This is a genomic window from Vibrio sp. 1-2 (7-a) (assembly GCF_013048515.1).
Taxonomy (GTDB): Bacteria; Pseudomonadota; Gammaproteobacteria; order Enterobacterales; family Vibrionaceae; genus Vibrio; species Vibrio diabolicus.
In genome coordinates this window covers 1-57,671 of record NZ_VHSQ01000001.1, presented here as the reverse complement: position 1 = coordinate 57,671, position 57,671 = coordinate 1, and the positions used below count along the sequence as shown (strand labels likewise).

The window sequence follows — 57,671 nt, the reverse complement described above, 5'->3', positions numbered from 1 at the left end:
CGCACAAGACCCGCTTCTAGCATCGCAAAACCAGCTGCCATCCACATTACCAACGCACCGGAAATGAGGAAGAAAAAGGTGTCAAGTGCGTAACGTAACTCGGTTACTGTTGTTGTTAATTCCATAATAAGTTTCTCCAATCCCTTGAATTCTTAAAGTGCTTCTGCGTCCATTTCGCCCGTTCGGATACGCACCGCTTGGTTCAGGTCGTAGACAAAAATTTTACCGTCACCAATCTTTCCTGTTTGCGCAGCTTTTGTAATCGCTTCAACCACTCGCTCAACATTATCCGCGTGAGTAGCGATTTCAATTTTCACTTTTGGTAGGAAATCGACCTGATACTCAGCGCCGCGATACAGTTCCGTGTGGCCTTTTTGACGACCAAACCCTTTAACTTCTGATACCGTCATCCCTTCGATACCGACGTTAGCCAATGCTTCTCGCACATCGTCTAATTTAAACGGCTTAATAATGGCATTGATTATTTTCATTCAATTCTCTCCGAAGCTTTCATCCTGAAACACTTCTAATAATCCAATCTACGTGCCAAGTTTTTAAGTCATTGAATAATAAAAACTAACGTCAATTTACATATCTATAAACAAAAAGGGCGCACCATATCGGTGCGCCCTTTTCACAAATTTAAAGCAACAGAAGGAAAGTTACCCAAAACTGTGCACTAAATGTTCAAAAAGTCTTTCCATCGCTCGATAAGAATCATGAAGTCCTCTATTCCACAGCTTGCTGTACTTTCTGCATTGTAGAAATCGAATTCACTTTCCATCTCAACATCATGGTCATGGGCCAATGCGTTTTCTTGCACTAGGACTTCATCGCCCTGAATCATCAAGCTAATTTCTGTACCTGTTAGGTTATGCTCTTGAGAAGGCGCTGAAAATGACTGCTCAATTAGCTTTTCAACCTGAGCAATCTTCATAGGATCTTTGCCAATTTCTTCTTGTAGCCAGCGCCCAACAATCTCATGCCCCATGCTGCATTTTACGTAGTACTCGCCCATCAACGTGTTACGGATGAATTCAAATTCCATCGAGATTGCCTTTTCGTATCAATTTGGTGCGGAGTATAGCGAATTGCGCCCATAAAAAAAGCACCTCGTTTGAGGTGCTTTTTAATTGTGCAGTTAAACTTATGCAGGCTCTTGGAAGATCACTTCATCCGCTTTCTTGGTGTACTGATCCATTTTATGGAAGTTCAAGTAGCGGTAAGTATCTGTAGCGGTTGCATCAATTTGCTTCGCATACTCCAAGTACTCTTCTTTAGTTGGAATCTTACCAAGGATTGCACCTACGGCAGCTAGTTCCGCAGACGACAGGTAAACATTCGCACCAGTACCTAGACGGTTCGGGAAGTTACGCGTTGAGGTAGACATCACTGTTGATTTGTCTGCAACACGCGCTTGGTTACCCATACACAGTGAACATCCTGGTGTTTCGATTCGAACCCCAGCACGGCCAAAGATACCGTAATAACCCTCTTCCGTTAGCTGATCCTTGTCCATCTTCGTTGGCGGAGCGATCCATAGACGAGTTGCAAGCTGTCCGTTGAACTTATCTAGCAGCTTACCAGCAGCGCGGAAGTGACCGATGTTAGTCATACAAGAACCGATGAACACTTCATCAATCGCTGTGCCTTGTACTTCAGACAACAAGCGAGCGTCATCCGGATCATTCGGTGCACATAGTACTGGCTCATTGATTTCAGCCATATCGATTTCAATTACATGTGCATATTCAGCGTCTTTATCCGCTTGCATCAGCTCAGGATTTGCTAGCCACTCTTCCATCGCTGTAATACGACGTTCGATAGTACGGCGGTCACCATAACCTTCAGAGATCATCCACTTCAGCATCACGATGTTAGAGTTTAGGTACTCTTCGATCGACTCTTGCGACAGTTTCACAGTACAACCTGCCGCCGAACGCTCAGCAGAAGCATCAGACAGCTCAAATGCTTGCTCAACAGTTAGCGTTTCTAGGCCTTCAATCTCAAGGATACGACCAGAGAATTCGTTGATCTTGCCCGCTTTCTCTACTGTTAGTAGACCTTGCTGAATCGCGTAGTAAGGGATGGCATGAACAAGGTCACGTAGTGTGATACCCGGTTGCATTTCACCTTTAAAGCGAACCAAGATTGACTCAGGCATATCTAGTGGCATAACGCCTGTCGCAGCAGCAAAGGCAACCAACCCCGAACCTGCTGGGAATGAAATACCTAGCGGGAAACGAGTATGTGAGTCACCACCCGTACCGACTGTATCCGGCAGTAGCATACGGTTTAGCCATGAGTGGATAATACCGTCACCCGGGCGAAGAGATACACCACCGCGGTTCATGATAAAGTCCGGAAGTGTGTGGTGCGTGTTAACGTCTACTGGTTTTGGATACGCAGAGGTGTGACAGAAAGACTGCATGACAAGATCAGCAGAGAAGCCCAAACACGCCAAGTCTTTAAGTTCATCACGAGTCATAGGGCCGGTAGTATCTTGCGAACCTACTGTCGTCATCTTCGGCTCACAGTAGGTACCAGGGCGAATGCCTTCTACGCCACACGCTTTACCAACCATTTTCTGTGCAAGCGTGTAACCCTTGCCAGAATCTGCGATTTCACCAGGTTTACGGAATACATCCGAAGGCTCAAGACCTAGCGATTGACGCGCTTTGTCTGTCAAACCACGACCGATGATCAATGGGATACGACCACCAGCACGAACTTCATCAATCAGTACTTCCGTTTTCAGTGAGAACTCAGCTAAAACTTCACCTGTTTCGTGATTACAAACTTTACCTTCATATGGGTAAACATCGATAACATCGCCCATGTTGAGCTTAGTCACGTCGACTTCGATTGGTAGTGCGCCCGCATCTTCCATTGTGTTGAAGAAGATAGGTGCAATTTTACCACCAAGCACATAACCACCAGCACGTTTGTTTGGAACGTAAGGGATATCATCTCCCATAAACCAAAGTACTGAGTTGGTTGCAGATTTACGTGAAGAACCAGTACCAACAACATCACCAACGTAAACCAATTGGTGACCTTTTTCTTTCAATTCTTCAATTTGCTTGATCGGACCAATATTGCCCGGTTGATCAGGATTGATGCCTTCACGCTCGTTCTTCAGCATCGCAAGTGCGTGCACTGGGATATCAGGACGAGACCAAGCATCAGGTGCAGGTGAAAGGTCATCCGTGTTCGTTTCACCTGTTACTTTAAATACAGTTAGAGTGACTTTTTCTTCAAGCTTAGGCTTAGAAAGGAACCACTCAGCATCAGCCCATGACTGAAGTACTTTCTGTGCATGCGCATTGCCTGCTTTTGCTTTCTCTTCTACATCATAGAAAGCATCAAACATCAGAAGTGTATGAGACAGCGCTTCTACAGCAATCTCTGCCAGTGCTTCGTCATCCAATAGCTCAACTAGCGGCTCGATGTTGTAACCACCTTGCATAGTGCCTAGCAGTTCAGCCGCTTTTTCACGGCTCACAAGTGGTGATTTAACTTCACCTGTTGCTACAGCGGTTAGGAAACCCGCTTTAACATAAGCGGCTTCATCTACACCTGGTGGGATGCGGTTTTCAAGTAGGTCAAGAATGACTTCTTCTTCACCTTGCGGGGGATTTTTCAGAAGTTCTACAAGTCCAGCAACTTGTTCTGCGTCTAGCGGTTTAGGAACAACTCCTTCAGCAGCACGCTCTTCGACGTGTTTACGGTAGGCTTCAAGCACGACTTTTTCCTCTCATTGCGGTTCCTCCTCTATTATTACTATTGTTAAAGTAAAGGAGTGAACATCCTTGGAAACTTGGCTCTCCATTGCCCTTGTTTTCATTCAATTATGATTGAGAAACAGCGCCGTAGAGGCCAAACTGTGGGCAAAATAATAGCAAATTTAACCTTAAATTAAAATCTTATCATTTTGACCAACATAGCAACTTACGACTAAAGTTCTGCTAATTTTGACCAAATATGCCAAGTTTTTGCTTTCTTATACCCGGTTAATTAAACGACGTTCCTACGATCAAATACACAGCATCCATATCCTGCTCAGTACGACCATAAGCCAACATAATTGGCCCGATTGGTGAGTCAACACCAAAGAAAATAGAGCCAGCATTGTAAAGTGGCGCTTCATTCAGCTTCAGATCATTATCTGACCACACTCCACCGTATTCCACTGATGCACCTAGGTAGACTGGCGCTTCAAATAGTCCAAAGTCGTTGTCGAACCATTTGTATCGGTACACCAAGCTACTAAAAAACAGGTTCTGTCCAATCAAGCTATTTCTTGGGATGCCAGATAGGTTTAAAAAGCCGCCTAACTCTCTCGGATCAAGTGGAACCGATGAATTTTTACTTTCTACAAAACTATATTCTGCATGTCCGACTAAAGTATGACGCTGATGACTGACCGCACCTTTGAATCGCGCGGAGATTTCATACACGGTATCTTCAATCATCTTTTCCGTGTCGAGCAGAGTGATGCCTTCCGGACTCTTGTCATGGGATACGAAATATTCAAGATCGACCAGCAGTCCGCGAGTAGGAAATGCAAAATCATCAAGCGTATCGAGTCGATAGCTCGCAAATATACCTTTGCGCTCGAAGTCTAGCTGCCCTGCCGAGGCCAAGGTAGACAGCTCAATATCTCCTGTAGAGTAACGAGCACCAAGGCGCAACTCTTGCCATAACGTAGGTTGAATGCCAATCGCCAGTTCAGAAGCAAAGTCATTATAGGAAACGGGTAAGAAGTCGTTAACTGAGCTGAGGTCCGGATTTTCAAATTCGCTAAAAGGTAAGTTTCTATCTTCACTGCTGTATCCAACACGGCCAGCAACAAAAAGCGTTTGACTAGATAAAACAGGCGAATACAACTCAGCTTCTATCAGCTTATCCGTGCCCATTTCTACGTTGAACGCCAACTCTGCACCATGCGAGTTTAAATTAGTAAAATTGGTCGACATACCGATGCCGTATTGGCTATCCGTATCGAAGTCATCTTCAAGGAAAAATCGAAAGTTAACGTAATTCGGCCCCCACGACTTTTCGTTAACATCAAAAACCAACAATGTCTTACCATCAACATCTTCAAAGTGGTAAGTGATTAACTCAAAACGATCCAACGCATAGAGATTTTCAACGGCTTTTTCTATTTCAGCCGTTGGAATACGACGACCTGTTTTCAATTGAATACGGTTAGTAAGTAATACATCACTGTAGTGGGTGTTATTCACTATCACAATGTCATCAACAATGCGTTTATCACCGTAAACCAGCGTCTTACGTACCTCTTGCTTGTGATCGATGTACTTTTGGTATTCTGCGTTCGATAAACTTAGACCAAGCAGCTTATCTTCAAGCTGCTTGGTAATATCGTAACCCGCTTGAAAAGCCCAAGGCATTTTGTCGAACTCGACCGTTTCCATGGTGCCCACATTGGGACGAATATAAATATCTTGAGGTTCAAGCTCGTCCACTTGCTGTTGCGTACTGCGACGGACTAGGTAATTAGAAAGTTGATCCGCTACAGTAAACAGCCCGGTAAACTCATCTTCGGTTTTGTAGTCGGTGCTAATATCGACAGCAATAACAACACCTGCCCCCATGGCGCGAGCCACATCGACAGGCATATTATTAACGACGCCACCATCGACAAGCATATGGCCATTGAGCTTATAGGGAGGGAGCGCTCCTGGTACAGACATACTGGCCATCATGGCGTCCACGAGGTAGCCATTGCCAAGAACCACTTCCTCTAGCGCAAGAATATCTGTCGCCACAGAGCGGTAAGGAATGGCAAGATCATCAAAAGAATCGAATCGTCCCAAATTCCCAGTAGTCTCGCGCAATACGCGCAACATGTTCTGGCCTTGCACGACCCCCGTTGGGGCACGAACCTCACCAAATCTTAAGCCGAGGTCAGTGTTAATTTGATAGCGGTCTTCATACTCTTTATCACGAACTCGGCGTTGACTACGGTCGACACGATCTCGATAGCCACTGCTCCAATCTACGGTGTAGATAAAGCTTTCAATTTCATCAGCGCTCATCCCCGTGGCATAGAGACCACCAACATAAGCGCCCATACTAGTGCCCGTTACGATATCGACCGGGATCTGCATCTCTTCTAACGCTTTAAGGACGCCGATATGCGCAGCGCCTTTTGCTCCGCCACCGGCGAGCACAACCGCCACCTTTGGGCGAGGCTCCACATCATCCGTTTTTGCTAGAGAGTTTGCGAGGGAAACAGAAGGAGTGGTGATCAAAAAGGCACTAACCCAAAGCGCGAAATGGCGAGTCGGCGGGCTTGATAACAGCTTTTTGAACATTCACTTCTTCCTTTTTTGAATTTCTTATCAAGTAGGGCGTGCTAGCAGCACCGCACTAACACGCCCTAATATGTACTAAGAATTGACCAGAGAGACAAGCTAATGTTGTTGATTTGGCGATGCTACCAATCAAATAAGCTGTTAAGCCAGTTTGATTTCTTCTCACACTGCTGCTTTATTTGACCCGTTTTATCCCAAACTGGCAGTTTATAATCACTACGACAGTTCATTTCTAAACCACCATCTGATGTCGGCTTAAACCCTAACGTGGTGATCTCTCTTGGCCACGGAAGCTCTAAACGCTCAGGAATGCGTTGCTTCAAATACTCTGCGTACACTCGTAATGCACCGCTCGACCCCGTTAGATGAACCGGTTTGTTATCGTCGCGGCCTAGCCAAATTGTCGTCACTTCACGGCCATCAACACCGACAAACCAGCTATCGCGGTTATCGTTACTGGTACCCGTTTTTCCTGCCAGTGCAGCCCAACCAAACTGGCTTTGTAAGAAGCGGCCTGTACCTTGAGCAACCCCCTGTTTCATCGCGTAGGTCGTTAGCCATGCTGCTTGTTCATCCACGGCTCTTGATGAACGAGGCAAGGATTGATACAACACATTACCTTCCATATCCATGACTGAGCGCAGAGCGGTCAGTTTTGCACGCTTACCTGAATTCGTCAGAGTCTGATACATCTGTGCGACTTCGAATGGCGTCAAAGAAAACGAGCCCAAAAACATGGAAGGCACTGGGCGGATTTCGTCTTTGTTGACGCCCAAACGCTCTAAAGTATCGGATACTTCTGGGATACCAAGCGCCATGCCTAAGCGCACAGTTGGCACGTTGAGTGACTTCGCTAAAGCAATGTAGAGTGGCACATCACCACGGTATTTTCGGTCGTAGTTACGCGGTGTCCATACATTACCTTTACTGCTTTTCAGGCTTAGCGGCGTGTCGTGCAGCGTCGTGCCTAGGTTGTATTTATCCGGTTGTTCTAGAGCCGTCAAGTAAATCGCTGGTTTCACTAAAGAACCAATTGGACGACTGGCATTGAGCGCGCGGTTAAAACCTTCATAACCAACACGTTTACCGCCAACCATGGCACGGATTTCACCACTATGACGATCAACCGCAACAGCGGCAGCTTCCAATTCTTTACCGCCTCGTTTAGCTAGCTCCGGGATCTTTTTCGCGATGGCTTGCTCCATTTTGCTTTGCGATACCGGATCCAGAGACGTAAACACGCGCAGCCCGGTTTCCGCTTTAAATCGCTCCCCCACTTTTTCTTTCAATTCAATGCTCAATTGTTGGAAATAAGCGGGCTGACGGCTCGCAATACGTGGTTTGCTCTGCGTATCAAGCGAACGACTGACGGCTTGCTCATACTGCTCAGATGTCAGCATGTTTTGCTGCATCAACAAACGTAATACAAGATCGCGGCGCTCTTTCGTGCGCTCAGGGTAACGAATTGGATTGTAGTAAGACGGTCCTTTTACCATCCCAACTAACATCGCCAGTTGATCGATTCGCAGCTCTTGAATCGGTTGTCCAAAGTAATAACGCGATGCCAAGCCAAACCCGTGGATCGCTTCACCACCGCTTTGCCCTAGATACACTTCGTTAAGGTAGGCTTCCAAAATACGATCTTTGCTGTAACGGTAATCCAAAATTAACGCGATATACGCTTCTCTAACTTTGCGCCACAGCGTTTTATCACGGGTCAAAAACAGGTTTTTCGCCAACTGCTGAGTTAGCGTACTACCACCTTGAACAGTACGACCCGCTTTAATGTTTGCAACCATTGCTCGTGCAATCGCGAGTGGAGACACCCCATCGTGTTGATAAAAATCCCGGTCTTCGGTCGCAAGCAGTGCATCAACTAAAATTTCTGGGAACTGATCACGACGCAAGAACAGACGCTGCTCATCTTGATCTTTCTCCAGCATCCCCAACATCTTCGGTTCTAAGCGTAAGTAACCAAGATCACCTCGGGACTCTAAAGACTGAATGCGCTGTAAACCAGAATCTGAAAAATGGAGCATCACGTGACGATCCGGTTCAGGACCATCGGCAAATTCAAATGGACGGCGAATCAATTCAATCCGAGTGGAAGAAGAAGAGTACTCACCAGGATAGCGAGGCTGACTTACCTTACGGTAATTCAGTACATCCAGCTCGTTGCGAAGTTCTTGAATGGTGATATTTTCACCCGGATTTAAGTTCAAGATGCGAGCATAAACCACCGTTGGCAGTTCAAACAGCTGGCCTTCAAAGCGTTCTTTCACGACACTATCTAAATAAATACCCACAAACAGCAAAACAGCGGCAAGCGCAACACCGGCTTTCCAGCTAAATGACCACAAAACTTTCAGCCACGAACGTTTCTCGTTAGCCGGCTTTTTACTCGGTGTGCGTCGAGTCGGTTTTGTCGTTCCTTTATTGGTTGTACTTTTCTTCGCTGGCGCTTTTTTCGCGCTAGGCTTCTTGCTGTTAGTCATTATTCAATTGTCTTTTTGTTTTCGTAGTTGCTACATGATTGGCAGGATCATCTGGCCAAACGTGTTTTGGGTAGCGCCCTTTCATCTCTTTTTGGACGTCTTTATAGCTTCCGTTCCAGAAAGCCGCCAAGTCAGACGTCACTTGCAGCGGACGTTGTGCCGGCGAAAGCAGTTCAAGCACTAAACGCTTGCGACCAAGCGCTACCGTAGGAGAGCCACTCTCACCAAATACCTCTTGCATACGCACCGATAGTTTCGGCTCATGGCCATACTGGTAACGGATACGCTTCTTAGAACCTGTCGGCAGTTGGTAATGCTCTGGTAACCATTCATCCAGTTGTTGATTGAGTGGCCAACCTAATCGAGCGTTCAGCGCTTCGACCAAGTTTATCTTGCTTAAATCGTTAACCGAACTGACGGACGTCATGTACGGCTCTAACCACTCTTCTAATGAATCCAACAAACTGGCTTCATCAAACATTGGCCATGATTGCTCGGGTAACCATTCCACCGCACAACGAACCCGAGCCAACAAGCTCTCCGCTGCCGGTGTCCAGTTTAGACTCTGTAAGCCCTGGCGGCGGACATACGTGAGTAAAGCTTGTGTCATTTTTTCTTTGCCAGGGCTTGGCAAAGGCTCGCGTTCAACCACCAGCTGACCGAGTTTTGTTTGTCGCTCAGCCATTAGACGCCCTCTTTTTTCATCCCAGTCTACAACTTCTTCAGACGAAAATAGCGCTTCAAAGGTCGCTCGCAATATATTGACATCTAATTCACATGCCGAATGAATTTGACTGGAGTTAGAATGAGAACGCATTAAGTCAACGGCAACCAAATACTCACAGCCACCTAGCATGTCTTCCTGACGACATTCTGCACCATGACCATTAGCCAAAGTAAATCGCCCAAATTGATTTGTGCGCTGCTGCGCAATGCGATCTGGAAATGCCAAACTTAACACCAGCGGTAATGCTTCTTCATCCACGCCTTTCAGGTCAAATACCATATCCAATTTGTACGCTAGAGATTGAGCACGCTTGAACAACAGAGACTTTTTTGGATGAGTACCAACAAGCCAACGATGCAAGCTATGAGCGATATTGGTAACGTTTCTCTCTGGCTCTTCAATCAGTGCGACCGCCGCCAAAGCAGCATTTAACATCTTATCACTGTAAGATTGTGCTTTAATTAGCATCGCAGCCGCACGAGGCTCAACGCCTAGTTCATGCGCCTGTTTTCCTTCGGACGTTAATTGCCCTTTTTCCGTCAGTAGTCCCAATGACACCAATAGCTGCTTCGCTTTTTCCAATGACGCATTAGCGGGAACATCAAGCCACTTTAGATCGTGGATATCACTCGCTCCCCAAAATGCGAGCTCCATTACTAAACTCGCCAAATCGGAATGCAAAATTTCGGGTTGGGGAACCAGCGGTTGCTGCTTGAACTGACTTTCAGAATAAAGACGAACGCAAATGCCCTCTTCTATTCGTCCCGCTCGTCCTGCACGCTGAATCGCTGAAGACTGTGCAATGCGTGTTTGCTCTAAGCGTGTTAAACCGTTTTTCAAATCAAACCGGGCAATACGCTCTAACCCAGAATCAACCACAAGGCGAATGCCTTCAATCGTCAGTGAAGTTTCTGCGATGTTGGTCGCGAGTACGACTTTACGCTTGCCGTGTTCTGCCGGCGTGATGGCTTTTTGTTGCTCAGTAAAGCTCAGTTGCCCATAAAGCGGACACACTTCAATATCATCCGCCAAATGAGATAAACGTTCTTCGACTTGTTTAATTGCCCCAACGCCCGGTAGGAAAGCCAACAAAGAGCCGGACTCTTTGTTCATAAGACTTTCTATTGTTTTTGCCATACTCGTAGGTAAATGATCATTCACACCTAACGGTTGGTAACGCATTTCTACGTCGAAACTGCGTCCTTCTGATTCAATGTAACAGGCTTCCGGCAACAACGACTGTAAGTCTTGTTGATCAAGCGTTGCCGACATTACCACCAGCTTGAGATCGTCTCGCAATGCCTCTTGAACTTCTAAACTGAATGCCAAAGCGGTATCGGCATGAATGCTGCGTTCATGAAACTCATCAAAGATCAGCAGTTCAACACCATCCAGTTCAGGGTCAGTTTGGATCATCCGAGTCATGATCCCTTCGGTTACGATCTCCAGCTGCGTTGCAGAACTTACCTTTGCCTCGCCACGAACTCGATAACCCACGCGTTGCCCTACTTGCTCTCCCAATTGCTCAGCAAGATAACGGGCAATGTTACGCGCCGCGAGTCGTCTTGGCTCAAGCATGATGATTTTTCCAGCAACCGAATGATTTAAGAGTAACTGCAAAGGGAAGTAAGTCGACTTACCGGCACCAGGCGCCGCTTTTAAGATCACTTGATGTTGATTTTTGACCGCCGTCAGCAACTCAGGCATCACGGCTTCAATCGGCAATTGTGACAAAGGAAATACCTTGTGGTGTAATGGTGGCAACATTGTACATAAAAAAATTTTTGTCTAAATAAGCAAATGCATTTCACACCCGCTTTAGAGTCCGCCACTCTACTCAAACGCTATAAACGCTTTCTTGCCGATATCGAACTCGATACCGGTGAAATTCGTACTATCCACTGCGCAAACACTGGCGCTATGACAGGTTGTGCGACCCCCGGAAACAAAGTTTGGTTTTCCACTTCCGACAACCCGAAACGAAAATATCCCAATAGTTGGGAGTTGAGTGAAACCGAACAAGGCCACCGCATTTGTATCAATACCGCGCGCGCCAACCAATTAGCCGTTGAGGCTATTGAAAATAATGTCATTTCAGAGCTTTGTGGTTATGACACACTTCAAACTGAGGTGAAATACGGTAATGAAAATAGCCGAATTGATATCTTGCTCAGCGCAGACAACAAGCCAAAGTGCTATATAGAAGTGAAAAGCGTCACTCTTCTTGATGAGACCGACTCTACTGGACAAGGATACTTCCCAGATGCGGTCACGACTCGGGGACAAAAGCACCTGAGAGAGCTCACAGAAATGGCACAAAATGGAAGTAGAGCCATACTTTTATTCACTGTTTTACATTCAGGTATTGAAAAAGTATCCGCGGCGCACCATATAGACGCGAAATATTCACTATTACTCAAACAAGCACAAGACGCTGGAGTGGAAGTTCTCTGCTACAAAGCTGAACTGAGCGATACTGGAATGAAGCTGATTTCCGCTATTGATTTTATCAATTAAGAGAAAAAATGATGTCGTCTTCACATTGACGATAACTTTGCGATTCAGTATTTGCTTGCACCGCCTCTTTTTGCTATAGATACCCGCCTTAAATTGACTGCGTAGCAGTTGACTAGGTGTAAGTAGGAGATGCTGTATGCCAGAATCAAAGAAGAAAACGATAGGCATCCTAGCCATTGCCGGCGTGGAGCCATATCAGGAAAAACCTGGTGAAGAGTACATGTCACCAGAGCAGGTTGAACACTTTACGAAAATCTTAACAGCTTGGCGCGACCAGCTGAGAGCTGAAGTGGATCGTACCGTTCACCACATGCAGGACGAAGCAGCAAACTTCCCAGATCCAGTTGACCGCGCCTCTCAAGAGGAAGAGTTCAGCCTAGAACTGCGTAACCGCGACCGCGAACGCCGTTTGATCAAGAAGATTGAAAAGACTTTGGATAAAATCAAAGAAGACGATTTTGGCTTCTGTGAGTCTTGTGGCGTAGAGATTGGCGTTCGCCGTCTTGAAGCACGTCCAACCGCTGACCTATGTATTGACTGTAAAACACTTGCAGAAATCAAAGAGAAGCAAATGCAAGGTTAATCAACCAAGCATTATGATTATTGAAGGGAGCTCAGGCTCCCTTTTTGTTTTGACTACCTTTGCATCCCATTTGTTTACTAAATTCGAGATACACGCATGACACGCTATGTAGGTCGATTCGCCCCATCTCCTTCTGGTCCTTTACATTTTGGTTCACTGATTGCCGCTCTTGGCAGCTATTTTCAAGCGAAAGCACACAACGGAACCTGGTTAGTACGTATTGAGGACTTGGACCCACCAAGAGAAATGCCAGGTGCGGCGCAACTTATCCTAGATGCGCTCAAAGCCTACCAGCTGCATTGGGATGGAGAGGTGGTATACCAGAGTGAACGTCATAACCTTTACCAAGCCCAAATAAACACATGGCTCGAAAATGGTGAGGCCTATTATTGCCAATGTACTCGAAAGCAAATTAAAGAGCATGGCGGGTTTTATCCTGGCACTTGCCGCGATAAAAACTTGAAAGACGGCGCGATTCGCCTAAAAATGACCAAGCCTGTCGCTCATTTCTTCGATCAGAAGCGTGGAACAATTAAGATTCCAGAGCAACTCGTTAATGAAGATTTCATTATTAAACGTCGAGATGGATTATTTGCTTATAATCTTGCGGTAGTATTGGACGACATCGACCAAGGCGTCACCGAAGTCGTGCGTGGTGCAGACTTAATCGAGCCAACAGGGCGTCAAATCAGTCTGTACCAGATACTTGGGCAGCCTGAAGTAAGCTACTTGCATTTACCATTGGCGATGGACAACAACGGCAATAAACTGTCGAAACAAAATCACGCGACGGCTATTGATATAGAGACACCAAAGCCTACTCTATTACGTGCCATGACATTTTTGGGCTTCGAGATACCGGAAGCCATAAAAGCGGCCAACATAGAAGAGATTCTTCGTTGGGGCTGCGAAAACTGGCGCTTGGAACAGCTTCCAACAGAGATCGAGATCACACCGTGATTCTCAAATGGCATTGTGTAGGCTATCATTAGCCGCAAATTAGGCCCTAGAGGCGCAAAAACTAACCAAAGCAAGATTGGACTAAACCCAGTTATTGCCAGATGCACATGAATACAAACGACTATACACCAAGCGAACCTGCCACTATTCCAGAGCTCGCTCTCAATGTAATAACTCGTGAAGAGCACAACATTTCGCGTAAGCAGATCAGTGATAATGCACTGAAGGTACTGTACCGCCTAAATGGTGCTGGTTTCGATGCTTTTCTTGTGGGTGGCGGGGTTCGAGACTTACTGCTTGGACAGAAACCAAAAGATTTTGACATTGCGACCAACGCAACGCCGGAACAGATCAAACAGCTATTTCGTAACTGCCGTTTGATTGGTCGCCGCTTCCGCTTGGCTCATATTATGTTTGGCCGAGATATCATTGAAGTAGCGACATTCCGCGGTCACCACCAAGAGCAAAAGAATAAGAGCATCTCTCAGCAATCGAAAGAAGGAATGCTGCTGCGTGACAATGTCTACGGCACCATCGATGAAGATGCTGAGCGCCGTGATTTCACGATTAACTCGATGTACTACAACATCGCAGACTACTCGATTCACGACTACGCACGTGGTATTGAAGATTTAGAAGATCGCCTAATTCGACTGATTGGCGATCCAGAAACACGCTACCGTGAAGATCCAGTACGTATGTTGCGTGCGGTTCGCTTCGCGGTAAAGCTGGACTTTGATATTGAAGAAGACACCGCGGCACCAATCGAACACATGGCACCGTTGCTCGGTGACATTCCGTCAGCGCGTCTTTTTGAAGAGTCACTCAAGTTATTGCAATCCGGTCATGGCTTAGAAACCTACCACCTACTGCGTGAGTACAACTTATTCCAACAGCTCTTCCCGACGATTGCAGCGCACTTTACAGAAGATTACTCCTCTCACACTGAGCAAATGTTGGATCTTGTCCTAGATTCTACCGACATGCGCATCGAAGATGGGAAACGCATCAATCCAGCATTTATGTTTGCTGCAATGCTGTGGTACCCACTGTGTGCGAAAGCCGATGAGCTGATGGAAGAGCGCAACCTAGGCCATTACGACGCTATTATGGAAGCGAGTAACATCATTCTTGATGAACAAGTTCGTACAATTGCCATTCCAAGACGCCACACCGCAACCATTCGCGAGATTTGGCAGCTGCAGCTTCGTCTTCCACGACGCAACGGTAAACGTGCATTCCGTCTTATGGAGTTCAATAAATTTAGAGCTGGCTTTGATTTTCTTGAAATGCGCGGTGAAATTGAAGGTGGTGACACTCAGAAGCTTGCCAAGTGGTGGGAAACTTTCCAAAATGCAGGCCGAGAAATGCGTCAAGCAATGGCTGCCGACCTAGACGGTCAATCACCGAAGAGTGGTCAGCGCCGCCGTAAAACCTATCGCAAGAAAAAGAGTAAGCCTAAGTCATGATCACAGCGTACATTGCGGTAGGCAGTAACTTGGCTGATCCTGTCAGCCAAGCGAAGCAAGCGATTGAAGCGTTAAAAACGCTGCCTAAATCAGAATTTCTTCAAGCTTCTTCGCTATACAGCAGCACGCCAATGGGACCACAAAACCAACCGGATTACATCAATGTGGTTGTGTCGATTAACACCAGTTTGACGCCTCTTGAATTGCTCGATTGCACACAAGCCATTGAGCAAGAACAAGGGCGTGTCCGTAAAGACGAACGTTGGGGACCAAGAACCTTGGACCTCGACATTGTTCTTTATGGCAATGAGGTGATTAATTCCGAGAGGCTGATCGTTCCTCATTATGGAATGAAAGAGCGTGAATTCGTACTCTACCCTCTTGCGGAAATTGCACCAAGTTTACAACTCCCCGATGGGACCGAGGTCTCTAAACTACTGGAACAAGTAGATAGAAACGGCCTCAGTATCTGGCAGTCATAGCCAACTCCTAGTAAGGATAAAACCATGAAAAAAATGACCATCAACGACCTAATCAAGTGGAAGCAAGAAGGTCGTAAATTTGCTACTTCAACCGCTTATGATGCGAGCTTTGCCCAACTGTTTGAAAGCCAAGAAATGCCAGTACTTCTTGTTGGTGATTCTCTAGGTATGGTTTTGCAAGGTCACAACGATACTCTGCCAGTAACGGTCGATGATATCGCTTACCATACTCGTTGCGTACGCGCTGGTAGCCCAAATTGTTTGTTGATGGCTGACATGCCATTCATGAGCTACACCACGCCAGAGCAAGCTTGCGAAAATGCGGCTACACTGATGCGTGCGGGTGCCAATATGGTGAAAATTGAAGGTGGTGACTGGCTAGTAGACACTGTAAAAATGCTCACTGAACGCTCGGTTCCAGTTTGTGCTCACCTTGGTTTAACTCCTCAAGCCGTGAATATTTTTGGTGGTTACAAAGTCCAAGGTCGCGATCAAGAAAAAGCGGACCGCATGGTGAAAGATGCGTTAGCACTGCAAGAAGCAGGCGCTCAAATCGTCTTACTAGAGTGCGTGCCTGCTGAGCTTGCTGAGCGTATTACGCAAGTGCTCGACGTGCCTGTTATCGGTATTGGAGCTGGTAACGTGACAGATGGTCAAATTCTCGTGATGCATGATATGTTCGGTATCTCTGCCAACTACATGCCGAAATTCTCCAAAAACTTTCTTGCTGAAACAGGTGATATGCGCAAAGCCGTTGCTAAATACATTGAAGATGTAGCCAACGGTGTATTCCCAGACGACGCTCATACCATTGCCTAGAGGATAAATGCATGCATACTTTTGCGGAAATCTCAGCAGTTCGTGAACACCTTAAAACCTTTAAACGTGAAGGTCGTAAAATTGCGTTTGTCCCAACCATGGGCAACCTTCACGAAGGTCACTTAACTTTAGTGCGTAAAGCACGCGAATACGCTGATATCGTTGTCGTAAGCATCTTTGTTAATCCGATGCAGTTTGATCGTGCAGACGATTTAAATAATTACCCGCGTACGCTAGAGGAAGACTTAAGCAAGTTAACCTCTGAAGGGGTCGATGTGGTATTTACGCCGACACCAGAAGTTATCTATCCTGAAGGGCTTGATAAACAAACGTTTGTTGATGTTCCGGGTCTATCGACTATTTTAGAAGGGGCTTCACGCCCTGGTCATTTCCGTGGCGTCACAACCATCGTAAACAAGCTATTTAACATCGTTCAGCCAGATGTGGCCTGTTTTGGTGAGAAAGATTTTCAACAACTTGCGGTTATCCGCAAGATGGTTGTCGATCTTGCGATGGACATTGAAATCATTGGTGTACCAACCGTACGTGAAATGGACGGGTTAGCTATGAGCTCTCGCAATGGCTTACTCACGCTGGATGAGCGCCAGCGTGCGCCAGTACTTGCTCGTACAATGCGTTGGATCAGCAGTGCCATTCGTGGCGGCCGTGATGACTACGCATCGATCATCGAAGATGCGAGCGACCAACTGCGAGCTGCAGGTTTGCACCCTGATGAGATCTTCATTCGTGATGCTCGTACATTACAAGTGATCACACCAGAAACGACACAAGCCGTCATTCTGATGTCTGCGTTCTTAGGCAAAGCTCGTCTTATCGATAACCAAACGGTAGATATGGTTGTCGAAGCGAAGGAAGAAGCAGAGTCTAGTAATACAAACTCAGAGAGCGCAGAGTAAGCTCTGAGCCATCGAGACGTAAAAAGGTCGACTCTTAGTCGACCTTTTTTATTTTCTACGTATAGACGCAATCTAACCCTTCAGGGCGTGTTTTAAACCGCTTGTGCAGCCACATCCACGCTGGAATATCACGTTTTATCATTTTCTCAAGCTCTTGGTTCAAGATACTTGCCGCTTTAATCGCATTACGCCTCTCGAAACGCTCACTGATATCTTTTCCAATATATAACGTGTAATGGTGATTCTTGCTCACTGTGACGCCAGATATGACCGCACACTTTGTTGCGTCTATAAGCACACTAGAGCCCACGGTACTCGCGGCTTGTTCAACAGCAAAGAACGGCGCAAAAACAGAATGGCTGACGCCATAATCATGGTCGGGCAAATACCACAGTCGATGACCATTTTTCAGAACTTTGAGCATTGATTTCACGTCTTTTCGATCAATCATTTGATGCCCAAAACGAGTTCGACCTCGATGTTGAATAAACTCATAAGCAGGGTTCGAATTTGGGCGATAAACGCCATAACCTTTGGCAAACTGGCTAAAAATACGAGCGGTTATCTCCAAGTTTAAATGGTGACTGCACACCACCAACACACCACGGCCATTCTTTTCCTCAGCGAGTAAACGATCTTTTCCAACAATAGAGGTTATCCGACGTATCCGCCAATCTGGCCAAAACCAGGCGATCCCCGTTTCGATGATCGCCATTCCCGTATATTGAAAGTTTTTTCGTACTACGTCCTTACATTGCCAGTCCGTAAAATCAGGGAAACACAGCTGGAGATTACGCAGAGCGATCTTGTGTCGGCGCTTCATTACATGCATCGCAACACAACCGATGCTTCTACCTAAGATTCGCAATACTATGTATGGCAGTACATTAACAAGAATCGCTAAAGATCCAAATGCCAGCCATACAGACCAATATTTGGGCTTAAGTAACTGATAGGAGAAAGGCGGCGGCGGGACAATATTCATAGGGTCACTCATTTATTACAAATGATTGAAACCTATCATGATAAAAACTGAATGATTGTATGGGTATGTATTGTTATGCATGCCAAAGAGCAGCATGATTCGCTGCTCTTTGTTGTGTGGGAGAGTCTTAGCTTCTTAGCCCAATACCTTTCGTTACTAAGTAATGAGCAACGGCATACAGCGCTATCACAAACACCGCAAGCACACTGAATGAGGTGACAATACCCACATCCGATACGCCTAAAAAACCATAACGGAACGCATTCACCATGTAGACGATTGGGTTAATCTTAGAGACACCTTGCCAAAATTCAGGCAGTAAGCTGATGGAATAAAAAACACCACCCAAGTAGGTTAACGGGGTCAACACAAATGTAGGAATGATCGAAATATCATCAAACGTTTTTGCATAGACCGCATTGATCAACCCGCCTAGAGCAAATACAACGGATGTCATGAAGACGGTCGCAACAATAATGCCCCAGTGTTCAACTTGCAGATCCACAAACAATAGAGACACACAGGTAACAATAGCGCCTACTAACAAACCTCGAGTCACACCGCCCATTACGTATCCAGCAATAATCACGTAATTTGGCACCGGTGCCACCAGCAGCTCTTCAATGTTCTTCTGTAGTTTTGCACTAAAGAACGAAGACGCCACATTCGAGTATGAATTGGTGATCACCGACATCATGATCAAACCTGGAACTATGTACTCCATGTAGCTAAAGCCGCTCATCTCACCGATTCGAGAGCCAATTAGATTACCGAAAATGATGAAATACAGTGTCATTGTGATTGCAGGCGGAACTAAAGTTTGCACCCAAATGCGCGTAAAACGGGTGATCTCTTTGCTCAGCAAGCTACGAAATGCCGTCCAATATAAACCGTACATTTACTTACTCCCTTCTCTTACAATGCTGACAAACAACTCTTCCAGTCGGTTGGCTTTGTTACGCATTGAAAGAACTTTAATACCATGCTCTGTTAACTGACTGAACACTGAATTCAATCCTTGGCTTTTATCTAGCTCTATCTCTAAAGAGCCATCAACAATACTTTGTCGATTGACGCCTTCAAGCTCAGGCACCTCGCCTTCAGATTCAATGTCTAGGATAAATGTCTCGACGCTTAACTTACCTAGCAACGCCTTCATGGTGGTGTTTTCGATCAACTCACCTCGGTTAATAATGCCGATATTTCGACACAGCATCTCCGCTTCTTCTAGGTAGTGCGTCGTCAAAATAATCGTAATCCCTTGCTCTTGGTTGATCTCTTTCAAAAATTCCCACATTGAGCGCCGTAGTTCAATGTCCACCCCAGCCGTTGGTTCATCCAAAATGAGCAACTGCGGCTCGTGCATCAAAGCTCGGGCGATCATCAAACGGCGCTTCATTCCGCCAGATAAATTACGGGCACGCTCTTTACGTTTTTCCCATAAATCGAGTTTTTTCAGGTACTTTTCCGCTCGTTCTTTGGCTAATACTTTAGACACACCGTAATAGCCCGCTTGCTGCATCACGATTTGTTCAACAGTTTCAAACTGATTGAAGTTGAACTCTTGTGGCACCAAGCCTAAATTCTGTTTGGCCAACTCAAGGTCGGTATCAATGTCATAACCGAAAACTTTCGTCGTCCCAGAAGTTTTGTTCACTAAGGAAGAGATGATGCCGATCGTGGTCGATTTTCCTGCACCATTGGGACCCAGAAGCGCGTAGAAGTCACCCTTTTTCACTTGGAGACTAATACCTTTTAACGCCTCAAAGCCACCTGCATACGTCTTGCGCAGCTGTTCAATTTCTAATGCGTACATAAGGTCTTGATTGCCGTTTGTTTGTGATTACTAATACCGACTCGATGTTTATCAGCGGTTTACTACGAAATCGCCTTGGGTATTGTACTGGAGGTCCATCAGTTTATCGTTGAATAACGATGATTACAATTAAACCTTTCGATAATGTTGGAAATATAGTCCCTATCAACGTAAAGGTTATCTGCAAGTAAGGAAAAGTTAGGGAATAAAAAACGCAACAGAGCGCTGTTGCGTTTTTAACGATCAGAGTGATTACGCCGTTATACGCTGATACTGGTCCGCCTCGACATGTGCTACCGCCGCATTTAATGCTTCATAACGGAATTGGTACATATTGTCATTTGGGACAAGATCAATGACGTGGAACTTTTCTAGCTGTTCTCGTGTTCGCTCATTCGGGCATAATAAATACACGGCACAATTGGCATCGAGAGCATCCTTAATCGCATTCTCTAACGCCAAACCGACGGTCACATCAATCATTGGTACATCCGTAAGATCGAGAATCATCACGTCATAGTCCGAAATACTAGAGTGCTGACGTGAAATGGCTTTAGAAACACTAAAGATCATCGGACCGGAAAGATAAAAGAACAGCACTTTACCATTAGCACGATCCAACAAACCACGCTCGCTGTCAGTCAGCGGCACATCATCTTCATCCGCGTCGCTGATTGCTTTTACTTGTCTCGCCTGCTCTCGGCTCAGACGCTCAATGATAATAATGTTGGAAATAAAGACGCCCAAGCCCACGGCAACGATAAGATCAACGAACACTGTGAGCAACATAACGCCATACATGACCGCCATTCCGGAAAAGCTAACCTTGTGTGCTCGTTGAATAAAACTCCAATCCAAAATGTTAAAGCCGACATATACTGCAATGCCAGCCAACACAGCCATTGGGATCGGCTCCGTTAATCCACCCGCAACCAATACGACCAATGCAAGCATAAGTGCACGAATCACACCGGACAATGGCGAACGAGCCCCAACTTGAATGTTAGTCACCGTGCCCATCGTTGCGCCCGCGCCAGGTAGTGCACCGAACAAGCCTGAGATCATGTTGGCAAGGCCTTGGCCTCGCAGTTCTTTGTCTGAGTCGTGCTCTTTACGAGTCAAGGAGTCACCGATAACCGCCGTCAACAAAGTATCGATACAGCCTAAGGTGCCGAGCACCAACGCATCAATAACCATCTCAACAAACATATCTGGATCAATATGAGGCGCAACGAGAGAAGGCAATCCAGCCGGGATTTCACCGATACGACGAATGTCTTCAGTATCGAAGAGCATCACAGACAATAAAGTCACCGCGACCAACGCCACGAGTTGCGCTGGTACATATTTTCGATATTGCTTAGGGAAGAAAAAGAGAATACCCAAAGTCAGTAGACCTAAAAACAGTTCACTGAACTTAAGGTTAGAAATGGTATCCGGCAAAGCAGATAATGTTCCGAGCACTCCTCCAGAAGGCGCGGCATGCCCCATCAAAGGTGATAGCTGCAAAATGATAAGAATCACGCCAATCCCTGACATAAAGCCCGAAATCACGCTATAAGGCATCAAGGTAACGTATTTACCCAGTTTTAACGTCCCTAATAAGATTTGGAACGCACCAGCCATCATAACAACCGTGAAGGTCATGGCCATGCCCGTTTCTGGATACTTCGCCATCATACTGGTTAACACAGCGGTCATGATTACCGTCATTGGCCCTGTTGGTTCTGATATTAACGTATTAGAACCACCAAACAACGAAGCAAACAAACCGACCATTATTGCGCCCCAGAGGCCTGCTTCTGCCCCTGCACCGGATGCAACACCGAACGCTAACGCCAAAGGAAGAGAGATAATCGCCGTGGTTACCCCGCCAAATACATCCCCTTTGAAATTAATATCTTCAAAACGACTACCGAACACTGCTGATTTCCCTGCATTCAATTTTAAAAAGTAAAATGTCATTACTTTAACGAGCCAGGCGAAAATTTAAACCATAAATAGATTAAGGCTAAATTCACACCACAAATAATTAGGCCTAATTTTACGTTTTTATTGATGAAAACTAGTCAGATGAGTCCTGTCTGACGAATATTTAACGGGATCGAAATTGTAACATTGTGTATAGTTACAACACTGATCGCTTGCATGTTCATATAAGCGGCAGCGCTTTTGTCTTTTAAGGGAAGTAGTTTGCAAGATGCCGGAAATTAAACAGTTATTTGAAAACAATTCAAAATGGTCTCAAGAGATCAAATCTGATCGACCTGAATACTTCGCAAAACTCGCAGAGGGTCAAAAGCCCGATTTTCTTTGGATTGGCTGTTCTGATAGCCGTGTCCCTGCCGAGCGACTAACCGGACTATACTCGGGTGAACTATTCGTTCATCGGAATGTTGCAAACCAAGTCATCCATACTGATCTCAACTGTCTGTCCGTCGTTCAATACGCCGTAGACGTTCTTAAGGTTAAGCACATCATTGTCTGTGGACACTATGGCTGTGGTGGCGTAAACGCTGCCATTGATAACCCTAAGCTAGGTCTTATTAATAATTGGCTGTTACATATCAGAGATATCTATTTCAAACACCGCACTTACCTAGATCAAATGCCGCAGCAAGATCGAGCGGATAAACTAGGCGAGCTTAATGTCGCAGAGCAAGTGTACAACTTGGGTAACTCAACCATCCTGCAAAACGCTTGGGAGCGTGGGCAAGATGTTGAAATTCATGGCGTGGTATACGGCATTGAAGATGGTCGTTTAGAGTACTTAGGCATTCGTTCTAACTCTAAGGAAACCGTAGAAGCGTCTTATCAGAAAGCCCTTTCGACGATTCTAAATACAGACAATAAGCTGCTTTGTCGCTAAGCTACATCTAAAAGTTGAACAAAAAACGCCCATCTAAGATGGGCGTTTTTTTGTATTTTTAATGCTGCTCTCAATGATTATTCTTGAGGTACAACTTTACCGATGTATGGTAAGTGGCGGTATTTCTGCGCGTAATCAATACCCACACCAACGACAAACTCATCTGGGATTTCGAAACCAATCCAATCCACAGGAACATTCACTTCACGACGAGATGGTTTATCTAGGAGCGTACAAATCGCGATAGACTTCGGCTCACGCAGCGATAAGATCTCACGGATTTTATTTAGTGTGTTACCTGTATCAATGATGTCTTCAACAAGCAAAATGTCTTTGCCTTTGATGTCATCATCCAAATCTTTCAAGATACGAACGTCACGTGAACTTTCCATTGTGTTGCCGTAGCTTGACGCTGTCATAAAATCAACTTGGTGAGTCAGTTCGATAGCACGTGCCAAGTCTGCCATAAATACAAATGAGCCACGCAATAAGCCTACCAACACAAGATCTTCACTACCTTGATAACGCTCTGTAATTTGTTTGCCTAATTCACGAACTCGTTCCTGAACTTCTTGCTCAGAAATCATGACTTCTATTGTATGTTTCATACTGTGCTCAATCTAATTTGTGGGTTGAGGTAAGTCGCACGCAAACGATCACCTAATCTTACGGCGTGTAGTGTATCACCACGTTCATTGGGTTGAAAGTCACATCCTGTTGCCAAAAAATCTTGGAAGAAGGTCTTAGTTTTATAAAGTTCATAGCTAAATTTATCAATAATAATGACATTACTGTATATAAATTGTTCTACAGATGTTGACCTTGTTGATATGCACCATTACACTCATCACTGCTTTAAGCAACTATTAAAATAATCAATTAGGGGGTTACCCCCAATATCAACTCAAATGGCAAGGAAAATGGATATGGACTCAATTGCAAAGAGACCTAGAACTAGGCTTTCCCCGATTAAGCGTAAGCAACAGTTAATGGAAATCGCATTGGAAGTGTTTGCGCGCCGCGGCATCGGTCGTGGTGGTCATGCAGATATCGCAGAAATTGCTCAAGTTTCTGTGGCGACCGTTTTTAACTACTTCCCGACTCGTGAAGACTTAGTGGATGAAGTACTCAACCACGTCGTACGTCAGTTCTCGAACTTCCTATCGGATAACATTGACTTAGACCTACACGCGCGTGAAAACATCGCCAATATTACTAATGCGATGATCGAGCTTGTCAGCCAAGATTGTCACTGGCTAAAAGTTTGGTTCGAGTGGAGTGCTTCAACACGTGACGAAGTATGGCCATTGTTTGTTTCAACTAACCGTACTAACCAGTTGCTGGTACAAAACATGTTCATTAAAGCGATTGAACGTGGCGAAGTGTGTGATCAGCACGATTCAGAACACTTGGCAAACTTGTTCCACGGTATTTGTTACTCACTGTTTGTCCAAGCGAACCGTGCAAAAAGTGAAGCGGAACTTAAGCACCTTGTTAGTTCATACTTAGACATGCTTTGCATTTACAACCGTGAACACTAAAGCTTAACTCGCAATATATGTCAGCCCACCCGTTTGGTGGGCTTTTTATTGTCTGCTGTCAGCCGAGCACACGTTTATATTCCTACCTAGCAAACATAAAAAAACCGCTGCAATGCAGCGGTTTCTATCATTCAGTCAGAAAAAGCTTACTTCTTCTTAACTGCTTTTTTGTTTGGCAGGTCAGTGATTGAACCTTCAAATACTTCAGCAGCTAGACCTACAGACTCGTGTAGAGTTGGGTGAGCGTGGATAGTCAGAGCGATATCTTCTGCATCACAGCCCATCTCAATTGCAAGGCCGATTTCACCAAGTAGTTCACCACCGTTAGTACCAACGATAGCACCACCGATTACGCGGTGAGTTTCTTTGTCGAAGATTAGCTTAGTCATACCGTCTGCACAGTCAGATGCGATTGCACGACCTGATGCTGCCCATGGGAATGTTGCAACTTCGTACTTGATGCCTTCTTCTTTCGCTTCTTTTTCAGTCTTACCAACCCAAGCCACTTCTGGCTCAGTGTACGCAATTGAAGGGATAACTTTAGGGTCGAAGTAGTGCTTCTTACCAGAGATAACTTCAGCAGCTACGTGACCTTCATGCACACCTTTGTGAGCAAGCATTGGTTGACCAACGATATCACCGATCGCGAAGATGTGAGGAACGTTAGTACGCATTTGCTTATCAACGTTAATGAAGCCACGCTCGTCAATTTCTAGACCCGCTTTTTCACCGTCGATTAGCTTACCATTTGGTACACGACCGATAGCAACTAGAACCGCATCGTAACGCTCAGCTTCAGCTGGCGCTTTCTTGCCTTCCATTGAAACGTAGATACCGTCTTCTTTTGCTTCAACTGCTGTAACTTTCGTTTCTAGCATTAGCTTGAACTTGTCTTTGATACGCTTAGTAAATACTTTCACGATATCTTTGTCTGCTGCAGGAATTACCTGGTCAAACATTTCAACAACTTCAACTTTAGAACCTAGAGAGTGGTAAACCGTACCCATTTCTAGACCGATGATACCACCACCCATGATAAGCAGTTTTTCTGGCACTTCTTTTAGTTCAAGAGCGTCAGTAGAGTCCCAAATACGTGGGTCTTCATGCGGGATAAATGGCAGTTTGATTGGACGAGAACCAGCCGCAACGATTGCGTTGTCAAAGTTAACAACTGTTGGCTCACCTTCGCCTTCTACAAGGATAGAGTTAGGGCCAGTGAACTTACCGTAACCGTTAACTACTGTAACGTTACGCATCTTAGCCATGCCGCTTAGGCCGCCAGTTAGTTGGTTAACAACTTTTTCTTTCCAGATGCGGATTTTACTGATGTCTGTTTGAGGCTCACCGAATACAACGCCGTGGTCAGCCATCGCTTTCGCTTCTTCAATTACTTTAGAAACGTGAAGCAGTGCTTTAGATGGGATACAACCCACGTTCAGACATACACCGCCAAGCGTGCTGTAACGTTCAACTAGTACAGTTTCAAGACCTAAGTCCGCACAACGGAATGCAGCGGAGTAACCAGCAGGACCAGAACCAAGTACAACAACTTGGGCTTTAATTTCTTTGCTCATTTTGACCTCTTGTAGTCATTATCCCTAACAGGCTGAGTGGGTATCGATTTTTTATGTTTAAGAGAGATTTGTTTTAAACAGTTATTTTCAGACCGCTAACAGTTTACAGAGATGTTAATGGTGTGAAAAGTAAATCAATTTAGCCTGTGAGCTAGACAACAATTCGATTGTGAAAACCCTGAACGAAGCAAGGCTGATAACCAAATTGTCGGTAATTATGATTAGCAGAGGCGGCTAAGTTGCCGCCTCTCATTCATCTAATTTCTATTACAGAACTAGACGACGAATGTCAGATAGACATGAGTTTAGGTAAGTGATGAAGCGCGCACCTTCAGCACCATCGATCACACGGTGGTCGTATGATAGAGATAGTGGAAGTTGTAGACGCGGTTCGAACTCTTTACCGTTCCATACCGGTTTCATTTCTGACTTAGACACACCTAGGATACCAACTTCTGGCGCGTTTACGATTGGAGTAAACGCCGTACCGCCGATACCGCCTAGGCTAGAGATAGTGAAACAGCCACCTTGCATGTCAGCAGCAGTTAGCTTACCTGCACGTGCTTTCTTAGAAACAGCCATTAGCTCTTCAGATAGCTCGTAGATGCCTTTCTTGTTCACGTCTTTAAATACCGGAACAACAAGACCGTTTGGTGTATCTACCGCGATACCAACATTCACGTATTTCTTCAGAATTAGGCTCTCACCGTCTTCTGATAGAGAAGAGTTGAACGCTGGGAACGCTTCAAGCGCTTTAGCTACCGCTTTCATGATGAACACAAGTGGCGTGATCTTCATGCCAGTGTCTTTCTTCGCTTCAATCGCGTTTTGCTCTTTACGGAATGCTTCAAGAGCCGTGATGTCTGCGTTATCCCACTGTGTAACGTGCGGGATCATTACCCAGTTACGGTGTAGATTTGCACCAGAGATCTTCTTAATGCGAGATAGCGGTTGAACTTCTGTCTCACCAAACTTGCTGAAGTCCACTTTTGGCCATGGTAGTAGACCAAGAGCCGCGCCGTCGCCTTTACCAGATGCTGCTGCACCTGCGCCAGACTCAAGACGCTTAAGTGCATCTTTCACGTAAGCTTGAACGTCTTCTTTTAGGATACGGCTCTTACGACCAGAACCTTTAACCTTAGAAAGGTTAACGCCAAATTCACGCGCTAGACGACGAACAACTGGAGACGCGTGAGCGTACTCGTCGTTCTCTTTGAAATCGCCAGTCGCTGCTGGAGCTGCTGCCGCTGGAGCTTCTGCTTTAGGAGCTGGAGCTGCAGGTGCTGCCGCTTGAGCTGGAGCCGCTGCAGGAGCAGGTGCTGCGCCCGCCACTTCGAATACCATGATTAGTGAGCCAGTAGACACCTTGTCGCCAGCTGCAATCTTGATTTCTTTAACCGTACCAGCAAATGGTGCAGGAACTTCCATAGAAGCTTTGTCACCTTCAACAGTGATTAGAGATTGCTCTTCTTCCACTGTGTCGCCAACTGCAACCATGATCTCAGTAACTTCAACTTCGTCGCCGCCGATATCTGGAACGTTCACTTCTTTTGCCGCAGACGCTGCTGGAGCTGCTGCCGCAGGAGCTTCAGCTGCCGCTGGTGCTGGTGCTGCTGGAGCGCCTGAACCTGCTGTTTCGAATACCATGATAAGTGAGCCAGTCGATACTTTATCGCCAGCTGCAACTTTGATCTCTTTTAGAGTCCCTGCGAATGGCGCTGGAACTTCCATAGAAGCTTTGTCGCCTTCAACAGTTAGAAGAGATTGCTCTTCTTCGATGCTGTCGCCAACGGCAACCATGATTTCAGTAACTTCTACTTCATCACCACCGATGTCTGGTACGTGAACTTCTTTTAGTTCTGCCGCTGCTGCTGGAGCTGGAGCTGCTGCTGGAGCTGCTTCTGCCGCAGGAGCAGGTGCAGCGTCAGCTGCACCCTCGGCTTCGAAAATCATGATTAGAGAACCAGTAGAAACCTTGTCGCCTTCTGCAACTTTGATTTCTTTAACGATACCCGCTTGAGAAGCAGGAACTTCCATAGAAGCTTTATCGCCTTCAACTGTGATCAGAGACTGCTCTTCTTCAACCTTGTCGCCAACGCTTACAAGAATCTCAGTAACTTCAACCTCATCCGCACCGATGTCTGGTACATTAATTTCGATTGCCATTTCTTATCTACCTTCTTAATTAAGCGTATAGCGGGTTTGTTTTCTCTGTGTCGATATCGAATTTCTTAATTGCTTCTGCAACTACAGATTTCTCAACTTCGCCACGTTTCGCTAGTTCAGTTAGCGCTGCTACTACTACGTAACCTGCGTTCACTTCGAAGTGACGACGTAGGTTTTCACGGCTGTCTGAACGACCGAAGCCATCAGTACCAAGAACTTTGAAAGACTCAGCAGGAATGTATGCACGAACCTGCTCTGCGTAGTTCTTCATGTAGTCAGTTGCTGCGATAGCAGGCTCAGTACCCATTACTGTTTGGATGTAAGGTACTTTCGCTTCCGCTTCTGGGTGAAGCATGTTGAAACGCTCTGCATCTTGGCCATCGCGAGTTAGTTCGTTGAATGACGTTACAGAGTAAACATCAGAAGCAACACCGTAATCTTCGCTTAGGATTTGAGCTGCTTTACGTACTTCATTCATGATAGTACCAGAGCTCATCAGCTGAACTTTCGCTTTTTCGCCCGTGTAAGTTTCTAGCTTGTAGATACCTTTACGGATGCCTTCTTCAGCGCCTTCTGGCATTGCTGGCATTGCGTAGTTTTCGTTCATTAGCGTTAGGTAGTAGAACACGTTTTCTTGTTCTGGACCGTACATGCGACGGATACCGTCTTGCATGATTACAGCTACTTCGTACGCGAATGTTGGGTCGTAAGAAATACAGTTAGGAACCGTACCCGCCAAAATGTGCGAGTGGCCGTCTTCGTGCTGTAGACCTTCACCGTTCAACGTTGTACGACCCGCAGTTGCACCTAGTAGGAAACCACGTGCTTGTTGGTCACCAGCCATCCACGCCATGTCGCCAACACGTTGGAAGCCGAACATTGAGTAGTAGATGTAGAACGGGATCATTGGTAGGTCGTTTGTCGAGTATGAAGTCGCAGCAGCAACCCATGAAGACATAGCACCTAGCTCGTTGATACCTTCTTGTAGAACCTGACCTGAAGTCGCTTCTTTGTAGTAAGAAACAACGCCACGGTCTTCTGGTGTGTAAGTTTGGCCGTGCGGGTTGTAGATACCGATTTGACGGAACAGACCTTCCATACCGAATGTACGTGCTTCGTCAGCAATGATAGGAACGATGTTCTTACCAATGTTCTTGTTCTTAAGTAGAACGTTTAGTGCACGTACGAATGCCATAGTAGAAGAGATATCACGCTTCTGTTCTTCTAGTAGTGGCTTGAATTCTTCTAGCTCAGGAACGATGAATTCTTGAGTGAATTTTGGTAGACGCTGTGGTGTGTAGCCGTGTAGCGCTTTACGACGAGCGTGTAGGTATTCGTACTCTTTTGAACCTTCTTCAAGTTTCAGGTACGGAAGTTCTTTCACAGCTTCGTCAGTTAGGATGTCTTGAAGACCTAGACGATCACGTAGGTGTAGTACGTGAGTCATGTCCATCTTCTTAACTTGGTGCGCGATGTTCTTACCTTCAGCCGCTTCACCCATGCCGTAACCTTTAACAGTCTTAGCTAGGATTACTGTTGGACGACCTTTAGTTTCTGCCGCGTTTTTGTATGCCGCGTATAGCTTAGAAGACTCGTGACCACCACGCTTAAGTGCGAAGATTTCGTCATCAGTCATGTCAGCAACAAGTGCCGCTGTCTCTGGGTATTTACCAAAGAAGTGCTCACGTACGTACGCGCCATCTTTAGATTTGAATGTTTGGTAGTCGCCATCGATCGTTTCGTTCATAAGCTGTAGAAGCTTACCAGAAGTATCTTTAGCTAGTAGTGAATCCCAGTTGTTACCCCAGATTACCTTCACTACGTTCCAACCAGCACCTTTGAACAGACCTTCAAGTTCTTGAATGATCTTACCGTTACCCATTACAGGGCCATCTAGACGCTGTAGGTTACAGTTGATTAGGAAACATAGGTTGTCTAGTTTCTCACGCGCAGCGAAAGAGATAGCACCACGTGATTCTGGCTCATCCATCTCACCGTCACCTAGGAACGCGTAAACGCGCTGCTCTGAAGTATCTTTAAGACCACGGCCTTCTAGGTACTTAAGGAAACGAGCTTGGTAGATAGAAGCGATTGGACCTAGGCCCATCGATACTGTCGGGAACTGCCAGAATTCAGGCATCAGTTTAGGGTGCGGGTATGAAGGAATACCTTTGCCGTCTACTTCTTGACGGAAGTTGTCTAGCTGCTCTTCAGTTAGACGACCTTCAACGAATGCACGTGAGTAGATACCTGGTGAAATGTGACCTTGGTAGTAAACTAGGTCGCCACCATCCTTCTCGTTTGGTGCACGGAAGAAGTGGTTGAAACATGTCTCGTAGAACGCAGCAGAAGACTGGAAAGACGCCATGTGGCCGCCTAGCTCTAGGTCTTTCTTAGATGCACGTAGAACGATCATGATAGCGTTCCAACGAATAATTGAGCGAATACGACGCTCAAGTGTTGTGTCACCTGGGTATGCTGGTTCTTGGTCTGCAGGAATCGTGTTGATGTAGTTAGTTGTGATACCTGTTGGCATATCAACACCGTCTAGACGTGCTTTATCTAGAACTTGCTCTAATAGGAATTGAGCACGCTCTAGACCTTCTTCACGTACAACTGACTCAAGCGCTTGTAGCCATTCTTGAGTTTCCAGTGCATCTACGTCATGCTTCATATCAGACATGGCGATCTATCCTTCTGTTGGTTGGATCTACTTATTTAAGTAACGCTCTTACGAGTCATTACCCTGCTGAATTCGACGTAGAGAACGCTCTCGTCGAGACTCTTCTCGAGTCAAATCCAACAATGTTTCTTCGATGTAAGCCAAGTGCGAGTGGGACATTTCTCGCGCCTTTTCAGGCTGACCAGAAACAATCGCATCCACGATATTGGCTCGGTGTTTACTGACTTTCTCGACCGCTTCTGGGCGGCGACGTAGTAATTTAAAATTTTGTAGAATATTTTGCTCAAGCAAAGGTGCTAAGCTTCGAACAATGTGCAACAAAACCACGTTGTGCGCGGCTTCGGTCAAAGCGATCAAAAATTGCATCACTTCCGCAGATTCAGCTTCGATATCGTTGTTTGCTTGCTCTTGGCTAATGCGTTCAAGGCAACCTTGAATACGCGCAAAATCTTCTTCGGTACCACGTAAAGCTGCAAAGTAAGCTGAAATTCCTTCCATTGCATGACGAGACTCAAGCACATCAAGCTGGGTTTCAGAATGACTAGACAACAAATTCAACAAGGGATCTGAAAAGCTCTTCCAGATATTCTCACTTACGAATGTTCCGCCACCTTGGCGACGAGTTAACAAACGCTTCGCTTCTAAGCGTTGAATGGCTTCTCGGACTGAAGGACGAGACACATCGAACTGTCTTGCCAGTTCACGCTCTGGAGGCAGTTGTTGCCCCGGAGACAATGTTCCTTCCACTATCAACCTTTCTAACTCTTGTTCTATAACATCAGAGAGTTTTGGCTGACGAATCCTTTGATAAGCCATAATTTATTGTTCTTCTACTCTTGCAGGTAATTGGTAATACCAATTTTAAGTTGGTGCAGAAATTAACATAATTAAAACGCCACTGTCCAGCCGAAAATTGACCTAAATCATAGAACGAGCTTACTTCCAACACTCTGATAACAATCGACTGTTAAAACAGCAATAGAATTGGTATGACCAATTACATAAAGCATACAAATGGGAAGTCGACGTGCTAGCAATTTTGGAAAAGAAATACAGAAAATGACAAAATTATCAGTCTATTTCTTCACCAAAACGGCGTATACGAGCGTAAAAATGTAGTTAACTTTTAACAATCATTAATATTTCTGGTATCAAAAAAAGGCATACCTGATCGTATGCCTTATTTATTTCGCTTTTTTGAATTTACACTTTCGCTACAAATCAACGCTGTATAAGCTGTCTATATTTCACCCAATCAAAGCTTAGACCAGGATCGCTTTTTCTCAAGGGCGCAATATATTGATGACCGGTAATTCGTGGCAGGGTGATGTGGGGATAAGACTGCATAATCACCTCAGTGATCTCTGCAAGTGATTGATATTGCGCTTCTGTGTAGGCAGTAAATTCTGTCCCTTCAAGCTCGATACCAATGGAATAGTCATTACAATGCTCCCTGCCCGCGAAACTGGATTGACCGGCATGCCATGCTCTATCGAGAAAAGAAACAAATTGAACAACCTCGCCGTTTCTCTTAATCAAGCAATGTGCAGAAACGCCCATTTTGTGAATAACTTCAAAAAATGGATGTGCGTTTGGGTCTAGCTTGCCAGTGAAGAAGTCCTCTATATATGGTCCACCAAACTGCCCAGGAGGCAAACTGATGTTGTGTACCACCAGCAGAGAGATGTCGTTTATATCAGAGCGAGCATCAAAAAATGGTGACGGAACATGCTTTGCCTGTGTCAGCCAGCCATTCTCGATAATTGGGCGCATATCAACCTCTCTACTTTGCAAATTAACTGCTGAAATTATTGACACCGGAGAGTATCATTCGTTGCCATCTCCCTTTCAAGACAAGATTTGCGATGAAGAACACACACAACATTCAAGAACGCCTAGAATACCTTAAACAACAACTCCCTTTAGAGATCACTCGCTCTGTCGCTGATACCTTAAAAGAAGATCTAGGTGGCAATGTCGACGCAGATAACGACATTACTGCATCTTTGATCCCTGCCGAGGCGGTTAATACCGCAACGATTATTACTCGTGAGCATGGTGTGTTCTGTGGTCAAGCATGGGCAGATGAAGTTTTTAAGCAGCTCGGTGGCAAGGTCAGCATTGAATGGCACGTAAAGGACGGCGATAAAGTCGAACCTAACCAAAACCTTTGTACGCTGACAGGCCCTGCTCGTGATTTGTTGACAGGTGAGCGTAACGCAATGAACTTCATCCAAACGCTGTCTGGCTGCGCAACAGTTACCGCAGAGTACGCTGAAAAAATCGCGCATACTGAGTGTCGTCTACTAGACACACGCAAAACCATTCCTGGTCTGCGTAGCGCACTAAAATACGCCGTGACGTGTGGTGGTGGCTTTAACCATCGCATCGGTGTGTTCGACGCTTACCTCATTAAAGAAAACCACATTATTGCTTGTGGTGGCATCACCCAAGCCATCCAAAAAGCGAAAGAGCTTAACCCAGGCAAACCGGTAGAAGTAGAAACGGAAAGCTTAGAAGAGTTGAAACAAGCGATAAACGCCGGTGCCGACATCATCATGCTAGATAACTTCACTAAAAAAATGATGCGTGAAGCCGTAGCGATTAACGCAGGTCGTGCCGCTTTAGAGAACTCAGGCAACATTACGCTAGAGACCATCGCAGAATACGCAGAAACCGGTGTCGATTACATTTCGGTAGGCGCGTTGACTAAGCATCTAAAAGCGATGGATCTTTCGATGCGCTTCAAATAGTTTAAGCAACAAATATAAAATTACTTCAACTAACTCAGTAAGTTGTGAGTAATTCATCATTAAAAAGGGCCTATTGGCCCTTTCTTTTTATCCGCTAAAAAATAGTACTACTCGCAAAACTCTGCATGCAATATGCAACTTTCTACCAAAGAGTTTTATCTCACTCGAGAGCCCATCCCTTCCCCATTTTCAACCCTCCTTAACTCTCCATAATCTTTCGCCAATGCAAGAGCATTATTAATTTTTAGGAAAGGGTTAAAAATGAAAAACAGTAAACAGAAAAAACAACAGGGTTTTACTCTGATTGAGTTAATGATTGTCGTGGCGGTAATTGGTGTTTTAGCGGCAATTGCTATTCCGCAGTATCAAAAATATGTGGAGAAAAGTTCATTAGCTTCAGCTCTAGCAACTGCTTCAGCATTAAAAACAAATTACGAAGACTATCTTGCCGTAAGTGGTGCTGCTCCAATTAATATTTCAGAAATTGGGGCTGTATCTTTTGCTCTTGGGAGCATATCTATCTCTGGGGGTATTGCAGTAGAGATAACAGAAGGTGGTGGTAAAGGAAGCTCTGTAGCCTTAGCTAGAAATACTGATGGTTCTTGGAACTGTACGATAAGTGCTTCTAAAGGAGTCTCGATCAACGGTTGTAACTAATGCAAACCAACCTCTGCACGGTTCTTCGTCAAAAAGGGTTACTGACCTTACCCCAAGAAGAATCGTTACTTGAGCGAGTCAAAGCCTCTGGCATTTCGATGCCGGAAGCTTTACTCAGTTCAGGGTTATTCACGTCAAGCGAACTCGCTGAGCACTTAAGCTCTCTCTTTGGTTTAAATCAGCCCGAGTTATCTCAGTACGAGTACGCTTCGCTTTGTCAACAACTAGGTCTACGTGAATTAATCACTCGACATAACGCACTCCCACTCCAACGTACGCCTTCAACGTTATTATTAGCGGTTGCCGACCCCACGAACCAACAAGCAGAAGATGACTTTCGTTTTGCGACAGGGTTGCAAGTAGAACTTGTTCTCGCTGATTTTCGCGAGCTGACCGCTGCGATTCGGCGCTTATATGGCCGAGCACTTGGGCAAGAAAAGTCTGGATTAAAAGAGATCAACCAAGAAGAATTAGCCAACCTGGTTGATGTGGGCGCAGATGAAATCGACAACATTGAAGACTTGAGCCAAGACGAGTCGCCCGTCAGCCGTTACATAAACCAAATTCTGCTGGACGCTGTGCGCAAAGGCGCATCCGATATCCACTTTGAACCTTATGAAAAGATGTACCGCGTTCGCCTACGCTGTGATGGCATCTTAATTGAAACACAGCAGCCACCAAGCCACTTAAGTCGCCGCTTATCCGCTCGTATCAAAATCCTCTCTAAACTTGATATTGCAGAGCGACGTTTACCACAAGATGGGCGTATTAAGCTCAAGTTGAACCAAGACACCGCAATTGATATGCGTGTATCCACGCTACCTACTCTATTCGGAGAGAAAATTGTACTACGACTGCTCGACAGCAGCTCTGCGTCACTGGATATCGACAAGCTTGGTTATAGCGAACAACAAAAACAATTGTACTTGGATGCGCTGCGTCGCCCACAAGGCATGATTCTGATGACAGGCCCAACCGGGAGCGGAAAAACCGTTTCTCTGTACACTGGGCTGAGTATTCTCAATAAACCAGAAATCAACATTTCCACAGCAGAAGATCCGGTAGAAATTAACTTATCAGGCATTAACCAAGTACAAGTACAGCCAAAGATCGGCTTTGGCTTCGCAGAGGCATTACGCTCTTTTCTTCGTCAAGACCCCGATGTGGTCATGGTCGGTGAGATTCGTGACTTAGACACTGCGGAAATCGCCATAAAAGCATCGCAAACCGGTCACTTAGTACTTTCAACCTTGCATACCAATTCTGCGGCTGAAACGGTGATTCGTTTATCAAACATGGGCGTAGAAAGCTTTAACTTGGCCTCCTCTCTTAGTTTGATTATTGCCCAGCGCTTGGCCCGTAAACTGTGCTCGCACTGCAAACAATCACAAGAGCTTACCGTTCAGCTACAACACCTCGGAATTCAAGCAAGCGACAACATTTTTAAAGCCAATCCCGATGGATGCAATGAGTGTACCCATGGTTATTCCGGCCGAACGGGGATTTATGAAGTGATGCCCTTTGATGAATTTCTTTCCGAAGCGCTTATTAAAGGTGCCTCGGTACATGAACTAGAAAAACTCGCCATCGCAAATGGTATGAGCACGTTACAAATGTCGGGCATAGAAAAACTCAAACAAGGGATCACAAGTTTTAGTGAACTACAGCGCGTACTTTATTTTTAATCCTTTAATCAGCAGTCACCTCTATGAAAAGCACTACACCACAACTTAAAAACTTCCGCTGGAAAGGCATCAACAGTTCAGGCAAAAAGACGTCTGGACAAACCCTCGCGATGACGGAAATTGAAGTACGCGAGCGTCTAGACGCACAGCACATCAAGATCAAGAAGTTAAAGAAAAGCAGTATCTCGTTTCTCACTAAACTCAGCCATCGCGTGAAAGGCAGAGACATCACGGTGTTTACCCGGCAAATTTCGACGATGTTGATAACCGGTGTACCCTTAGTTCAGGCTTTAAAATTGGTATCAGAAAATCACAAAAAAGCAGAGATGAAATCCATTTTGATGAGTGTGACACGCGCCGTTGAAGCGGGGACGCCCATGTCAAAAGCCATGCGCACTGCAAGTGAACACTTTGACCCACTCTATACCGACCTTATCGCCACAGGTGAGCAATCCGGTAACTTAGCAGAAGTATTCGAGCGCTTAGCCACCTACCGAGAAAAAAATGAACAACTCCGTGCGAAAGTGATCAAAGCACTGATTTACCCAGCCATGGTAGTGCTAGTAGCGTTAGGCGTGTCGTTTATCATGCTCACCAAAGTCATTCCCGAGTTTGAAAAAATGTTTGTTGGTTTTGGTGCTGATTTACCTTGGTTTACCAGGCAAGTATTAGATCTTTCCGCCTGGACACAAAACTGGAGTCCGTTTATCGCACTAGGCTCCATTAGTTTATTCATCTCGGCGAGAATCCTCTCTAAGCGTTCAGATTCTTTTCGCTTAATGCTCAACCGCTCTGTGCTTAAATTTCCTGTTCTGGGCCCTGTATTATCAAAAGCCGCTATCGCCAAATTTAGTCGAACACTCGCCACAAGCTTTACAGCGGGTATTCCAATTCTAACCAGTTTAAAAACCACATCAAAAACCTCAGGAAACTTACACTATCAACTCGCCATAGAAGAAGTTTACCGTGATACCGCCGCAGGTATGCCAATGTATGTTGCCATGCGTAACTGTAATGTGTTTCCTGAATTAGTGTTACAAATGGTCATGATCGGTGAAGAGTCTGGTCGACTTGACGATATGCTCAATAAAGTTGCAACGATCTACGAGTTTGAAGTCGATAACACCGTCGACAACCTTAGTAAAATTCTAGAGCCGCTAATTATCGTTTTTTTAGGCATCGTTGTTGGCGGATTAGTGACAGCAATGTACTTGCCAATCTTTAACTTAATGAGTGTATTGGGCTAGAATGAGCTGTTAACTCCTTTAAAACAGCATCTTGCTGATTTCACTCATCGCTCAAGAGACAAATATGGAAGTATTCCAGTACTACCCTTGGCTATTCGTTGTGTTTGCCACCATCTTCGGTCTGATCGTGGGTAGCTTCCTCAATGTGGTTATTTATCGACTACCTAAAATCATGGAACTAGAATGGCGACGCGAATGTGCCGAGTCATTTCCTGAATACAAAATAGAACCTCCTAAAGAAGTGCTGACCTTGAGCGTCCCACGCTCCTCCTGTCAGAAGTGCGCAACGCCGATACGTATTCGAGACAACATCCCTGTGATTAGCTGGCTGCTTTTAAAAGGCAAATGCCACAACTGTCAGACAGCCATTAGCGCACGCTATCCACTGATTGAACTGCTCACTGCGTTCTGCTCAGGCTTTGTCGCTTACCACTTTGGTTTTAGTTACTTTACCGTTGCCCTACTCTTTTTCACTTTTATCTTAATCGCCGCAACATTTATCGATCTCGATACTATGTTGTTACCTGACCAATTAACATTACCATTAACTTGGGCTGGCATTGCCTTAGCATTAGTCGAAATAAGTCCTGTTACTCTACAAGATTCTGTCATTGGTGCTATTGCTGGTTACCTATGTCTCTGGTCCGTTTACTGGGGCTTTAAGTTACTTACCGGTAAAGAAGGAATGGGATATGGTGATTTTAAATTACTCGCAGCACTAGGGGCTTGGCTGGGCTGGCAGTCACTGCCGATGATCATTCTACTTTCTTCTGTGGTTGGCATCGTATTTGGCATCATTCAACTACGCTTGCAAAAACAGGGAATTGAAAAAGCTTTTCCTTTCGGTCCTTACTTAGCAATTGCTGGTTGGATAAGCTTAATTTGGGGCGACCAGATTTTAAACTGGTACTTTACTTCAGTTCTAGGAGTGTAAATGGCTTTGGTTATTGGTTTAACAGGTGGTATCGCTAGCGGTAAAACAACCGTCGCGAATCTGTTCAAACAACAATTTAAAATCGATATCGTCGATGCAGACATTGTAGCAAGAGAAGTTGTCGAGCCAGGCACTCCCGGCCTAAACGCGATTATTGAACATTTTGGTCACGATATAGTTCGTGAAGACCAAACTTTAGATCGCGCAAAGCTGAGAGAGAAAATCTTTTCAAACTCAGATGAAAAAGCATGGCTCAACGCACTGTTGCACCCGATAATTCGTGAAAAGATGATCGAAGATTTGCAGCAAGTCACCTCAGAGTATGCGTTACTTGTGGTGCCGTTGCTCGTAGAAAACAAGCTAGACAGTTTGTGTGATCGAGTTCTTGTCGTCGATGTAGAACCGAATACACAGATATCTCGCACGATGAAACGAGACAATGTGAGTGAAGAACAAGCTCGCGCTATCCTTGCCTCTCAAGCATCAAGAGAGCAAAGACTCGCGCTTGCAGACGATGTGGTTAAGAATAATCCAAGTGACCCAGATCTTTTGCTTCAAATCACAGATTTGCACGAAAAGTACCTAGCCATGTGTAAGAAAAATCTGCGAAAATAGGAACGAAACTCACAAAGGCTTATGTCGATGACCACGCACAAATTTGAACATCCGTTAAATGAGAAAACTCGTATTTATCTAAGAGTGGAGTCTCTGCTGCGTCAGGCTCACTTGGCCTCTGGGTTTAGCGAAAATCACCAGTACCAACTGTTTTTCCGTGCGTTATTCGATATGGTTGAAATCTTCGAACAGATCCAGCTAAAAAGTGAACTGGCCAAAGATTTAGAGAAACAACGATTGTCGTACCGCCATTGGCTAAATGTTGATGGCGTCGATCAAGACGCATTAAATACCCTACTACAAGAGATAGATGTCGTTCATAGCCAACTGATGGGTGCAGAGCGTTTTGGTCAAGCACTAAAAGAAGATCGCTTCTTAAGCTCTATCCGCCAACGCTTTAATCTACCGGGTGGTTCATGCTGTTTTGATTTACCAGCGTTACATTACTGGCTTCACCTACCCATTGAACGCAAAAAGCATGATGCGCAGCAGTGGCAAGCAAGCTTAAGGCCCTTGTCTGATGCGCTTTCATTATGGTTAAAGCTCACTAGAGAGACCGGACATTTTAAAGCTCAAATCGGTCGTGCGGGTTTCTTCCAAAGTGACGCTGATGAAGCTAATATTCTAAGACTTCACATCCCAATGGAATATGGCGTTTATCCTATGATTTCTGGCCATAAAAACCGCTTTGCGATCAAGTTTATGTCGTTTGAAAACGGTCAAGCGTGCACACAAGATATTGAGTTTGAACTTGCTGTGTGCAGCTAAGGCGACACTAAGCCTCACCCCCACAATCTAAAATTCAACGCTTTATTGTTCGTATATTGGATAAAAATTCGTAGCAGCAATAGCGCGTTGAATAAGCCATCTTGAATTCATTTAGGTATACTACCCTTTAACACCAATTAGTAATGGGACGCTCAACTATGTCTAAAATTACCATCGTTCAATGCCCACAATGTGGCGCCGACGTAGAATGGGGAGAACAAAGTCCTCATCGCCCTTTCTGCAGTAAACAATGCCAAATGATTGATTTTGGTGAATGGGCAGATGAAGAAAACACCATCCCAGGCGCCCCCGATATGTCCGACAGTGATGGCTGGTCTGAAGACCAGTATTAATTGAGGCTCTAGGGTAAAGGAATATCCTAGGCTCCTTCTTGGGGAGTCTGAATCACGCTCTTTCGTCGCTGTCCAGAGTGACGAATTTTAACCGCGGAGCCCTGTAATCTTTGGTCATCATTTGCCATCATTCCGAGGAACCATAGCGACATCAGGAATCCACTAACAGTAAGGACACTTCTGAAGTTGACGACTTAAACACTAGTGCTTTCGGCTAGTAGATTCTGAATCCCGCTACTTCTTCGCTATCCAGAATGATGAATTTTAACCATTGCGGTCTGCAATCGGTATTCATTCACCCCTTTTCAACTCTGACTATTTTGATGACCTAGCAAAGCTATTTTTATTCGAGCAAGGCAGAGGCGCGGAGTATATGCCAGTGCATGAGCATCGACAGTGCAGGTCGGGTGAAAAGAAACGAGCAAGCTAATTACACAAATAAAAAAACGGAGCCCTAAAAGGACTCCGTTTAAGATGAGAACGCTAGTTATAGCATTACTTCTTAGCAAGTTTCTCTTTGATACGAGCAGACTTACCAGAACGCTCACGTAGGTAGTACAACTTGGCACGACGTACTGCACCACGGCGTTTAACTTCGATGCTATCAACGATTGGAGAGTGTGTTTGGAACGTACGCTCAACACCTTCACCGTTAGAGATCTTACGTACAGTGAAAGCAGAGTGTAGACCACGGTTACGGATTGCGATTACAACGCCTTCGAAAGCCTGTAGACGCTCACGGTCACCTTCTTTTACCTTAACTTGAACTACAACAGTGTCACCTGGTGCAAATTTAGGTAGGTCTGATTTCATTTGCTCTTCTTCAAGAGCTTTGATGATGTTACTCATTTTTTTAAATTCCTAGAATAAACTGATACTAAATAAATTAGGTTACTTTGCGTTATGTTCACTAATGAACTCAGCAAGTAATTGTTCCTGTTCGTCAGTCAGAGCTAGGTTTTCCAGGAGCTCTGGTCTTCTAAGCCAAGTTCGGCCCAGCGACTGTTTTAGTCGCCATTGACGAATGTCCTTGTGATTGCCTGACATCAGTACCGCTGGTACTTCTTTGTCATCCAATACTTCTGGACGCGTATAGTGAGGGCAATCTAACAAGCCATTTGCAAAAGAGTCTTCTTCTGCTGACGCAAAATCCCCTAGTACACCCGGAACAAACCGAGAGACAGAGTCGATTAACGTCATGGCTGGTATCTCACCACCCGTCATCACAAAATCACCAATCGACCATTCTTCGTCGACTTCAGATTGAATGATGCGCTCATCTACCCCTTCATAACGACCACAAATCAGAAGCAAGTTCTCATTCGTTGCCAGTTCTTCCACTCCTTTCTGGTCGAGCTTGCGACCTTGAGGAGAAAGGTAGATGACTTTCGTCTTGCCCGGTGAGGCTGCTTTCGCGGTATGAATGGCATCGCGCAAAGGCTGAACCATCATTAACATACCAGGGCCACCACCGTAAGGTCGGTCATCGACAGTGCGATGTTTGTCGTGAGTAAAATCTCTAGGATTCCAAGTCTCAATCGACAAAAGACCTTTTTTAACCGCTTGACCTGTTACTCCAAAATCAGTAACAGAACGGAACATTTCTGGAAAAAGGCTAATAACGCCAACCCACATGTTTATCTCGCTCTGTAATTTTGGAGATTAGAATCCAGGATCCCAGTCAACTTCGATCCGTTGAGCTTCGCGATCAACATTAATGATCACTTGCTCTTCAAGGAACGGGATTAATCGTTCCTTCTGCCCGAAAGCATCTTTAAGATTTGCTTTAACAACCAGAACATCGTTTGAGCCAGTTTCTAGCATGTCAGTAACGACACCTAGATCGTAACCTTTAGTAGTTACAACTTGCATCCCAAACAATTCGCGCCAGTAGAACTCATCTTCTGACAATTCAGGCAGTACCGCAGGGTCAATAGCAATTTCAAAGTTCGTCATTAGATGCGCGTCTTCACGAACATCCATGCCTTCCAGCTTAGCCACCATACCTTTGTTATGGCGCTTCCAGCTTTCTACTTTGTACTCAACCCACTTACCCTTTTGGTTAATGTACCAAGGGCTGTAATCGAAAATGCTTTCAGCATTGTCTGTGTAGGAAAAAACCTTAAGCCAACCTCGAATGCCGTAAGTAGCACCAAACTTGCCTACAACAATCTTTTCGTTGCTCATTGTTTCTTTACCTTTCATCGACATAAACTAGTTTCTACTTTTCAAGTAAAAAATTAAGCCGCTTTTTGAGCGTCTTTAACTAGCTTAGCAACGCGGTCAGATACAGACGCGCCTTGACCAACCCAGTGGTTAACGCGGTCTAGGTCTAGACGTAGACCTTCTTCTTGACCTTTAGCAGTTGGGTTGAAGAAACCAACTTTCTCGATGAAACGGCCAGTTGCAGCGTTGCGGCTGTCCGCTACTACGATTTGATAAAATGGACGCTTTTTAGCGCCGTGACGTGCCAAACGAATGGTTACCATGTCGTCCTCTTTGCTTTCTCAAAAATAAAATTAACCCCAAAAACCATTCAAGAAATTAAATAGTTTGGGGTCTCGTGCCAAAATAAAGCTCCGGAATTTTACTCTTCTCCCGGAGCAATGCAAGGAGTTTAGTTACTTTTTCACCAACATAAATTGAATTTAAAGTTTGTGACGTACCTAACACCCTGAATCTATACGTAATCGATTAATTAACGACCAAATGGGTTGAAGCCACCGCCTCCACCCATGCCGCCCATCATGCCTTGCATGTTGCGCATCATGCCTTTCATGCCACCTTTTTGCATCTTTTTCATCATCTTCTGCATTTGGGTGAACTGTTTTAGTAAGCGGTTTACGTCTTGAACCTGCACACCAGAACCAGCCGCAATACGCTTCTTGCGCGAGCCTTTGATAATTTCTGGGCGTTGACGTTCTTTCATTGTCATGGAGCTGATGATCGCTTCCATCTGTTTGAACATCTTGTCATCGACTTTGTCTTTCACATTGTCTGGTAGCTGAGACATGCCAGGAAGCTTATCCATCATGCCCATCATGCCGCCCATGTTTTGCATCTGGCCTAGCTGTTCACGGAAATCTTCAAGGTCGAAACCTTTCTTCTCTTTGAACTTCTTCGCCAGCTTTTCTGCTTTTTCTTGGTCAACGTTGCGTTGAAGGTCTTCAATTAAAGACAGAACATCACCCATGCCAAGAATACGTGAAGCAACACGATCTGGATGGAACGGTTCTAGCGCGTCAGTTTTTTCACCGACACCCAAGAATTTGATTGGTTTGCCCGTTACATGGCGTACTGACAGTGCCGCACCACCACGAGCATCACCATCAACCTTAGTTAGAACCACACCAGTAAGAGGTAGCGCATCGCCAAAGGCTTTTGCGGTATTTGCTGCGTCTTGACCCGTCATGGCGTCAACAACAAATAGCGTTTCTACTGGGTTGATAGCTGCGTGAAGATCTTTGATCTCCCCCATCATCTCTTCATCAATTGCCAAGCGACCTGCGGTATCGACAATCAATACGTCGTAGAATTTTTTCTTCGCATGGTCAATCGCTGCATTGGCGATATCAATAGGCTTCTGGTCTGGTGATGATGGGAAGAAGTCAACACCGATATCTGATGCCAGCGTTTCAAGCTGCTTGATTGCCGCAGGGCGGTAAACGTCGGCAGACACAACCAAGACTTTCTTCTTGTCACGTTCTTTTAAAAGCTTAGATAGCTTACCTACCGATGTGGTTTTACCCGCACCTTGTAGACCCGCCATAAGAAGCACAGCAGGTGGTTGAGCGGCAAGGTTTAGCGCCTCATTCGACTCACCCATTACGGCTTCAAGTTCTGTTTGAACGATCTTGATAAATTCCTGACCTGGAGTCAGAGATTTAGAAACTTCTACACCTACCGCTTTTTCTTTAACGCGGTTAACAAATTCACGAACAACCGGAAGCGCAACGTCAGCTTCAAGTAAGGCCATTCGTACTTCACGTAGGGTCTCTTTAATGTTGTCTTCGGTCAGACGACCTTTGCCACTGATATTTTTCAGCGTTTTGGATAATCGATCCGTTAAATTCTCAAACATCTTTGTCTCTTCGCTAAAATGGCGATTAATTAGTGTGAGTATACATTAGCCAAGGTCTGAGTCATACCCGTACCGCTGCTCTATTCTTGTCTCTATTTCTATATGGTGCGGTAACTTATTAATTTCAATATCTCATCTCTCACGATTGATGTCGGATATAACGTAGCCCCAAAGTGTAATGCAAGGTATAATTTCCTCATTGTGCACAATAATATTTAGGATTCATGGATAGCTTAATAGCCATCGCGGCCGCCATACTTTATGTTTTGGCGATTGCGACCATCATACCCGGACTCTCACAGCAGTCAGGAATCAAAGCAAAAACAGTGTTTGCTAGTGCTGCCTGTGCGCTTGTTTTTCATGCGTGGATTTTGAGTGATCTGATTTTTGATGGTTCAGGTCAAAACCTTAGTATTCTCAACGTAGCCTCTTTGATCAGTTTTATTATTTCTCTGGTCATGAGCCTTGCTATGTTGAAAAATCGGTTGTGGTTTTTATTGCCTGTCGTTTATAGCTTTGCTGCCATCAATTTATCTGCTGCCACATTTTTGCCAAGCACGTTTATCAAGCACCTAGAGAATGACCCTAAGCTACTCATTCACATTTCTTTTGCGCTGTTCTCATACGCAACTTTAACTATCGGTGCACTCTACGCACTTCAGCTGGCTTGGTTGGATCACAAACTGAAAACAAAAAAATCTTTGGCGATTAACCCAAACCTGCCGCCTTTATTAATGGTAGAGCGTCAGCTATTCAAAATCATTTTGATCGGTAACTTATTGTTAACTGGCACGCTCATTACTGGCTTTGTCTTTGTGCAGGATATGTTTGCTCAAGGTAAAGCGCATAAAGGCATTCTTTCTTTCATCGCTTGGATTGTGTACTCAATACTGCTTTGGGGTCATTATCAAAAAGGTTGGCGTGGTAGAAAAGTTACTTGGTTCGCTGTCGCAGGGGCAACGCTGTTAACTCTGGCGTATTTTGGCAGTCGCTTTGTGAAAGAAATCATCTTGAATTAAGGAGCTCTAGGGCTCCTATCCTTTATATTTTAGGCTAGATAAAATACAGTACGCCTTAACCCTTTGACTTAACGGACTTACTCAACCGTTATATAACCCAATACTTACAAGGAACAGCAACGTTTTGGACGACATCTCTACGGGTATCTTGTTTGCGCTACTCGCGTGTCTTATCGTCATATCAGGTTACTTTTCCGGCTCAGAAACAGGGATGATGTCTCTGAACCGTTATCGCTTAAAGCACTTAGCCAAAAATGGGCATAAAGGCGCTAAGCGAGTCGAAAGGCTATTAGACCGTCCAGATCGTTTGATTGGTCTTATTCTTATCGGCAACAACCTCGTTAATATTCTCGCGTCCGCCATCGCGACCATTATTGGTATGCGTTTGTATGGTGATTTAGGTGTCGCTATCGCAACCGGTGCACTGACTATGGTTGTATTGGTTTTTGCTGAAGTTACCCCAAAAACAATTGCAGCGCTGTACCCTGAACGCGTGTCTTACGCGAGCAGTATCCTACTGACCATATTGATGAAGTTACTATCGCCTTTGGTGATGCTCGTTAACTTTATTACGAATGGCTTTATTCGTTTACTTGGCGTAAAAGCTGATCACTCGGTAGAAGACCATCTTAGTTCCGATGAGCTGCGTACCGTAGTAAACGAAGCTGGCGGCTTGATCCCTCGCCGACATCAAGACATGTTGGTGTCTATTTTGGATCTTGAGCACGTCACTGTGAACGACATCATGGTGCCACGTAATGAGATTACCGGTATCGATATTAATGATGACTGGAAATCCATCGTTCGTCAGCTTACCCACTCACCACATGGACGCATTGTTTTTTATCGTGACCAAATTGATGAAGTGGTTGGCATGCTGCGCCTGCGTGAAGCTTACCGCCTGATGCTGGAAAAAAACGAGTTCAATAAAGAGACGCTATTACGTGCCGCGGATGAAGTCTATTACATCCCGGAAGGTACGCCACTGAACGTGCAAATGTTAAAGTTCCAACGCAACAAACAGCGTATTGGTCTGATTGTTGATGAGTATGGCGACATTATTGGCTTGGTGACATTGGAAGATATTCTGGAAGAGATCATTGGCGAATTCACAACCTCGATTTCTCCAAGCCTTTCTGATGAAATCAGTCCTCAAGGTGACGGAAGCTTCCTCATTGAAGGCAGCACCAATATCCGAGATATCAACAAAGGCCTGAAATGGGATTTACCAACGGATGGCCCAAGAACGTTAAACGGTCTTATTTTGGAGCACCTGGAAGATATTCCAGAGAGCCATTTAAGCGTGAGAGTGGCTGGTCATCCAATGGAGCTTGTTGAGATTGAAGAAAACCGCATCAAGCTCGTTCGTGTTTATCCTAAAAAGAAAAAATAGCCTCTATCTACAACTCACGATGAGAAAAGCTCAACGATAAAAAATAAAAGAGCCTGATCATGTCAGGCTCTTTTTAGTTCTGGATAAATATGCTTCTTGATAAGTTTTTAGCAACTAGTCGATGCGCAGCTCTTTTAGCATCGATTCAGGCAAAGCAAGTTCATCATTTTTGTTCACCGATACACCAGCATCCAAAATGCTCTTTGCGATCTGTTGTGCTTCTTCTAAAGAGTGCATCGCTGCCGTGCCACATTGGTATTCGTTGAGTTCAGGGATCTTGTTCTGGCTTTCTACCTTTAGTACGTCTTCCATGGCCGCAATCCAAGCATCCGCTACTTGCTGCTCTGATGGAGTGCCAATCAGGCTCATGTAAAAGCCCGTGCGGCAACCCATAGGCGAAATATCGATGATCTCAACAGAATCGCTGTTTAGATGATTGCGCATAAAGCCTGCATAAAGGTGCTCTAGTGTATGAATACCTTTTTCAGAAAGGATGTCTTTGTTTGGCGCGGTAAAGCGTAAATCGAAGACAGTAATCGTGTCCCCTTTTGGGGTCTGCATGGTCTTCGCCACTCGCACTGCCGGTGCATTCATGCGAGTGTGGTCCACGGTAAAACTATCGAGTAAAGGCATTACATCTCTCCTGATTGTAACTCCAATACCTCTCGGTACTGGATAAATGTCATTCATCCCTACAGCACATAAACAGGCTGTAGGTTAAAAGAACCAGCTGCTGTTGTCTTCCAATTCCTGACGACATTGCTTCAGCTGCCAGCCATAAGTTTTTGCAGTTTGTTCAACACGTCGAGCGACTTTGAGCAAGCTGGGCTTTCGCTTATAAGTACCTCGCTTGTACCCACCTCGACCTTCATGATAAGCCAGATATTGACTGTATGGGTCCCATAACGAAATCCCTAGTTGGCGCCTCGTTTCGTGAGTATACCAACCGACAAACATCATTGAATCATCAAAGTTGGTACGAGAACCGCCCTGACCCGTCGCATCTTGGAAATCTTCCCAAGCAGGATCTTGAGCTTGAGCGTAACCATACGCACTGCTGACTCGTCCCCAAGGGATAAATCCCAATAAATAGTCTTTGGGTGGTTTCGCATCGTGCCGAAAGCTGCTTTCTTGTTTAATGATAGCCATAGCGACATGAATGGGGGTTCCCCACTTTTCTTCCATATCTTTGGCATCATCATACCAGCCGGATTTCTCTCGAAATATCTCACATAAATTATTCTGCTGCTTTGGCGGTGCCGTGGCACAACCTGCAAGTAACATGCTTCCGAGTACCGATACTACTAACGGTTTAATGTTCAATCCCACCCAACCTTTACCTATTCACTACTGCTTCAGATAAGCAAAGTAATCTTCCAAAAAATCATCAAAAGATAGCGTGTCACTTTGTTCCGCTTGCTTTTGCTTTTCTACTGACGACGCCACTTCCGTTTCCATCGTATCTTGCGAGTAGTACTGATAACCGTGAGCTAGATTTTCCTCGCGGTACTTCATGCCAAGCGCACAGCCGACTTTACCTAACCCACCAAGCTCTTTCGTCAGCTCTAATAGTTGACCTGAAATCGTTAGTTTTGGGTTATCAATCCATGTCTCGAGTTTATTACACACATCTTGGTATGCACTGCCACCAGCAGCCATATCCATTTGCTGTGCTATCTGACGCAGCTCGACAAACACTCGATGCGCCCAATCTTGCAGAGATAGACGTTCACCTTGGCAACCAATTTGAAGCATTAGCCCTTTTTCACGACCAGAAACAATGACTTTGTTCCAGTTGTCGCGCCAACACTCTAATTCACAGTTGTCCATTGGATCCGAGTCTGACAAGGCCGCCCAAGTCAGGAAGAGATCAAGGAATCGTACTTGCTCTTCATCCAACCCCACTGCGCTGAATGGGTTAACGTCTAGAGAGCGAACTTCAATGTACTCAACCCCACCACGTCGTAACGCATCTGAAGGCTTCTCACCACTTTTCGACACGCGTTTCGGGCGAATTGGAGCGTATAGCTCGTTCTCAATTTGTAAAATATTGGAATTTAACTGGCGGTATTCACCGTCCACTTTTACGCCTATTTTCGCAAACTCTTCTGATGGGTGACGAATCGCATCGCTCAAACCATCCAGATACTGATCAATGCTGTTAAAGCCAATTTTCAGCACACTTTGCGCACTATTGGTGTAGCCCAGATCGCTCAAACGCAAAGACGTCGATTTCGGCAAATACAAAGTGCCGCCAATTTTCTCGAATGGCAGATCGGTTTCACGACCTTGAATAAAAGAGCCGCATAACGCTGGCGATGCGCCGAAGAAATACGGAATCATCCAACCAAAACGGTAATAGTTACGGATCAGCGCAAAGTAGGCATCAGACTTAGCATCTTGGCGGGATTGTTCATCTTGCTCGCCGTATAGCGCATCCCAAAATGTCTCAGGGAACGAGAAGTTAAAATGCACACCTGAGATGATTTGCATCAGGCTGCCATAGCGGCGTTTTAGGCCTTCTCGGTACAGGGTTTTCATTTTTGCTGCATTCGAAGAGCCGTACTGAGCAAGCTGAATATCCTCTTCCGAGCCGACATAACATGGCATGGAAAGAGGCCACATCTTTTCTTCACCCATTTTTGTCTGGGTGAAGTGATGGATATCTTTCAGTTGTGCCATCAGTTCTGGAATTTCATGTGACACAGGAGTAATGAACTCTAACAATGATTCAGAAAAATCAGTCGTGATCCATTGGTTTGTGAACGCTGAGCCTAACCCCTCTGGATGAGGTGTTGTTGCTAGATGTCCATCCTGACGATAGCGCAAAGTTTCTCGCTCAACACCGCGTCCAAACTGCTTAAATACTTCGGGGTTTGATGCAACTTTTTTTAGTCGCGCAGCAAAATCAGTCAAAATGAGGTTCGCTTATATTGGGAGCAGGACACTTATCACAAAGGACAAGCGTAAGCTAAGTTATTGATATTTAATGCATCTAGATAAATAACCCACGAAAAGTCGCTTATCTAGATGAATAGCGGAGAAACGTTTCTCCGCTATTAAATGTGTACTCTATCGAATGATTTCAAGCTCTTCTACGTCTTTCCCCAACTTTTCTAATTGAGGACGCAGTGATTTAGCATCACCAACGACGATAATTTGATAGTCATTTGGATCAAACCACTTTTGAGCCAGTGCATTCAAAGTCTGCTTATCGACTTTTTCCACGATAGCGTTTCTTTGCTGCAAGTAATCTTGATCGAGGTTGTACTTAAGAATATCACTGATGAGTTCCGCTTTTTGTGTTGGCGTTTCATATTTCAGTGCATCTTTTTGACCGACCGCTTGACGCATAAATTTCATCTCTTCATCAGTAATTCCTGACTGCGAGTATTCATTTAGCTCATTTTCCATCTCAATGATAGAAGCAACCGTTGCATCCGCTCGTACTTGCGCGGTGAAAACAACCGAGCCAGTTTCTGGATTTCCAGAGAAGTAGCCGTAAGCGCCGTATGTGTAACCCTTGTCTTCACGTAGGTTTTGGTTAATGCGGCTATTGAAGTTCCCAGCTAAGTTGAAGTTTGCCAGTTGGCTTAGGTAAAAATCGCCCGTTGCATCGTAAGGCATACCCTGACGAACCATCATGACCACACTTTGCGGCGCTCCTGGTTTATCAACAAGATGGATCTTTTGCTCACCTAATGCAGCGATGCTTTGCGGGGCATACAATGGCGCAGCTTCATCCTGCCAGTTTTTCCAGAACGTCAGTTGCTGTTCAATTTCCTGTTGATCAATGTCACCAACAACGACGATTTGCGCACTTTGTGGCGTGTAATGCTTCGAGTAGAATTCACGGACATCATCCAACGTTAGTGCACTGACACCTGCTTGCGTGCCGTCTTTTGGTCGAGCAAAGACCGAATCCCCATAGAGCACTTGGCGAGTCGCTTGTGATGCCATCCAACTTGGGTTTTGATGCTCATACACGAGACCTTCTAGCGCTTGCATCTTCACGCGCTCAAAATCTGCTTGCTTAAATGCAGGAGACAGCAACATCTCTTCGACAATTTTCAACGTCGGCTCTAAGTTCTTTTCTAAAGCAGAAACGCTGATGTTTGTTGTGTAGCCCGTTGCATTCACGGAGATGACACTGCCTAGTTTATCGAGCTCAGCTTGAATCTCTTCGACACTGCGTTTCGTTGTGCCTTCTTGCAACATTGCGGCGGTCAATTGGGCAAGACCTTCTTTGCCCTTTTCAACAAAACGTGTTCCCGCAGGTAAACTAAACTGCATCATGACCGTTGGTGTTTCATCGCTAACCGCGCCAAGCAACTCCGAGCCATTATTAAAATGAAGCTCGTACAACTCAGGCATCGTCGCTTTCACTGGCTCCCCTACAGGCGGTTGCACAGAGCGATCGAAGTTATCGGTCGCACGACGATACGCCAATTGATCATCAGTGATCTTCTCGTATTCTGGTAGCGTACGTTTTGGCGCCACAAAGGTCGCTGGTTTTACGACAAGGTCAGTTTTTCCTTTTGGTACCACGCTTAGGGTCACTTTGTTCTTACCTTGGATAAAATCCGTATACGCTTTTTCTACCGATGCAGGTGTCACTGCGCGGATCTGCTCAAGCTGTTGCTCAAGACGATCAGGATCGCCGAAAAATGTCTCGTTGGAAGCCAACTGCGTTACTTTGCCTTTAACGCTTTCTAATGCAAAGATAGCATCCGCTTCCGCCTTACCCTTTAACTGCTCAAGGCGATCTTCTGTCACGCCTTTTTCAGCAAACTGATTGAGTGACTGTAAAAGCTCGTCGTACAGTTTTGATAGGTCGCCTTTGTCCCCAGAGTCACCCATTGCATAAACGTAAAAGTTACACGCCAGTTCTGCACAGTCATGGAATGAGCCCGCATCGACGGCTTTTTGAGTCTTGACTAAGTCTTGGTAGAGCACGCTGTTTGTACCGCCACCTAGCACTTCAGATAGCGTGTCGAGAGACGCTTGGCTTTCTTCGCCGTTGTAGGTTGTTGGCCACGCGATCATCACCATAGGTTGTTGAATACGATCCTCTAGCGTGATGTATTTGTCTTCTTGCAGTTTGGCAGGTTGTTTCGGCGCATTTTCAACCTCTGGCCCACGAGGAATCGAACCGAAGTACTTATTTACCCACTCAAGAGTTTGTTCAACGTCTAAGTCACCACCGATCGTGATAGTCGCATTGTTTGGGCCATACCAACGTAAGAAAAACGCTTTGAGATCGTTCACATCAACACGGTCAAGATCTTCAACATAACCAATGGTTTGCCACGAATACGGATGACCTTCAGGATATAGCGCTTCAGACATACGCTCCCAAATTAAGCCATAAGGACGATTATCGTAACGCTGAGCTCGCTCATTTTTTACAGTTGAACGCTGAATTTCAAATTTGCGTTGAGAAACCGCATCCAGCAAAAAGCCCATACGGTCAGACTCTAACCACAGCATTTTCTCTAGCTGGTTAGCCGGGACAGTTTCAAAGTAGTTAGTACGATCGCGGTTTGTCGTACCATTTAACGTACCGCCAGCCTCTGTGATGATTCTGAAGTGCTCTTGGTCACCAACGTTCTCTGAACCTTGGAACATCATGTGCTCAAAGAAATGCGCAAAACCAGACTTACCCACCTCTTCACGAGCCGAACCAACATGGTAAGTCACATCCACATGGACCAATGGGTCGGAATCTTCAGGAGCTAATATCACCGTTAAACCATTATCGAGTTTATACTTTTGGTATGGAATCTTAACTTTGCCTTCTTCCGCTTTCGATGACTCGACGAAAGTTACCCCTTTCGGCAGTGATGAAACTGGCGTATTTGATGCACAGCCCGTGATCACCAAAAGTGAACACGCGCCAACCCAAAACATCTTCATGTACTTTCCTTAAAATAATCCGAGATAGATGGCCGCAAGTAAGCTATACCTAGCAGCCTTTCCTAAAAATATTAAAATCACGCAAGGCAGAAACTTCATTCTTAGCCACCCTGCGGCTAAACACAGCGGGTCTCCAATTACAGGTAACCAGCTAAAAAACAATCCCCAATAGCCATACTTAGACAGCCAGTTTAATGCGGTATGACCGTGCTTTTCTTCTTGCGCTTTGTTGGGAATCCACAAGCCAAGCCAATAGTTTGTTAAGCCACCAAGCGTATTGCCGATAGTGGCGACCATAATAATTGACGAAACGGAATATTGATTTAATGAGAGAGTGGCAACTAAGCCCGCTTCAGAGCCACCAGGTAACAAAGTGGCACTGAGAAAACCGGTCATGAAAAGCACCCATAATGCTGAATCTGAAAACCAAAGCGCTAGACTTTCAAAGCTCGTATTAAATGCTTCTAGCATGTCATATCAAGCAACACCTTGCCTCTGGTTCTTCCTGATTCAACTTGCTGGTGAGCAGCAATCACATCACTCATCGGATAAACTTGTTGAATTTCAGTCTTCAGTAAACCAACGCCAACCATGTACAACAAGGTATCTAATTGCGCTGGATCTGGCTCAACCAACATGCCGTTAGCCTCAAAGCCTAGGAGTTTGGCTTTTTCACAAATCAGCTCAGCTGTGATGGTTGGAACGGTTATGACTCTCGCACCGTCTTTCAGGCATTTAAGCGCATCTAACGCGGCATCTCCACCTACTAAATCAATCAAAACATCAACATCTTCAACACGTTCTGACACTGGTGCAAATTGATAGTTCACTGCATGAGCACCGAGCGTCGCAAGGTAGTCTAAATTTCGTTCACTGCAGGTTGTAAAGACTTCCGCTTTCGTCGCGATCGCAATTTGTACCGCGAGGTGTCCAACGCCACCGGCTCCTGCGAGGATAAGTACGCGATCGTTTTCAGTCACATTAGCCTTACTGAGAGCTTGTGCCGCAGTTTGTCCCGCCAACGGTAATGCTGCTGCAGCCTCTAAAGTGACTGAACTGGGAACATGACTTAACTCAGCTTCTGGAACACATACGTACTGACTGTACCCACCGCCTCGGACTGGGAAACCGATAAATCCAGCCACCTCATCACCATCATTAAAACGCGACGCCCCCTCTCCATTGGACACGACTTTTCCTGAGATGTCGTAACCTGGTACCCAAGGTAAATTATCCTTGTTCTGCGCAGCTGCCCAACCGAGTCCGGCTCGAGTTTTAACATCAATAGGATTTACGCCTGAAAAAGCGACTTTTACTAAAACTTCACCAGGCTGTGGTGATGGTGTAGAAGCATGTTGAATCGCGAGTACGTTGGCATCACCAAATTCAGTGATAACGATCTGTTTGTGTTCCATAAACCATTCCCTGCAAGAAAACAAAAAGGGATGCGAAAGCATCCCTTTGACTATAAACCATTTTGTTAACCGAAGTTAATCGTGATTTTGTAAATTGGTTGATCATTCCATTTTCGGTAATGACTAGCCGACAAGTGCTAGCAAGATACCAGCGGCCACTGCTGAGCCCAATACACCTGCAACGTTTGGTCCCATCGCATGCATCAATAAGAAGTTTTGCGGGTTAGCTTGTAAGCCGACCTTGTTCACCACACGCGCGGCCATTGGTACCGCAGAAACGCCAGCCGCACCGATAAGTGGGTTGATGTCTTCTTTTGAGAACTTGTTCAGCAACTTAGCCATTAGCACACCAGCACCCGTGCCAATACTAAACGCAACCGCACCAAGCCCTAGAATGCCTAATGTTTCTAAGTTCAGGAATTGATCCGCTTGCAGCTTCGAGCCAACCCCTAAGCCCAAGAAGATCGTCACGATGTTAATCAGCTCATTTTGTGCGGTTTTCGATAGACGATCGACCACACCCGCTTCACGCATTAAGTTACCAAGACAGAACATACCGACAAGAGGCGTTGCTGAAGGTAGGAAAAGAATCGTCATGAGTAATACTGCCATCGGGAACAATACCTTTTCCCATTTACCCACGTGACGCAGTTGCGCCATTTGAATCTCACGTTCTTCCTTAGTGGTTAGCGCCTTCATGATTGGCGGCTGAATGATTGGCACTAAAGCCATGTAGCTATACGCGGCTACAGCAATCGCACCAAGCAAATCTGGTGATAACTTACTTGCTAAGAAAATCGCCGTTGGGCCATCCGCACCACCGATGATAGCGATAGACGATGCATCCGCCATGGAGAACTCCATACCAGGTACATAGTTGAGCAAAATAGCGCCAAACAGTGTCGCAAAAATACCAAACTGAGCTGCCGCACCTAGCCACAACGTTTTTGGGTTTGCGATCAAAGCACCAAAGTCGGTCATCGCACCCACACCCATGAAGATCAACAACGGGAACACACCCGATTCAATCCCAATGTAGTAAACGTAGTAGAGCAAGCCGCCAGGCTCAGTAAAGCCAGCATTTGGAATATTCGCCAAGATAGCACCAAAACCAATCGGCAATAACAGTAAAGGTTCAAAGCCTTTTTTGATTGCCAAAAACAGCAAGGTACAACCAACCAGCATCATACAGATTTGGCCGAACTCGAAGTTAGCGATCCCTGTTTCTGCCCAAAGGGTTAACAATCCGTCCATGATACTCCCTTACGCCAGGCTCAATAGAGGCGCACCTACTGTGACAGCATCGCCTTCTTTAACGTTCAACTCTTGAACCACACCACCACGCGCCGCACGCACTTCTGTTTCCATCTTCATTGCTTCAAGAATCAGTAGTACATCGCCTTCAGCCACTTCAGCGCCAGGCTGAACATTCACTTTAAAGATATTACCGGCAAGAGGAGCAGGCACCGCTTCAGCAGAAGCGCTAGAAGGTGCGCTAGGTGCCGTCGATTTTGCAGGCGCCGCAGAAGGAGCGACAGAGGTTAGCTCGCCTTGAGGACCAACTTCCACCTCATACACCTGTCCGTCAACACGTACGCTATAAGTTTCTACGCCGCCAGTTGCTGGTTGCGCCGCAGGTACGGCAGGCTTCGCAGCTTCTAGCGTTGGTGCAGGTTCAAATGCTTCTGGGTTTTCACGATTCTTAAGGAACTTAAGACCAACTTGAGGGAAAAGCGCATAAGTAAGTACATCATCAACACGTTCACTTGCTAGCTTAATACCTTCTGATTTCGCTTTCTCCATTAGATCAACAGTAAGCGTCTCCATTTCAGGCTCAAGCAAATCGGCAGGACGACACGTAATAGGCTCTTTGCCATCAAGTACTTTAGCTTGCAGCTCTGCATTTAACTCGGCTGGCGCTTGACCGTATTCGCCTTTCAATAGACCAGCGGTTTCCTTAGTAATGCTCTTATAGCGTTCGCCAGTAAGAACGTTAATCACCGCTTGCGTTCCGACGATCTGCGAAGTTGGAGTCACCAATGGAATGAAACCAAGATCTTCGCGAACACGAGGGATCTCTTCTAAGACTTCATCAATGCGATCCGCCGCGCCCTGTTCTTTCAACTGGCCTTCCATGTTAGTCAGCATGCCGCCAGGCACTTGAGCAATCAGGATGCGAGAGTCTACACCTTTCAACTGACCTTCCCACTTCGCGTACTTCTTACGTACTTCACGGAAATACGCGGCGATAGGTTCTAGTTGTTCGAGCTTCAAATTGGTATCTCGCTCGGTTCCTTCTAGCATCGCGACTACCGTTTCCGTCGGCGTGTGGCCATAGGTACAACTCATTGAAGAAATCGCTGTATCGAGAATATCAATACCAGCTTCAACTGCTTTTACCGCTGTCGCAGTAGACAAGCCTGTCGTCGCGTGACAATGAAGTGCTAATGGCACATCACAAGACGCTTTGATACGCGTAATAAGCTCTTCCGCTTCATAAGGCTTAAGTAAGCCAGACATATCTTTGATACACAGTGAATGACAACCTAAATCCTCTAGGCGTTTTGCCAAGTCAACCCAAGTGTCTGCGTTATGCACAGGGCTTGTTGTGTAAGACAGCGTACCTTGAGCATGTGCGCCAACATCGACCGTTGCTTTAACGGCCTTCTGGAAGTTTCGCACGTCATTCATTGCATCAAAGATACGGAACACGTCCATACCGTTAGCATGCGCGCGTTCAACGAACTTCTCTACTACGTCATCGGCATAATGGCGATATCCTAAAAGGTTTTGACCACGCAGTAGCATTTGCATTGGCGTATTGGGCATCGCTTTTTTCAGCTCACGCAAACGCTCCCAAGGGTCTTCCCCTAAGAATCGAATACAAGAATCAAACGTTGCGCCACCCCAAGTCTCTAGAGACCAGTAACCAACCTTATCCAACTCAGCTGCGATAGGCAGCATATCCTCAATACGCATACGCGTAGCAAATAGTGATTGATGGGCATCACGAAGGACCACATCTGTAATAGCTAGTGGTTTAGACATGCTCTTAAACTCCTTTTTAATCTTGGTTCGGCTACTTCGCGAATGAGGCGCGATGTTTATGAATCGCAGCCGAGATCGCCGCCACTACTTGTGGACTAACAGCTGAAGAGGTTGATTGAATATTAGTATTTGTTTTTGGTGCTGCGATCGGCTCTGGTACTTCTTCTGGTACCAATTTCGACATTAGCCGAACGAGATAAACAAGAATAGTGAGGAAAATAAATACGACCGCTATCCCCGTTAGCATCAGGGTGGCCGCATCTACTAGCAGGCTTCCTATATTAGTCATGTTGCTTCCTTTCTTTGTCATCCTGACAACGTGCAGGACTTTAATAGCGTCAAATCCCGACCAATGGATTATCTCGATTGGTTAAATTTTGTCAATTTTGTTTAAGGAAGGTTTGTAATAATCCTGATAAATGATTATTTATTCACTACCCAGATCACAGTTCATGACAAAATAATTACTGCGAATCTGCTATCTCCTTACGAACAGAGTAAAGGAGGACATAAATAAAAACTGCGATTTGGATTTCAAAACCAAATCGAGATTTACACATAAAAACTAATAAAAACTAATAAAAACAAAAGGATGTCACTTTATAACAATTAACAAACAAATAAAAAACAAAAGGGTTACATGTGAACAGTTGAAGTGAAAGAAACGGAAATCAATATACAGGAGAGATAGTAAGGGTGGATTCACAAACTACGTAAGCGTCTTTAAATCGACTCATTCAATCCTTTTAATAAACGTCGTAACCTTTAACTTTTATCGTTAAAGGTACTCGAAAATGTCTCAGCATAGATCTCAGCAAGAATGGCTACGCCTTGTTCAGA

50 protein-coding genes (1 of these 50 running past the window's edge) are annotated in these 57,671 nt (G+C 45.3%); 19 read left to right on the top strand and 31 right to left on the bottom strand.

All coding sequences use genetic code 11. The annotated features are described in order from the left end of the window. From FKN08_RS00250 to hrpB, 7 genes are all read right to left on the bottom strand, one after another. Window positions 1–125: the 5' end (the start) of an ammonium transporter gene (locus FKN08_RS00250; protein ID WP_046875065.1), read on the bottom strand. It extends 1,105 nt beyond the left edge of the window; only the first 125 of its 1,230 coding nucleotides appear in the window; it begins with the start codon at window positions 123–125; its stop codon lies off the left edge, out of view. A 27-nt stretch (window positions 126–152) separates the two neighbouring features. Then, window positions 153–491 carry a P-II family nitrogen regulator gene (locus FKN08_RS00245; RefSeq protein WP_005396729.1) on the bottom strand — a complete coding sequence of 113 codons (339 nt, stop codon included), beginning with the start codon at window positions 489–491 and terminating at the stop codon, window positions 153–155. Window positions 492–679: 188 nt separating this feature from the next. Continuing rightward, window positions 680–1,048, bottom strand: a complete 369-nt coding sequence (locus FKN08_RS00240; protein WP_012841428.1) for a YacL family protein — start codon at window positions 1,046–1,048, stop codon at window positions 680–682. A gap of 99 nt (window positions 1,049–1,147) precedes the next feature. Continuing rightward, window positions 1,148–3,745, bottom strand: a complete 2,598-nt coding sequence (gene acnB, locus FKN08_RS00235) for a bifunctional aconitate hydratase 2/2-methylisocitrate dehydratase (RefSeq protein ID WP_170890982.1) — start codon at window positions 3,743–3,745, stop codon at window positions 1,148–1,150. Window positions 3,746–4,013: 268 nt separating this feature from the next. After that, window positions 4,014–6,344 carry a patatin-like phospholipase family protein gene (locus FKN08_RS00230; protein ID WP_170890980.1) on the bottom strand — a complete coding sequence of 777 codons (2,331 nt, stop codon included), beginning with the start codon at window positions 6,342–6,344 and terminating at the stop codon, window positions 4,014–4,016. Between the two features lie 122 nt (window positions 6,345–6,466). Beyond that, on the bottom strand, window positions 6,467–8,839 hold the full coding sequence (gene mrcB, locus FKN08_RS00225) for a penicillin-binding protein 1B (protein ID WP_170890978.1): 2,373 nt from the start codon (window positions 8,837–8,839) through the stop codon (window positions 6,467–6,469). Next, window positions 8,832–11,300 carry an ATP-dependent helicase HrpB gene (hrpB, locus tag FKN08_RS00220; protein WP_170890976.1) on the bottom strand — a complete coding sequence of 823 codons (2,469 nt, stop codon included), beginning with the start codon at window positions 11,298–11,300 and terminating at the stop codon, window positions 8,832–8,834. The genes mrcB and hrpB overlap by 8 nt, the downstream gene beginning before the upstream one ends. A gap of 66 nt (window positions 11,301–11,366) precedes the next feature. Between hrpB and sfsA the strand changes: the two genes are divergently transcribed. From sfsA to panC, 7 genes are all read left to right on the top strand, one after another. Then, window positions 11,367–12,083: a DNA/RNA nuclease SfsA gene (gene sfsA, locus FKN08_RS00215; RefSeq protein ID WP_005396723.1), complete on the top strand. Its 717-nt coding sequence runs from the start codon at window positions 11,367–11,369 to the stop codon at window positions 12,081–12,083. A gap of 136 nt (window positions 12,084–12,219) precedes the next feature. Beyond that, the gene (gene dksA, locus FKN08_RS00210; RefSeq protein ID WP_005386584.1) at window positions 12,220–12,666 is read left to right on the top strand and encodes an RNA polymerase-binding protein DksA; all 447 of its coding nucleotides are present in this window, start codon (window positions 12,220–12,222) and stop codon (window positions 12,664–12,666) included. A gap of 96 nt (window positions 12,667–12,762) precedes the next feature. Further along, entirely contained in the window at window positions 12,763–13,626 is an 864-nt protein-coding gene (gluQRS, locus tag FKN08_RS00205; RefSeq protein ID WP_170890974.1) for a tRNA glutamyl-Q(34) synthetase GluQRS, read from the top strand. 101 nt (window positions 13,627–13,727) lie between these two features. Next, on the top strand, window positions 13,728–15,095 hold the full coding sequence (gene pcnB, locus FKN08_RS00200; protein WP_170890971.1) for a polynucleotide adenylyltransferase PcnB: 1,368 nt from the start codon (window positions 13,728–13,730) through the stop codon (window positions 15,093–15,095). Continuing rightward, window positions 15,092–15,577: a 2-amino-4-hydroxy-6-hydroxymethyldihydropteridine diphosphokinase gene (gene folK / locus FKN08_RS00195; protein ID WP_170890969.1), complete on the top strand. Its 486-nt coding sequence runs from the start codon at window positions 15,092–15,094 to the stop codon at window positions 15,575–15,577. Before pcnB ends, folK begins: the two co-directional genes overlap by 4 nt. A gap of 24 nt (window positions 15,578–15,601) precedes the next feature. After that, complete coding sequence (gene panB, locus FKN08_RS00190) at window positions 15,602–16,396, top strand: 3-methyl-2-oxobutanoate hydroxymethyltransferase (RefSeq protein WP_005396718.1); 795 nt, start codon at window positions 15,602–15,604, stop codon at window positions 16,394–16,396. A gap of 11 nt (window positions 16,397–16,407) precedes the next feature. Further along, window positions 16,408–17,313, top strand: coding sequence for a pantoate--beta-alanine ligase (gene panC, locus FKN08_RS00185; RefSeq protein ID WP_170890966.1), 906 nt, complete (start codon window positions 16,408–16,410; stop codon window positions 17,311–17,313). Between the two features lie 55 nt (window positions 17,314–17,368). Here the strand turns inward: panC and FKN08_RS00180 are convergent, their stop codons facing one another. The 4 genes from FKN08_RS00180 to FKN08_RS00165 all read right to left on the bottom strand — a co-directional run bounded on the left by FKN08_RS00180 (window position 17,369) and on the right by FKN08_RS00165 (window position 22,037). Next, complete coding sequence (locus tag FKN08_RS00180) at window positions 17,369–18,298, bottom strand: Kdo(2)-lipid IV(A) acyltransferase (RefSeq protein WP_012841423.1); 930 nt, start codon at window positions 18,296–18,298, stop codon at window positions 17,369–17,371. Between the two features lie 127 nt (window positions 18,299–18,425). Beyond that, window positions 18,426–19,196 carry an ABC transporter permease gene (locus FKN08_RS00175; RefSeq protein WP_005396714.1) on the bottom strand — a complete coding sequence of 257 codons (771 nt, stop codon included), beginning with the start codon at window positions 19,194–19,196 and terminating at the stop codon, window positions 18,426–18,428. Further along, complete coding sequence (locus tag FKN08_RS00170; protein ID WP_005396713.1) at window positions 19,197–20,114, bottom strand: ABC transporter ATP-binding protein; 918 nt, start codon at window positions 20,112–20,114, stop codon at window positions 19,197–19,199. 252 nt (window positions 20,115–20,366) lie between these two features. After that, the gene (locus FKN08_RS00165; protein WP_012841422.1) at window positions 20,367–22,037 is read right to left on the bottom strand and encodes a SulP family inorganic anion transporter; all 1,671 of its coding nucleotides are present in this window, start codon (window positions 22,035–22,037) and stop codon (window positions 20,367–20,369) included. Window positions 22,038–22,314: 277 nt separating this feature from the next. On the opposite strand from FKN08_RS00165, the gene can reads away from it, so the two are divergent. Beyond that, the gene (gene can, locus FKN08_RS00160; protein ID WP_005379996.1) at window positions 22,315–22,983 is read left to right on the top strand and encodes a carbonate dehydratase; all 669 of its coding nucleotides are present in this window, start codon (window positions 22,315–22,317) and stop codon (window positions 22,981–22,983) included. Window positions 22,984–23,060: 77 nt separating this feature from the next. Here can and hpt read toward each other — a convergent pair whose 3' ends face one another. Beyond that, window positions 23,061–23,591, bottom strand: coding sequence for a hypoxanthine phosphoribosyltransferase (gene hpt, locus FKN08_RS00155; RefSeq protein ID WP_005379995.1), 531 nt, complete (start codon window positions 23,589–23,591; stop codon window positions 23,061–23,063). Window positions 23,592–23,909: 318 nt separating this feature from the next. On the opposite strand from hpt, the gene opaR reads away from it, so the two are divergent. Continuing rightward, window positions 23,910–24,524, top strand: coding sequence for a transcriptional regulator OpaR (gene opaR, locus FKN08_RS00150; RefSeq protein ID WP_031780576.1), 615 nt, complete (start codon window positions 23,910–23,912; stop codon window positions 24,522–24,524). Between the two features lie 146 nt (window positions 24,525–24,670). Here the strand turns inward: opaR and lpdA are convergent, their stop codons facing one another. From lpdA to ampD, 5 genes are all read right to left on the bottom strand, one after another. Beyond that, the gene (gene lpdA, locus FKN08_RS00145; RefSeq protein ID WP_005379993.1) at window positions 24,671–26,098 is read right to left on the bottom strand and encodes a dihydrolipoyl dehydrogenase; all 1,428 of its coding nucleotides are present in this window, start codon (window positions 26,096–26,098) and stop codon (window positions 24,671–24,673) included. 267 nt (window positions 26,099–26,365) lie between these two features. Further along, a complete protein-coding gene (aceF, locus tag FKN08_RS00140) occupies window positions 26,366–28,264 on the bottom strand; it encodes a pyruvate dehydrogenase complex dihydrolipoyllysine-residue acetyltransferase (RefSeq protein ID WP_109169466.1) in 1,899 nt (632 codons plus the stop codon). Window positions 28,265–28,283: 19 nt separating this feature from the next. Continuing rightward, window positions 28,284–30,947, bottom strand: coding sequence for a pyruvate dehydrogenase (acetyl-transferring), homodimeric type (gene aceE, locus FKN08_RS00135; protein ID WP_170890964.1), 2,664 nt, complete (start codon window positions 30,945–30,947; stop codon window positions 28,284–28,286). A 48-nt stretch (window positions 30,948–30,995) separates the two neighbouring features. Then, window positions 30,996–31,763, bottom strand: coding sequence for a pyruvate dehydrogenase complex transcriptional repressor PdhR (gene pdhR / locus FKN08_RS00130; protein ID WP_005396680.1), 768 nt, complete (start codon window positions 31,761–31,763; stop codon window positions 30,996–30,998). 405 nt (window positions 31,764–32,168) lie between these two features. Further along, on the bottom strand, window positions 32,169–32,720 hold the full coding sequence (ampD, locus tag FKN08_RS00125) for a 1,6-anhydro-N-acetylmuramyl-L-alanine amidase AmpD (RefSeq protein WP_170890962.1): 552 nt from the start codon (window positions 32,718–32,720) through the stop codon (window positions 32,169–32,171). Between the two features lie 92 nt (window positions 32,721–32,812). Between ampD and nadC the strand changes: the two genes are divergently transcribed. The 8 genes from nadC (at window position 32,813) to yacG (ending at window position 39,959) form a co-directional block, all read left to right on the top strand. After that, a complete protein-coding gene (gene nadC, locus FKN08_RS00120; protein ID WP_170890960.1) occupies window positions 32,813–33,700 on the top strand; it encodes a carboxylating nicotinate-nucleotide diphosphorylase in 888 nt (295 codons plus the stop codon). Between the two features lie 261 nt (window positions 33,701–33,961). Further along, window positions 33,962–34,357 carry a pilin gene (locus FKN08_RS00115; protein ID WP_170890958.1) on the top strand — a complete coding sequence of 132 codons (396 nt, stop codon included), beginning with the start codon at window positions 33,962–33,964 and terminating at the stop codon, window positions 34,355–34,357. Beyond that, window positions 34,357–36,042, top strand: a complete 1,686-nt coding sequence (gene pilB, locus FKN08_RS00110; protein WP_170890956.1) for a type IV-A pilus assembly ATPase PilB — start codon at window positions 34,357–34,359, stop codon at window positions 36,040–36,042. The genes FKN08_RS00115 and pilB overlap by 1 nt, the downstream gene beginning before the upstream one ends. Window positions 36,043–36,065: 23 nt before the next feature. Continuing rightward, window positions 36,066–37,289 (top strand): type II secretion system F family protein, encoded by a 1,224-nt coding sequence (locus FKN08_RS00105; RefSeq protein ID WP_017635918.1) that lies wholly within the window; start codon window positions 36,066–36,068, stop codon window positions 37,287–37,289. A gap of 64 nt (window positions 37,290–37,353) precedes the next feature. Beyond that, entirely contained in the window at window positions 37,354–38,223 is an 870-nt protein-coding gene (locus FKN08_RS00100; RefSeq protein ID WP_012841418.1) for an A24 family peptidase, read from the top strand. Next, the gene (gene coaE, locus FKN08_RS00095) at window positions 38,224–38,838 is read left to right on the top strand and encodes a dephospho-CoA kinase (protein WP_047008979.1); all 615 of its coding nucleotides are present in this window, start codon (window positions 38,224–38,226) and stop codon (window positions 38,836–38,838) included. Window positions 38,839–38,865: 27 nt separating this feature from the next. After that, the gene (zapD, locus tag FKN08_RS00090; RefSeq protein ID WP_005396691.1) at window positions 38,866–39,606 is read left to right on the top strand and encodes a cell division protein ZapD; all 741 of its coding nucleotides are present in this window, start codon (window positions 38,866–38,868) and stop codon (window positions 39,604–39,606) included. 158 nt (window positions 39,607–39,764) lie between these two features. Beyond that, window positions 39,765–39,959, top strand: a complete 195-nt coding sequence (yacG, locus tag FKN08_RS00085; RefSeq protein WP_005396692.1) for a DNA gyrase inhibitor YacG — start codon at window positions 39,765–39,767, stop codon at window positions 39,957–39,959. A gap of 495 nt (window positions 39,960–40,454) precedes the next feature. Here yacG and rplS read toward each other — a convergent pair whose 3' ends face one another. The 5 genes from rplS to ffh form a co-directional block, all read right to left on the bottom strand. Beyond that, entirely contained in the window at window positions 40,455–40,808 is a 354-nt protein-coding gene (rplS, locus tag FKN08_RS00080) for a 50S ribosomal protein L19 (RefSeq protein WP_005379971.1), read from the bottom strand. A gap of 42 nt (window positions 40,809–40,850) precedes the next feature. Then, complete coding sequence (gene trmD / locus FKN08_RS00075) at window positions 40,851–41,594, bottom strand: tRNA (guanosine(37)-N1)-methyltransferase TrmD (RefSeq protein WP_005425529.1); 744 nt, start codon at window positions 41,592–41,594, stop codon at window positions 40,851–40,853. Between the two features lie 27 nt (window positions 41,595–41,621). Further along, window positions 41,622–42,170, bottom strand: coding sequence for a ribosome maturation factor RimM (gene rimM, locus FKN08_RS00070; RefSeq protein ID WP_005379964.1), 549 nt, complete (start codon window positions 42,168–42,170; stop codon window positions 41,622–41,624). 29 nt (window positions 42,171–42,199) lie between these two features. Continuing rightward, a complete protein-coding gene (rpsP, locus tag FKN08_RS00065) occupies window positions 42,200–42,448 on the bottom strand; it encodes a 30S ribosomal protein S16 (protein ID WP_005379962.1) in 249 nt (82 codons plus the stop codon). Window positions 42,449–42,657: 209 nt separating this feature from the next. After that, complete coding sequence (ffh, locus tag FKN08_RS00060; protein WP_005385423.1) at window positions 42,658–44,040, bottom strand: signal recognition particle protein; 1,383 nt, start codon at window positions 44,038–44,040, stop codon at window positions 42,658–42,660. A 224-nt stretch (window positions 44,041–44,264) separates the two neighbouring features. Here ffh and FKN08_RS00055 point away from each other — a divergent pair, with 224 nt between their 5' ends. Beyond that, window positions 44,265–45,059 carry an inner membrane protein YpjD gene (locus tag FKN08_RS00055; protein WP_005396694.1) on the top strand — a complete coding sequence of 265 codons (795 nt, stop codon included), beginning with the start codon at window positions 44,265–44,267 and terminating at the stop codon, window positions 45,057–45,059. A 124-nt stretch (window positions 45,060–45,183) separates the two neighbouring features. Beyond that, window positions 45,184–46,452, top strand: a complete 1,269-nt coding sequence (locus FKN08_RS00050; protein ID WP_005396696.1) for a CNNM domain-containing protein — start codon at window positions 45,184–45,186, stop codon at window positions 46,450–46,452. A gap of 114 nt (window positions 46,453–46,566) precedes the next feature. Here FKN08_RS00050 and luxS read toward each other — a convergent pair whose 3' ends face one another. From luxS to FKN08_RS00005, 9 genes are all read right to left on the bottom strand, one after another. Beyond that, window positions 46,567–47,085, bottom strand: coding sequence for an S-ribosylhomocysteine lyase (gene luxS / locus FKN08_RS00045; RefSeq protein ID WP_005396698.1), 519 nt, complete (start codon window positions 47,083–47,085; stop codon window positions 46,567–46,569). Between the two features lie 84 nt (window positions 47,086–47,169). Next, the gene (locus FKN08_RS00040) at window positions 47,170–47,775 is read right to left on the bottom strand and encodes a hypothetical protein (RefSeq protein ID WP_170891673.1); all 606 of its coding nucleotides are present in this window, start codon (window positions 47,773–47,775) and stop codon (window positions 47,170–47,172) included. A gap of 24 nt (window positions 47,776–47,799) precedes the next feature. Then, on the bottom strand, window positions 47,800–49,368 hold the full coding sequence (gshA, locus tag FKN08_RS00035) for a glutamate--cysteine ligase (RefSeq protein WP_170890955.1): 1,569 nt from the start codon (window positions 49,366–49,368) through the stop codon (window positions 47,800–47,802). Between the two features lie 156 nt (window positions 49,369–49,524). Further along, a complete protein-coding gene (locus tag FKN08_RS00030) occupies window positions 49,525–52,368 on the bottom strand; it encodes a pitrilysin family protein (protein ID WP_170890954.1) in 2,844 nt (947 codons plus the stop codon). Between the two features lie 9 nt (window positions 52,369–52,377). Beyond that, window positions 52,378–52,839: a YqaA family protein gene (locus tag FKN08_RS00025; protein ID WP_074191783.1), complete on the bottom strand. Its 462-nt coding sequence runs from the start codon at window positions 52,837–52,839 to the stop codon at window positions 52,378–52,380. After that, entirely contained in the window at window positions 52,833–53,783 is a 951-nt protein-coding gene (locus FKN08_RS00020; RefSeq protein ID WP_170890953.1) for an NADP-dependent oxidoreductase, read from the bottom strand. Before FKN08_RS00020 ends, FKN08_RS00025 begins: the two co-directional genes overlap by 7 nt. Before the next feature lie 123 nt (window positions 53,784–53,906). Beyond that, window positions 53,907–55,037, bottom strand: coding sequence for a sodium ion-translocating decarboxylase subunit beta (locus FKN08_RS00015; protein ID WP_005396706.1), 1,131 nt, complete (start codon window positions 55,035–55,037; stop codon window positions 53,907–53,909). A 9-nt stretch (window positions 55,038–55,046) separates the two neighbouring features. Next, the gene (gene oadA, locus FKN08_RS00010) at window positions 55,047–56,831 is read right to left on the bottom strand and encodes a sodium-extruding oxaloacetate decarboxylase subunit alpha (RefSeq protein WP_005396707.1); all 1,785 of its coding nucleotides are present in this window, start codon (window positions 56,829–56,831) and stop codon (window positions 55,047–55,049) included. Between the two features lie 31 nt (window positions 56,832–56,862). After that, window positions 56,863–57,120 carry an oxaloacetate decarboxylase subunit gamma gene (locus tag FKN08_RS00005; RefSeq protein ID WP_212762622.1) on the bottom strand — a complete coding sequence of 86 codons (258 nt, stop codon included), beginning with the start codon at window positions 57,118–57,120 and terminating at the stop codon, window positions 56,863–56,865. Window positions 57,121–57,671 lie beyond the last annotated feature (551 nt).

Coding starts and splice junctions, on each gene's coding strand:
- FKN08_RS00245 (WP_005396729.1), bottom strand. CDS start 491: ATGAAAATAATCAATGCCATTATTAAGCCGTTTAAATTAGACGATGTG.
- FKN08_RS00240 (WP_012841428.1), bottom strand. CDS start 1,048: ATGGAATTTGAATTCATCCGTAACACGTTGATGGGCGAGTACTACGTA.
- FKN08_RS00230 (WP_170890980.1), bottom strand. CDS start 6,344: ATGTTCAAAAAGCTGTTATCAAGCCCGCCGACTCGCCATTTCGCGCTT.
- mrcB (WP_170890978.1), bottom strand. CDS start 8,839: ATGACTAACAGCAAGAAGCCTAGCGCGAAAAAAGCGCCAGCGAAGAAA.
- sfsA (WP_005396723.1), top strand. CDS start 11,367: ATGCATTTCACACCCGCTTTAGAGTCCGCCACTCTACTCAAACGCTAT.
- dksA (WP_005386584.1), top strand. CDS start 12,220: ATGCCAGAATCAAAGAAGAAAACGATAGGCATCCTAGCCATTGCCGGC.
- gluQRS (WP_170890974.1), top strand. CDS start 12,763: ATGACACGCTATGTAGGTCGATTCGCCCCATCTCCTTCTGGTCCTTTA.
- pcnB (WP_170890971.1), top strand. CDS start 13,728: ATGCACATGAATACAAACGACTATACACCAAGCGAACCTGCCACTATT.
- folK (WP_170890969.1), top strand. CDS start 15,092: ATGATCACAGCGTACATTGCGGTAGGCAGTAACTTGGCTGATCCTGTC.
- panB (WP_005396718.1), top strand. CDS start 15,602: ATGAAAAAAATGACCATCAACGACCTAATCAAGTGGAAGCAAGAAGGT.
- panC (WP_170890966.1), top strand. CDS start 16,408: ATGCATACTTTTGCGGAAATCTCAGCAGTTCGTGAACACCTTAAAACC.
- FKN08_RS00180 (WP_012841423.1), bottom strand. CDS start 18,298: ATGAATATTGTCCCGCCGCCGCCTTTCTCCTATCAGTTACTTAAGCCC.
- FKN08_RS00175 (WP_005396714.1), bottom strand. CDS start 19,196: ATGTACGGTTTATATTGGACGGCATTTCGTAGCTTGCTGAGCAAAGAG.
- FKN08_RS00170 (WP_005396713.1), bottom strand. CDS start 20,114: ATGTACGCATTAGAAATTGAACAGCTGCGCAAGACGTATGCAGGTGGC.
- can (WP_005379996.1), top strand. CDS start 22,315: ATGCCGGAAATTAAACAGTTATTTGAAAACAATTCAAAATGGTCTCAA.
- hpt (WP_005379995.1), bottom strand. CDS start 23,591: ATGAAACATACAATAGAAGTCATGATTTCTGAGCAAGAAGTTCAGGAA.
- opaR (WP_031780576.1), top strand. CDS start 23,910: ATGGACTCAATTGCAAAGAGACCTAGAACTAGGCTTTCCCCGATTAAG.
- lpdA (WP_005379993.1), bottom strand. CDS start 26,098: ATGAGCAAAGAAATTAAAGCCCAAGTTGTTGTACTTGGTTCTGGTCCT.
- aceF (WP_109169466.1), bottom strand. CDS start 28,264: ATGGCAATCGAAATTAATGTACCAGACATCGGTGCGGATGAGGTTGAA.
- aceE (WP_170890964.1), bottom strand. CDS start 30,947: ATGTCTGATATGAAGCATGACGTAGATGCACTGGAAACTCAAGAATGG.
- pdhR (WP_005396680.1), bottom strand. CDS start 31,763: ATGGCTTATCAAAGGATTCGTCAGCCAAAACTCTCTGATGTTATAGAA.
- ampD (WP_170890962.1), bottom strand. CDS start 32,720: ATGCGCCCAATTATCGAGAATGGCTGGCTGACACAGGCAAAGCATGTT.
- nadC (WP_170890960.1), top strand. CDS start 32,813: ATGAAGAACACACACAACATTCAAGAACGCCTAGAATACCTTAAACAA.
- FKN08_RS00115 (WP_170890958.1), top strand. CDS start 33,962: ATGAAAAACAGTAAACAGAAAAAACAACAGGGTTTTACTCTGATTGAG.
- pilB (WP_170890956.1), top strand. CDS start 34,357: ATGCAAACCAACCTCTGCACGGTTCTTCGTCAAAAAGGGTTACTGACC.
- FKN08_RS00105 (WP_017635918.1), top strand. CDS start 36,066: ATGAAAAGCACTACACCACAACTTAAAAACTTCCGCTGGAAAGGCATC.
- FKN08_RS00100 (WP_012841418.1), top strand. CDS start 37,354: ATGGAAGTATTCCAGTACTACCCTTGGCTATTCGTTGTGTTTGCCACC.
- coaE (WP_047008979.1), top strand. CDS start 38,224: ATGGCTTTGGTTATTGGTTTAACAGGTGGTATCGCTAGCGGTAAAACA.
- zapD (WP_005396691.1), top strand. CDS start 38,866: ATGACCACGCACAAATTTGAACATCCGTTAAATGAGAAAACTCGTATT.
- yacG (WP_005396692.1), top strand. CDS start 39,765: ATGTCTAAAATTACCATCGTTCAATGCCCACAATGTGGCGCCGACGTA.
- rplS (WP_005379971.1), bottom strand. CDS start 40,808: ATGAGTAACATCATCAAAGCTCTTGAAGAAGAGCAAATGAAATCAGAC.
- trmD (WP_005425529.1), bottom strand. CDS start 41,594: ATGTGGGTTGGCGTTATTAGCCTTTTTCCAGAAATGTTCCGTTCTGTT.
- rimM (WP_005379964.1), bottom strand. CDS start 42,170: ATGTCGATGAAAGGTAAAGAAACAATGAGCAACGAAAAGATTGTTGTA.
- rpsP (WP_005379962.1), bottom strand. CDS start 42,448: ATGGTAACCATTCGTTTGGCACGTCACGGCGCTAAAAAGCGTCCATTT.
- ffh (WP_005385423.1), bottom strand. CDS start 44,040: ATGTTTGAGAATTTAACGGATCGATTATCCAAAACGCTGAAAAATATC.
- FKN08_RS00055 (WP_005396694.1), top strand. CDS start 44,265: ATGGATAGCTTAATAGCCATCGCGGCCGCCATACTTTATGTTTTGGCG.
- luxS (WP_005396698.1), bottom strand. CDS start 47,085: ATGCCTTTACTCGATAGTTTTACCGTGGACCACACTCGCATGAATGCA.
- FKN08_RS00030 (WP_170890954.1), bottom strand. CDS start 52,368: ATGAAGATGTTTTGGGTTGGCGCGTGTTCACTTTTGGTGATCACGGGC.
- FKN08_RS00025 (WP_074191783.1), bottom strand. CDS start 52,839: ATGCTAGAAGCATTTAATACGAGCTTTGAAAGTCTAGCGCTTTGGTTT.
- FKN08_RS00020 (WP_170890953.1), bottom strand. CDS start 53,783: ATGGAACACAAACAGATCGTTATCACTGAATTTGGTGATGCCAACGTA.
- FKN08_RS00015 (WP_005396706.1), bottom strand. CDS start 55,037: ATGGACGGATTGTTAACCCTTTGGGCAGAAACAGGGATCGCTAACTTC.
- oadA (WP_005396707.1), bottom strand. CDS start 56,831: ATGTCTAAACCACTAGCTATTACAGATGTGGTCCTTCGTGATGCCCAT.
- FKN08_RS00005 (WP_212762622.1), bottom strand. CDS start 57,120: ATGACTAATATAGGAAGCCTGCTAGTAGATGCGGCCACCCTGATGCTA.